The 57,671-nt window shown below is 39.3% G+C and carries 44 protein-coding genes, 6 tRNA genes and 3 rRNA genes (2 of these 53 only partly in view); 49 read left to right on the top strand and 4 right to left on the bottom strand.

Annotated elements, in window-relative coordinates; translation table 11 throughout:
* The 22 genes from BV60_RS22260 to BV60_RS0116200 all read left to right on the top strand — a co-directional run.
* Positions 1 to 968, top strand: partial view of a glycosyltransferase family 2 protein gene (locus BV60_RS22260; RefSeq protein ID WP_197029584.1) — the 3' end only. The gene continues 2,707 nt to the left of window position 1, outside the view; the window shows 968 of its 3,675 coding nt (coding positions 2,708-3,675); its start codon lies beyond the left edge, outside the window; its stop codon occupies positions 966 to 968.
* Positions 969 to 1,183: 215 nt separating this feature from the next.
* The gene (locus tag BV60_RS0116300; protein ID WP_029323439.1) at positions 1,184 to 2,764 is read left to right on the top strand and encodes a glucosyltransferase domain-containing protein; all 1,581 of its coding nucleotides are present in this window, start codon (positions 1,184 to 1,186) and stop codon (positions 2,762 to 2,764) included.
* Between the two features lie 86 nt (positions 2,765 to 2,850).
* Positions 2,851 to 4,926, top strand: a complete 2,076-nt coding sequence (locus BV60_RS0116295; protein ID WP_051656803.1) for a sulfatase-like hydrolase/transferase — start codon at positions 2,851 to 2,853, stop codon at positions 4,924 to 4,926.
* 35 nt (positions 4,927 to 4,961) lie between these two features.
* Complete coding sequence (locus tag BV60_RS0116290; protein ID WP_029323435.1) at positions 4,962 to 5,474, top strand: hypothetical protein; 513 nt, start codon at positions 4,962 to 4,964, stop codon at positions 5,472 to 5,474.
* Positions 5,464 to 6,837: a hypothetical protein gene (locus BV60_RS0116285; protein ID WP_156036138.1), complete on the top strand. Its 1,374-nt coding sequence runs from the start codon at positions 5,464 to 5,466 to the stop codon at positions 6,835 to 6,837. Before BV60_RS0116290 ends, BV60_RS0116285 begins: the two co-directional genes overlap by 11 nt.
* Positions 6,838 to 6,868: 31 nt before the next feature.
* Positions 6,869 to 7,801 (top strand): glycosyltransferase family 2 protein, encoded by a 933-nt coding sequence (locus BV60_RS0116280; RefSeq protein ID WP_029323431.1) that lies wholly within the window; start codon positions 6,869 to 6,871, stop codon positions 7,799 to 7,801.
* A 47-nt stretch (positions 7,802 to 7,848) separates the two neighbouring features.
* Positions 7,849 to 8,670, top strand: coding sequence for an N-acetyltransferase (locus BV60_RS0116275; RefSeq protein WP_029323430.1), 822 nt, complete (start codon positions 7,849 to 7,851; stop codon positions 8,668 to 8,670).
* 112 nt (positions 8,671 to 8,782) lie between these two features.
* On the top strand, positions 8,783 to 10,243 hold the full coding sequence (locus BV60_RS22255; RefSeq protein ID WP_051656802.1) for a glycerophosphodiester phosphodiesterase family protein: 1,461 nt from the start codon (positions 8,783 to 8,785) through the stop codon (positions 10,241 to 10,243).
* A gap of 98 nt (positions 10,244 to 10,341) precedes the next feature.
* Positions 10,342 to 11,436, top strand: a complete 1,095-nt coding sequence (locus BV60_RS0116265; protein ID WP_029323427.1) for a DegT/DnrJ/EryC1/StrS family aminotransferase — start codon at positions 10,342 to 10,344, stop codon at positions 11,434 to 11,436.
* Positions 11,437 to 11,460: 24 nt separating this feature from the next.
* The gene (locus BV60_RS0116260) at positions 11,461 to 11,871 is read left to right on the top strand and encodes a sugar 3,4-ketoisomerase (protein WP_029323425.1); all 411 of its coding nucleotides are present in this window, start codon (positions 11,461 to 11,463) and stop codon (positions 11,869 to 11,871) included.
* Positions 11,872 to 11,950: 79 nt separating this feature from the next.
* Entirely contained in the window at positions 11,951 to 12,937 is a 987-nt protein-coding gene (locus tag BV60_RS0116255; protein ID WP_029323423.1) for a glycosyltransferase family 2 protein, read from the top strand.
* 20 nt (positions 12,938 to 12,957) lie between these two features.
* Positions 12,958 to 13,956: a glycosyltransferase gene (locus BV60_RS0116250; protein ID WP_029323421.1), complete on the top strand. Its 999-nt coding sequence runs from the start codon at positions 12,958 to 12,960 to the stop codon at positions 13,954 to 13,956.
* A 68-nt stretch (positions 13,957 to 14,024) separates the two neighbouring features.
* A complete protein-coding gene (locus BV60_RS0116245; protein ID WP_156036136.1) occupies positions 14,025 to 15,002 on the top strand; it encodes a glycosyltransferase in 978 nt (325 codons plus the stop codon).
* Between the two features lie 98 nt (positions 15,003 to 15,100).
* Complete coding sequence (gmd, locus tag BV60_RS0116240; protein WP_051656801.1) at positions 15,101 to 16,192, top strand: GDP-mannose 4,6-dehydratase; 1,092 nt, start codon at positions 15,101 to 15,103, stop codon at positions 16,190 to 16,192.
* Between the two features lie 42 nt (positions 16,193 to 16,234).
* On the top strand, positions 16,235 to 18,232 hold the full coding sequence (locus BV60_RS0116235; protein WP_029323415.1) for a DUF2142 domain-containing protein: 1,998 nt from the start codon (positions 16,235 to 16,237) through the stop codon (positions 18,230 to 18,232).
* 15 nt (positions 18,233 to 18,247) lie between these two features.
* The gene (locus tag BV60_RS0116230) at positions 18,248 to 19,072 is read left to right on the top strand and encodes a glycosyltransferase (protein WP_029323413.1); all 825 of its coding nucleotides are present in this window, start codon (positions 18,248 to 18,250) and stop codon (positions 19,070 to 19,072) included.
* Positions 19,073 to 19,131: 59 nt separating this feature from the next.
* A complete protein-coding gene (locus BV60_RS0116225) occupies positions 19,132 to 20,355 on the top strand; it encodes a glycosyltransferase (RefSeq protein ID WP_051656800.1) in 1,224 nt (407 codons plus the stop codon).
* Positions 20,356 to 20,454: 99 nt separating this feature from the next.
* On the top strand, positions 20,455 to 20,610 hold the full coding sequence (gene rd, locus BV60_RS0116220) for a rubredoxin (RefSeq protein ID WP_029323409.1): 156 nt from the start codon (positions 20,455 to 20,457) through the stop codon (positions 20,608 to 20,610).
* A 142-nt stretch (positions 20,611 to 20,752) separates the two neighbouring features.
* Positions 20,753 to 21,979: a 6-phosphofructokinase gene (locus BV60_RS0116215; protein WP_029323408.1), complete on the top strand. Its 1,227-nt coding sequence runs from the start codon at positions 20,753 to 20,755 to the stop codon at positions 21,977 to 21,979.
* Between the two features lie 76 nt (positions 21,980 to 22,055).
* Entirely contained in the window at positions 22,056 to 22,673 is a 618-nt protein-coding gene (locus BV60_RS0116210; RefSeq protein WP_156036134.1) for a hypothetical protein, read from the top strand.
* 114 nt (positions 22,674 to 22,787) lie between these two features.
* On the top strand, positions 22,788 to 24,656 hold the full coding sequence (glmS, locus tag BV60_RS0116205) for a glutamine--fructose-6-phosphate transaminase (isomerizing) (RefSeq protein WP_029323404.1): 1,869 nt from the start codon (positions 22,788 to 22,790) through the stop codon (positions 24,654 to 24,656).
* 189 nt (positions 24,657 to 24,845) lie between these two features.
* Positions 24,846 to 26,162 carry a sugar phosphate nucleotidyltransferase gene (locus BV60_RS0116200; RefSeq protein ID WP_029323403.1) on the top strand — a complete coding sequence of 439 codons (1,317 nt, stop codon included), beginning with the start codon at positions 24,846 to 24,848 and terminating at the stop codon, positions 26,160 to 26,162.
* Between the two features lie 85 nt (positions 26,163 to 26,247).
* Here BV60_RS0116200 and BV60_RS0116195 read toward each other — a convergent pair.
* A tRNA-Ser gene (locus tag BV60_RS0116195) sits at positions 26,248 to 26,334 on the bottom strand.
* A 199-nt stretch (positions 26,335 to 26,533) separates the two neighbouring features.
* On the opposite strand from BV60_RS0116195, the gene dnaX reads away from it, so the two are divergent.
* From dnaX to dnaB, 22 genes are all read left to right on the top strand, one after another.
* On the top strand, positions 26,534 to 28,465 hold the full coding sequence (gene dnaX / locus BV60_RS0116190; protein WP_081846727.1) for a DNA polymerase III subunit gamma/tau: 1,932 nt from the start codon (positions 26,534 to 26,536) through the stop codon (positions 28,463 to 28,465).
* A gap of 22 nt (positions 28,466 to 28,487) precedes the next feature.
* Entirely contained in the window at positions 28,488 to 28,838 is a 351-nt protein-coding gene (locus tag BV60_RS0116185; protein ID WP_029323398.1) for a YbaB/EbfC family nucleoid-associated protein, read from the top strand.
* Complete coding sequence (recR, locus tag BV60_RS0116180) at positions 28,838 to 29,437, top strand: recombination mediator RecR (protein WP_029323396.1); 600 nt, start codon at positions 28,838 to 28,840, stop codon at positions 29,435 to 29,437. Before BV60_RS0116185 ends, recR begins: the two co-directional genes overlap by 1 nt.
* Positions 29,438 to 29,628: 191 nt before the next feature.
* The gene (locus BV60_RS0116175; RefSeq protein WP_029323394.1) at positions 29,629 to 30,669 is read left to right on the top strand and encodes an aldose epimerase family protein; all 1,041 of its coding nucleotides are present in this window, start codon (positions 29,629 to 29,631) and stop codon (positions 30,667 to 30,669) included.
* Positions 30,670 to 30,697: 28 nt separating this feature from the next.
* Complete coding sequence (locus tag BV60_RS0116170; protein WP_029323392.1) at positions 30,698 to 32,011, top strand: DUF5711 family protein; 1,314 nt, start codon at positions 30,698 to 30,700, stop codon at positions 32,009 to 32,011.
* A 151-nt stretch (positions 32,012 to 32,162) separates the two neighbouring features.
* The gene (locus BV60_RS0116165; protein WP_029323390.1) at positions 32,163 to 32,615 is read left to right on the top strand and encodes a CvpA family protein; all 453 of its coding nucleotides are present in this window, start codon (positions 32,163 to 32,165) and stop codon (positions 32,613 to 32,615) included.
* Positions 32,616 to 32,934: 319 nt separating this feature from the next.
* Positions 32,935 to 34,479: ribosomal RNA gene (locus BV60_RS0116160) — 16S ribosomal RNA — on the top strand.
* Positions 34,480 to 34,542: 63 nt separating this feature from the next.
* Positions 34,543 to 34,660: ribosomal RNA gene (gene rrf / locus BV60_RS0116155) — 5S ribosomal RNA — on the top strand.
* A gap of 14 nt (positions 34,661 to 34,674) precedes the next feature.
* Positions 34,675 to 34,748 (top strand) — tRNA-Ile (locus BV60_RS0116150).
* A 23-nt stretch (positions 34,749 to 34,771) separates the two neighbouring features.
* Positions 34,772 to 34,844 (top strand) — tRNA-Ala (locus tag BV60_RS0116145).
* A gap of 228 nt (positions 34,845 to 35,072) precedes the next feature.
* Positions 35,073 to 37,930 (top strand): 23S ribosomal RNA (locus BV60_RS0116140).
* The 16S, 23S and 5S rRNA genes sit together here with 5 tRNA genes alongside, the layout of an rRNA operon.
* 69 nt (positions 37,931 to 37,999) lie before the next feature.
* Positions 38,000 to 38,072 (top strand) — tRNA-Asn (locus BV60_RS0116135).
* Positions 38,073 to 38,125: 53 nt separating this feature from the next.
* Positions 38,126 to 38,197, top strand: a tRNA-Glu gene (locus BV60_RS0116130).
* Between the two features lie 6 nt (positions 38,198 to 38,203).
* A tRNA-Cys gene (locus BV60_RS0116125) sits at positions 38,204 to 38,274 on the top strand.
* Between the two features lie 158 nt (positions 38,275 to 38,432).
* Positions 38,433 to 39,335 carry a S1 RNA-binding domain-containing protein gene (locus tag BV60_RS0116120; RefSeq protein WP_029323388.1) on the top strand — a complete coding sequence of 301 codons (903 nt, stop codon included), beginning with the start codon at positions 38,433 to 38,435 and terminating at the stop codon, positions 39,333 to 39,335.
* 40 nt (positions 39,336 to 39,375) lie between these two features.
* Positions 39,376 to 40,092 carry an NAD-dependent protein deacylase gene (locus tag BV60_RS0116115; protein WP_029323386.1) on the top strand — a complete coding sequence of 239 codons (717 nt, stop codon included), beginning with the start codon at positions 39,376 to 39,378 and terminating at the stop codon, positions 40,090 to 40,092.
* Between the two features lie 166 nt (positions 40,093 to 40,258).
* Positions 40,259 to 40,549, top strand: coding sequence for a 30S ribosomal protein S6 (gene rpsF, locus BV60_RS0116110; protein ID WP_029323384.1), 291 nt, complete (start codon positions 40,259 to 40,261; stop codon positions 40,547 to 40,549).
* Positions 40,550 to 40,571: 22 nt separating this feature from the next.
* Entirely contained in the window at positions 40,572 to 41,030 is a 459-nt protein-coding gene (locus BV60_RS0116105) for a single-stranded DNA-binding protein (RefSeq protein ID WP_029323382.1), read from the top strand.
* 58 nt (positions 41,031 to 41,088) lie between these two features.
* Positions 41,089 to 41,352 carry a 30S ribosomal protein S18 gene (gene rpsR / locus BV60_RS0116100; protein ID WP_029323380.1) on the top strand — a complete coding sequence of 88 codons (264 nt, stop codon included), beginning with the start codon at positions 41,089 to 41,091 and terminating at the stop codon, positions 41,350 to 41,352.
* A 140-nt stretch (positions 41,353 to 41,492) separates the two neighbouring features.
* On the top strand, positions 41,493 to 43,544 hold the full coding sequence (locus tag BV60_RS0116095; protein WP_029323377.1) for a DHH family phosphoesterase: 2,052 nt from the start codon (positions 41,493 to 41,495) through the stop codon (positions 43,542 to 43,544).
* 170 nt (positions 43,545 to 43,714) lie between these two features.
* Positions 43,715 to 44,161, top strand: a complete 447-nt coding sequence (rplI, locus tag BV60_RS0116090; protein WP_029323375.1) for a 50S ribosomal protein L9 — start codon at positions 43,715 to 43,717, stop codon at positions 44,159 to 44,161.
* 1 nt (position 44,162) lies between these two features.
* The gene (dnaB, locus tag BV60_RS0116085; protein WP_029323374.1) at positions 44,163 to 45,524 is read left to right on the top strand and encodes a replicative DNA helicase; all 1,362 of its coding nucleotides are present in this window, start codon (positions 44,163 to 44,165) and stop codon (positions 45,522 to 45,524) included.
* A 138-nt stretch (positions 45,525 to 45,662) separates the two neighbouring features.
* Here the strand turns inward: dnaB and BV60_RS23530 are convergent, their stop codons facing one another.
* A complete protein-coding gene (locus tag BV60_RS23530; RefSeq protein ID WP_170832732.1) occupies positions 45,663 to 45,827 on the bottom strand; it encodes a hypothetical protein in 165 nt (54 codons plus the stop codon).
* Between the two features lie 27 nt (positions 45,828 to 45,854).
* Positions 45,855 to 47,072, bottom strand: coding sequence for an IS91 family transposase (locus BV60_RS21275; protein WP_051656875.1), 1,218 nt, complete (start codon positions 47,070 to 47,072; stop codon positions 45,855 to 45,857).
* 431 nt (positions 47,073 to 47,503) lie between these two features.
* On the opposite strand from BV60_RS21275, the gene BV60_RS0116070 reads away from it, so the two are divergent.
* From BV60_RS0116070 to BV60_RS0116055, 4 genes are read left to right on the top strand one after another with little or no spacing between them, the layout of a single operon-like run.
* Positions 47,504 to 49,237: an extracellular solute-binding protein gene (locus BV60_RS0116070; protein ID WP_081846726.1), complete on the top strand. Its 1,734-nt coding sequence runs from the start codon at positions 47,504 to 47,506 to the stop codon at positions 49,235 to 49,237.
* A 14-nt stretch (positions 49,238 to 49,251) separates the two neighbouring features.
* Positions 49,252 to 50,979 carry a methyl-accepting chemotaxis protein gene (locus BV60_RS0116065; protein ID WP_029323370.1) on the top strand — a complete coding sequence of 576 codons (1,728 nt, stop codon included), beginning with the start codon at positions 49,252 to 49,254 and terminating at the stop codon, positions 50,977 to 50,979.
* A gap of 54 nt (positions 50,980 to 51,033) precedes the next feature.
* The gene (locus BV60_RS22250) at positions 51,034 to 53,751 is read left to right on the top strand and encodes a hybrid sensor histidine kinase/response regulator (RefSeq protein ID WP_051656799.1); all 2,718 of its coding nucleotides are present in this window, start codon (positions 51,034 to 51,036) and stop codon (positions 53,749 to 53,751) included.
* Between the two features lie 25 nt (positions 53,752 to 53,776).
* Positions 53,777 to 55,426, top strand: a complete 1,650-nt coding sequence (locus tag BV60_RS0116055) for an ABC transporter substrate-binding protein (RefSeq protein ID WP_029323367.1) — start codon at positions 53,777 to 53,779, stop codon at positions 55,424 to 55,426.
* Between the two features lie 150 nt (positions 55,427 to 55,576).
* On the opposite strand, the gene BV60_RS0116050 is transcribed toward BV60_RS0116055, so the two are convergent.
* Positions 55,577 to 55,747 (bottom strand): DUF362 domain-containing protein, encoded by a 171-nt coding sequence (locus BV60_RS0116050; RefSeq protein WP_022760404.1) that lies wholly within the window; start codon positions 55,745 to 55,747, stop codon positions 55,577 to 55,579.
* Between the two features lie 384 nt (positions 55,748 to 56,131).
* Between BV60_RS0116050 and nifJ the strand changes: the two genes are divergently transcribed.
* A protein-coding gene (nifJ, locus tag BV60_RS0116045; protein WP_029323366.1) for a pyruvate:ferredoxin (flavodoxin) oxidoreductase crosses the window boundary here: on the top strand, positions 56,132 to 57,671 show its 5' portion. The gene runs 1,988 nt beyond the window's last position; the window shows 1,540 of its 3,528 coding nt (coding positions 1-1,540); its start codon is at positions 56,132 to 56,134; its stop codon lies beyond the right edge, outside the window.

The raw sequence follows: 57,671 nt of genomic DNA, 5'->3' as shown, positions 1-57,671 counted from the left end.
TGGATATCAAAGTAAGTGAGATACAGGATGGTGTAAGCAACAATGTTTATCATACGATTTATGAAAACAATAATCCGTTAGTATCAGTGATAATTCCCAGTAAAGATCATACTAATGATCTGGATAAGATTATTCGATCAGCATTGCACGGAAGTTACAAGAATATAGAGATCATTGTTGTGGAAAATAATTCAACAGAGGATGAGACTTGGGAATACTATAAAAATATTCAAAAAGAGTTTAGTAACGTTAAAATCGTTTATTACAAAGGTGGATTTAATTACTCTAAGTTGAATAATTTCGGAGTTGGGTATGCAAGCGGCGAATACTATTTGTTCCAAAATAATGACACAGAAATGATTTCTGAAGAGTCTATAACTGAAATGGTAGGCATTGTTCAGCGCAGGGATGTTGGTATTGTTGGTGCCAGATTGTTGTATGATGATGATACTATTCAACATGCGGGAATAGTTGTCGGAATGTGTGGAATTGCCTCAAATACATTTGTGGGAATAGGATCAGATCAGACATACTTTAATTATGGAATGTTCCTGCGAGATTATTCAGCGGTAACTGCAGCCAGCTTTATGGTGAAAAAAGAAGATTATGATGCAGTGAATGGATTTTCAGAAGATCTTGCGGTGGCGTTTAATGACGTTGATTTTTGCCTAAAGGTAAGAAGTCTTGGCAAAAAAGTTGTTTATAATCCATACGCATTATTTTATCATTATGAGTCTAAGTCCAGAGGATCTGATGAAAGACCTGAGAGAATTGAGCAGTTTCATCAGGAAATAATCCTTTTTGCTAAAAAATGGCCTGAAATAATAAAAGCAGGAGATCCATATTACAATCAGAATCTTACATTGTTGACAGAAGATTTTGGATTAAAAGTTCTGAGTAGAGAAACAATTGGAAAACCATGCTATAATGAACTGCTTACAGATATAATATTGGAAACAGGTGCCTAATCTGCTGTGATTATTGATTTTATATATAAGAAAAATATGAAAAGCTTACTTTGTTTTTGTTTTATAGCATATGCTTAAACAAGATCAAAGCCCTCCTTAAAATTCCGAAATCGGTATTACAGGAGGGCTTTTATGTGGCATATATATTTCTTATATAAAAAGATTTTGGTCTGGTACCATTTACGGATACAAGATGTGAAAGGAATAGTGTAATAGTGGAAAGAGAAAATGTCATAGGTGTGATTAATAAGAATATTAAAAAAAGATTTTTATTTGTGATTTCTGCATATGTCTTCGCAATTTTTGTATTTGGAATGTGGGCATTTAAAGATATTGTATCTTTTGACGCTGAAGGTTTTTATTCATTGGAAACTGGGAAAAAATGGTATGATCAATGGCTGGTGCTAGGTAGATGGGGATTTGTACTTCTGAAAAAAATACTTGGTGTTACTAGTATTAATCCCTTTTTTTCAATAACCGTGTTTTTTATTTGTTTCCCAATGTCAATTATAATTTGGAATATATTATTGGAGGAATGGAGTGGAAGAAAATCCAATCTGGCATCTGCAGTATTCCTTGGATTATATATGACAAACACTGTATGGGCACTGCAATTTGCTTACCGTAATCAAATAGAGGTATGCTCTATAGTTATGGTGCTTTTACCTGTAGGAGTAGCGTATTTTGGAAGGTACATTCAGAACAGATTAAAAAGAGATGCAATAATTGCATACATTATACTTACGTTTTCCTGTGGATGTTACCAATCCTTTTTTGTTATGTATATGGAAGGAGCACTTCTTTTTTTCTTTTATTATTTAATTAAGTGCCGAGATAAAGAGATACCGGTTAAGAAGATTTGGAATGATATCTTTAGAGCATTTATATTTACAATTATTATTTTTGCTTCTTATTTATTGATAACCAAAATTACATATTTGATTTTGGGTATCAATACATTAAATTCATACACGAGTAATCAGCTTAATTGGACTAAACAATCATTAGCAAAGAGTGTATCTGTGATATGGGATTGTATAGTTCAAAAGTCGTTTGGCAATCAGGTATTCACAGCTATATATGGTATAGAATGTTTATGTTTGGATGTTTTAGCTGTTATTTGGATTCGGGAAAAAAAGCAATATCGTGTGACAATGATTTTATTAGTAGTTTTCCTTGAATTATGTCCGTATGCATTAATTATCGCTACAGCAACTGAAAATGTAGATAGAGCTTTGTTTGGCTATGGATTAGGAGTAGCAGCCCTTTCCTGGCTATGCCTGACCGGTATATATGAGTTACTTCCAAAAACAAATAAAAAAATACTGTATGAATGGATATGTTTAGCAAGTATAATATGTTTTGTGATGCCTCAAATGCAGCTTTCAACCAGATTGCTATGGACGGATGTGCGTGTACTGGAACGTGATTATGAGAAAATGTCTTTGATTTATGAAAAAGCCTTGAGTCTGGGAGCAAAAGAGGGGGATGCTATTTGCTTTACAGGGACAAAAGAGAATAGAAAAAATGATTCATTTTTAGAATATGAGGTTGTTGGAGTATCATATTTTGAAGCGGACCCTACATTAAATTTTAATGAGAGAATAATAGATGCGATGCAGGCATATGGATATATTTTCGTATATCCAAGTGAAGAGCAGGTCGAGATTGCTAATGAAAATCAGAAGGATATGCCATGTTGGCCACAAGAAGGCGGTATCAAGGTAAATGATGGATTAGTAATAGTTAAACTAGGAGATAATAATATTTTATCTAAAAAGCATGTTCAAAAATGATAAAAGTTGCGTTCTGGGTAAAAAATTACGGTTTTTTTTAAGCGGTGACTTTGATAGGCGATTGTTAACATTGGAATGAGGATTTTATGGACAAAAAGGAGAAATCAAAAGAATTATTTAAGAATTCTATGCTTTTGCTACTTATAGTTCTTTCGATATTATCTGTTAGATTAGTTATGTGGGTATTCCATAATTGGGGCAACCTGAAAATGGATGAATTTATTTATACAATGACTGCTTCAAAGCAGGGAACTAATACAACTATGATTGAGGGGGCGATTAAATATTGTGTGCCTTGGGGAATAGTTGCAGGTGTTTTGGCTGCTATATTAATAATATATCTACATAAAAGAGAGAATTATTATCGGATAAGGAGATGGACAGCCGTTATTTCGGTGATTGCAATAATTTGTTCTATTTCTCATTTTTTTATCAATATTGGGATTATTGATTATGTAAAAAATCAATTTATTGTAACGTCATTTATAGATGAAAATTATGTAGCTCCGGATTCTGTGGATATTGTTTTTCCCGAACAAAAGAAAAATTTAGTATATATTTATGTTGAGTCCATGGAGTCAACTTTCTCAAGTACAGAATTCGGTGGGGGAAAGAAAAAAAATGTTATACCTGAATTAACGGAATTGGGCCTTGAAAATGGAACTTTTTCAGGTAACAAGAATGAGTTGAACGGAGGATATGCTCTATATGGTGCGACATACACCATGGGGGGATTGTTTGCTCAGACTTCAGGACTACCGTTGGTTATAAGTAATGAAACTCTTACGCTGTCGGACGGATTTATTCCCGGAATAACAGTCTTGGGAGATATACTGGATAAAAATGGATACAAGAATGTTTTTTGTATTGGTACAGATGCAGCATTTGGTGAAAGAGGTACTTATTTTTCCACGCACGGTAATTACGAAATAATGGATTATGGCTATTCTATAGAAAAAGGTGAGATACCTGATGATTATTCCAGAGAATGGTGGGGATATGATGATAGTATTCTGTATGAAAATGCAAAAAAGCATTTAACAGAATTATCACAGCAGGATCATCCCTTTAATTTCACAATGTTAACAGTGGATACACACGCTGAGGATGGTTATATATGTGATTTGTGTGATGACGAATTTGACATAAAGTATTCGAATGCATTTGCATGTGCCAGCAGACAAGTGGTGGAATTTGTTGAGTGGATTAAGGATCAGCCATTTTATGACAATACAGTCATAGTTATTTCAGGCGATCATTGTACAATGGATTCTGACTATTGCGACGATGTTGATGGTGATTATGAAAGACGGGTATTTACTACATGGATTAATTCATCAGTATCAGAGCGAAACGATGAGCATAGAGAATACTGTACAATGGATTATTTCCCCACTACTTTAGCTGCAATGGGAGTCAGCATTGAGGGTGATAAATTAGGATTGGGAACAAACTTGTTTTCAAATGAGAAAACACTTGTTGAAATATACGGTAAAGAAGAATTGGATGAAAAGCTGGCACAGAAAACACAGTTTTTTGATGGTTATATTTCAGATGTCAAGACACATACAGTAAATGCCGAATATGATGATTCTATAGGTTCTGTAGTTATAACTATGGATGTGGATAATTATTTAGATTGGGAATATAAAGATGTTGTTGCTGAGCTATCATGTCCAAACTCTGATATAAGTACAAAAATCAGTATGGAACTTAAGAATGGGAAATACTATGCTGAAGTGCCATTGGACGACTTTGATTTTGAGCCTGCAGATTATCAGATAGATGTTTATTTTGTTCTTAATAGTAACTTATATAAATGGTATGCCAAAACAACAATATTGATTCAGGAGATAAATTATAAATCGCCGTTCAATATCAATTTGGATGAAAAAAACAAAATGGCTGAAATAAGTTACGCACCCCCTGAAAATGCATACTACAAGACTTATTATGTTCCTGTTTGGAGTGAAAAGGATGGGCAGGATGATTTGAAATGGTATAAATTAGAGAAAAATAATGACGGAATATGGACGACTTCTATAGATTTGTCACAACATGCAGAAAGTGGAGAAAGCCTGGTTATTCAGCTTTATGGTGGAGATGAAGCTGCAGAAGATATAATAAAGACCAGAAGGATAAAACTACCTGATGAAAAATAAATGAGAAGTCCTATAAAACTTATAAAGGATAGAGAATGAAAAAGTTACATGAAAAGCATTTTTTATGCTTGCTATTTGGATTATCAATAGCAATCATTTTGATAATAATAAGAGTAGCGGGCTTATGGGAGATGAGAATAAAAAGCAGGAATTTATCAGATTATACTGCTGCAGATCCTCAAAGCTTTGAGTATTCATTGGAAAAGAATGAGTTTGTCTTCAATAAGCAGGAGAATAAATATATTATTACTATCAGCGGATGGCTGGCTTTATATGGTAAGGATAATGCTCCGATAATGATTCAGACCATTATTCATAATGACAATGATATAGCTTATGAGCTACCAACAGAGGTTAGTAAAAGAGAAGATGTAAATGAAAAAATAGGTGATGGTTTTGACCACACGTGGTCCGGATTTTTTACGAAAGTTGCCTGTCCCGGGGATATTCATGTGGAAGAAGGAGACTATGAAGTTTCATTTCTTCTTACGGTGGATGGGACAGAATACCTGATTAATACAGAAGAGAGGATTACAAGTGGAGAATAAAATGTGTAATACTCAAAAAAAGAGATCCCTGGTACTGTTTCTTATAGTCAGTCTGGTATTTGGGGTGCTGACGACATTTATAACTCTCGGAGGAGATGATTTAGTCTATATTCATAGACCGGATTTATCGACTATTTATTCAAAATGGGTTTATGTTTATGATGCATATTTTACCTGGTCATCCAGAGTATTAATTAATTTTGTCTGGATGGTCCTTATTGATATGGGGAAGTATGCATGGGGATTATATTTTGCAATAAGCTTGTTTGTTTTTTTCTATTCTGCTTCAGTGTTGTTTAATCCAAATGACAATCCTTTGGTAAATGAGTTCATAATTGTTACTGTAATGACATTTCCCTTTATACTTATTTGTAGTGCAGGCTGGATTGCAACAACAACTTGTTATTTTGGGCCACTTGCAGCGGGAATGTTTTCCTTGATTCCTATATTTAGAATATATAGGGAAGGGAAAGTAAGAAAAAAGGAATTTGTATTAAGTGCCATCATGTTAATATATGCATCTAGTGATGAACAGATGATGATGGTATTGCTTTTATGTTACCTGGTAGCATTTATTTATTTCGTTGTAGTAAAAAAGCCAATATTAAGTGTGCTTTTTCAGCTGTTTCTGTGTTTTGCTAATTGCGCGATTGTTTTTTTGAGCCCGGGAAACTCAGTAAGGAAAATGGCAGAAATAAGAGATCACTTTCCGGATTATTTAATGATGGGCCTTGATGATAAGCTTGAGCTTGGTCTGTCAACTACACTTAAATGGCTTATAATGGATGGGCATATTTTTTTCATAGAGTTTACGCTGATTATTGCCATTCTCATTGTAGTAAAATATAAAGAGCCTTTATATAGAGTTTGGGGAACAGTTCCTGTTATTTTTACCGTTTTATATAGTGTAATGGATAACTCTGCTCTGAAACTCTTTGGAAGTATGAAATCTCTTAAGGAGGCAGTTCCGTTTCATGGTGATATAAATGCTACAAATGGGGGAAAAGGATTAGCAGTATTACAATTAACGGTAATGCTTATAATAGTTACAATCCTTTATTTTGATATTATTTTAATCTGTGATACTATTGAGGAATTGCTGATATGTTCTGTTCTTCTTATAGGAGGAACTGGTTCCAGAGTAATAATGGGATTCTCACCTACTATTTATGTATCGGGATTTAGGACATGCTCAATTATGATAGTGTGCTTTATTTTTGTTACTGTTTTCCTGGGATCCAAATTGTTGCCAATGGTGAAGGAAGATGCTGTGGTTGAAAGGTCTCTGAAATGGCTTTTCCCTGTTACTACAATACTTCTTATGCTCAACTATGCATCTTTGGTTTTTGGATACTTCGTATGATTTTATATAATAGTTCTGAAAGTGTGTTTAAATGAAAGTTTCAGTAGTTATACCGATTTATTATAATGAGGATAATCTCAAACCTTTATATAATGATATAAAAGAGAAATTCATAGATAAGATTGACTATAAATATGAGATTATCATGGTAAATGATGGATCAAAAGACAAAAGCTATGAAGTAATGAAGGAACTTGCATTACTTGATAACAATATTAAAATTATTAGTCTTTCCAGAAATTTTGGATCTCACGCAGCGTGTCTATGTGGCTTATCTCATGCAACAGGCGATTGTGCAATAATTAAAGCAGCTGATTTACAGGAACCGACAGAGCTGATGCTTGACATGGTTGAGAGCTGGAAAAGTGGAAATAATGTGGTACTTGCATGCAGGGAAGCAAGGGAAGAAAGTAAGAGCCAGGTAGGCTTTGCAAATCTGTACTACTGGCTGGTGAGAAAGACATCTCTTCCAAACATGCCACAAAATGGTTTTGATGTCTATCTTCTTGATAAAAAGGTTATTAAGGTACTGGAAAGCCTGGATGAAAAGAATAGCGCAATAACAGGACAGATACTCTGGAGCGGATTTAAAACAGGTATTGTGTATTATACAAGGAGAGCAAGAGAAATCGGAACAAGTAAATGGACTTTAAAAAAGAAAATAAGACTTGTTTCTGATACACTGTTCAGCTTTTCAACGGTTCCGATCAGATTACTGGAAATGGTTGGAGTTCTTTCTTTCTTCATTGGAATAATTTGGGCAATCGTTGTTTTTATTTCAAAGCTGGTGGGCAATATTTCAGTTAGCGGATTTACAACTTTGTTCATTTTTAATTTGCTTAGTTTTGGCATAACTATGACATCAATGGGGATTCTGGGAGAATATCTGTGGAGAACCTTTGACGCATCTAGAAAGCGTCCGCCCTATATTATTGAAGATTCCAATAATACGGAAGACGAATAAAAACCAATTTTAGTTAATAGTATAATTAGCAGGGGAAGTAATTTGAAATGAGTAATATTGCTGAGAATGTAATATTTGGTCAAAATGTTACTATAGGAAATAACGTAACAATAAAAGCAGGATGTATTCTTGAGGATAATATAGTCTTAGGTGATAATACATATATAGACTTTGGAACAATTATTCATAGTAATGTTGAAATTGGCGAGAATACAGTTATTGGTGCAAGATGTATTCTTGGAGAATATCTTGTAGATTTCTATGAAGATAGAATAAACAAAAACCATAAGCTTGAAATTGGCAAGAATTCTCTTATTCGAAGCGAAACTATTATTTACGGTGATAATAAAATAGGTGCTTACTTTCAAACAGGCCACCGTGTCACAATAAGAGAAAATTCCAAGATTGGAGAGCATGTCAGAATAGGCACTCTATCTGACATTCAGGGAAATTGTGAAATCCAGGATTATGTAAGTATGCATAGCAATGTGCATATTGGAATGAAAAGTGTTATTAAGAAATATGCTATGATTTTCCCTTATGTTGTGCTCACAAATGATCCTAATCCCCCTTCAGAGTCACTCATGGGAGTAACGATAGAAGAATTTGCAATTGTTGCAACAGGAACAGTGGTTTTGCCGGGTAAGACAATTGGTAACGGTGCTCTTGTAGGAGCCGGCTCAATTGTAACAAAGGATGTTGCAGCCGATTCGATAGCTGTCGGCAATCCTGCGAAGGATCATGGACCAACAGAAAAAATAAAGGATGCTATCACCGGAGAACAGGTATATCCATGGAGATATACATTTGATAGAGGAATGCCTTGGGAAGGGATTGGCTATAATCAGTGGATTGAAGGAAGAGAATAATAAAAGGAAGTAGTCTGTTAGGTATTAAAAACTCAAAAATGTTTAATGATTAGTTTGAATTATTGCAAAATGATGGTTTGATCATATTATGCTATTCTGAGGAAAGGGCTCTATGAAAAAAATATTTAGCGTTTTCTTTTTGAGTTTATGCATTTTCATTAATATACAATCTACAGTTTTTGCTGCAAACATACAAAATAATGTTAAGAGTATTAATCACAGAGGTTATAACGTCATAGCTCCAGAAAACACAATTCCTGCGTTTGAATTGTCGGCGAGAATGGGGTTTGACTATGTTGAAGCGGATATATCGTTCACAAAGGACGATATGCCTGTATTGCTGCATGATGAAACAATCAATAGGACTGCCAGGCTTCGGAATGGTAAGAGCGTTTCTAAGGGTAACATATATATTAGTGACATTACCTATGAGGAGGCTCTTAAATATGATTTTGGCATTTGGAAGAATCAGAAATATAAAGGAACTAAAATTCCTACTTTTGAGGAATTCTTACTATTTTGTAAAAGAAATAGAATTCATCCGTATATAGAGATTAAAGATAATGGAAAAGACTATATAAAACATATAAAAAGACTAGTCGATATGGTAAAACATATAGATCTTTGTACAGGAGTAACATGGATATCTTTTCATTATGAATATCTTGAATGTGTTAAAAAATTGGATTCCAAAGCAAGATTAGGGCTTTTGACAGCTTGTTTGCCTGGAACTGAGTTAAAAATTATTAAACAAGCTAATAGTTTGCAAACAGGCGAAAATGAGGTGTTCCTAGATATAATGCTATCATCAGTAAGTAATGCATTAATTACTCAATGCAAAAAAAATAACGTACCATTAGAAGTGTGGACTATTGCGAAGGCTGATGAAGTTGTTAAATTGAATCCATATATTTCCGGAATAACGACTAATCAAATTCACTATAATGATATTTATCCAAGATTACCTCAGCCAGAGTCAGAGCCTAGTGCGGCTTCGTTAAAAGGTTTTTATTCAGGATTACAAATAACTCAACCGGGAGATAAACTAAAAGTTAAATGGGAAAAAGCTGAACAAATTGCACGATATAAAGTATTTGTTGCATATTTGGGTGAAGAATTTGTTGATATCCCGGTGAAAACGACACATGGTAATACAGCAATAATAAAGAAAATAGATGGTGAAAAGTTTGATAATACAAGGACAATGAAGATTTATGTTGCTGCATATGATATGGAAAACAAACTTATCGGTAAAACTATTACAGCATATGTTGCAGGTAAAAGGAGTAGTAAGTATGCGAATCCTAAAAATCTAAAAGTCCGAAATAGTAGTATTTCACTTGCTGTTGGAGAATCTGTTAAAGTAGAAGCTGTTACCCAAAAGGATAATAACGAGCTAAAGTACATTTCGGATTCAAACGTACCGAAATACAGGTATGCTTCGACGGACTCATCAGTGATAAAAGTGGATAAGAATGGGAAGATATTTGCAAAAGCTGAAGGAACAGGTCTGGTATATGTTTATGCAAAAAATGGTCTTTCAAAAAAAATAAAAGTTAATGTATTTGAATAAATACCATAAATATATATTATTGTGACCCTGCCGGAAGGAAGAAAGTTTACAGTATAATAAAAGAGATTTTGATAATAGACGTATGGAGGTAAATAAGGGTGGAAAGAATAACGCCTAACAGGCTTGACAGAGGATTTTTTCAGTATCAGGAAGAATTTGAGAATAAAGCGATAGAAGTACTTCGCTCAGGATGGTATGTCCTTGGAAATGAAGTAAAAAGTTTTGAACAGGAATTTGCAGCTTATGTCGGTGCTAAACATTGTGTTGGCCTTGCCAGTGGATTGGATGCACTTTGGATAGCTTTTAGAATACTCGGAATAGGCGCCGGTGATGAAGTTATAGTTCAGGGCAATACATATATTGCAAGTGTAATGGGAATTACTATGAATGGTGCAACACCTGTATTTGTTGAGCCGGATGAGTATTTTAATATTGATGCATCAAAAATAGAAGAAAAGATAACAGATAAGACAAAAGCTGTTCTGGTTGTTCATTTATATGGTCAGGCTTCTAATATGGCTCCCATAGTAGAAACGTGTAAGAAGCATAATTTACGACTTGTTGAGGATTGTGCACAGTCTCACGGAGCAAAATATGATGGAAAAACAACAGGAACATTTGGAGATATAGGATGTTTTTCATTTTATCCTTCTAAAAATCTGGGAGCATTCGGCGATGCAGGTGCTATTGTAACTAATGATGACAAGATTGCTGAAGACACCAGAGTATTTAGAAATTATGGATCAGAAAAGAGATATTACAATAAAGTTGTTGGTGCAAATTCAAGACTTGATGAATTACAGGCTGGTCTTTTAAGAGTTCGCTTAAGTCATTTGGACGACCTGGCCGAAGAGAAGAGACTTATTTGCGAAAGATATTTAGCAGAGCTTAATAATGATAAAATCACTCTTCCCAAGATAAGAGAAGGCTCTACACACATTTGGCATCAGTTTGTAATTAAATCAGATTATAGAGATGAGCTGATTGATTATTTGGATAATAAGGGGATTGGAACTATAATTCATTATCCTATTCCGCCACATCTCTCAGAAGCTTATGCATATTTAGGACTGAAGAAGGGCGATTTACCAATAACAGAAAGATATGCAGAAACAGTTCTTTCGATTCCGCTTTACAATGGTATGACCAAGGAAGAACAGGATTATGTAATTAAATGCATTAATGAATTTTAACCTATTCAGACAAGGAGAAATGTTATGAATGTTGTGCAGATGGCACAAATGCTGGAATTTTCACAAAAAGGTGATGAGCGAGGACATTTGGTTATTGTAGAAGGAGCAGAGGATATTCCTTTCGAGATAAAGAGAATTTTTTATATCTACGGTTCAGATAAAGATGTTATTCGTGGACAGCATGCTAATAAGAGAAGCGAGTTTGTTTTAATCAATGTTGCAGGGACCAGTAAGGTAAAAGTTCGTGATGGCAAGGGAAATGAAGCAGTTTACTCTCTCAATAGACCACATACGGGAATTTATTTACCAAGAATGGTATGGAAAGATATGTTTGATTTTAGTGAGGACTCAGTACTTCTTTGTCTCTCAAGTGAACATTATGACCCCGAAGAATATATAAGAGATTATAATGAGTTCGTTAGTCTCGTAAACTAATGAGTATTTATCCGGAGCGCGAATTATAAAATTGATGTATTGTATGACACAGCAATGACATCTGAAATTTAGGAGCAGTATGATAGCAATTTTGATGTGTACTTATAATGGGGCACAATATTTAGCTGATCAGATTGAATCTATTCTGAATCAGTCAATAAAAGATTTTAAACTTTATATTTCAGATGATGGATCAACAGATAATACAATACAAATAATTGAAGAATATGAAAAAAAATACCCTTCACAGGTAAAACAGATATCACTTGATCAAAAACATAATGGTGCATGTATGCATTTTCTGAAGGCTTTAAAAAATAAAGAAATAATGAGTGCTGATTATGTTATGCTGTCTGATCAGGATGATATTTGGCATGCAAATAAGATTGAGGTGACTCTGTCTCAGATGAAACAGTTGGAAGACAAGAACGGTAAAGATAGACCGCTACTTGTATACTGTGATTCTGAATTGGTAAATGATGATGGGATAATTGTTGCTCCTTCATTTATGGGATTTGCAAATTACAATGCAAATAAGACGACATTTTCACACATATTGATTCAAAATACGGTAACAGGAGCCGCCTCTATGTTTAACAGAGCATTATGCGAATTGTTGGAGGAAACTCCTGATAAATGTATGATGCATGATCATTGGATTGCTCTTATAGCAACAGGGCTGGGAGATGTTTCTTATATAGATAAGCAGCTATATTCATACAGACAGCATGGAGATAATGTTTTAGGTGCCAATAAAGGTGGGATTTACGAGGAAGTAATAGGCTTTTGGGGTAAGAGAGAGGGTAAGCGCAAAAAGAGAGAAGAAGTTCGCAGACAGGTCAGGGAAAACTATCAAAGAATGATAGATCAGGCAGGAATTTTCAAAGAATTCTTTTTTGATGATCTTGATTTATCCAAACAAAAGACCATATCTGCATTTGTAAATATTTCTGAAAAGGGACCTTTTGCAAGAGTCTGGACATTACTAAAATATAATATTGTCTGTGATAACTGGTATAGAGTGATTGGTCAATGCTTGTTCTTTTTTAGAACTTCTTTTAGCTAAATAAAGATGCAGAGAAATATATGGAGAAAATAGAAAATAAAGTATCGGTCATAATACCAATATACAACGGAAGTATTTATATAGAGAATCTATTTGATCAGTTTGATCGCCAGACATATACAAGACTTGAAATCCTTTTTATTGATGATGGTTCTACCGATGGTTCTGACCAAATTATCAATAATATGATTTTAGGAAGAGAGATTTCTTCAAAGCAATATCGATTAATAATACAGCAAAACACCGGACAAGGTGGCGCTCGTAACCGCGGAATCGAAGAGGCAACGGGCGACTACCTTGTTTTTGTTGACCAGGATGACTATATTAAAGAGGACTATATAGAACAACTTCTTAAGAAAGCTACCCTTTCGGATTGTGATATTGTTATATCCGGATATGAACATGTGACAATTGGCGGTGAGGTCAAAGAGCATGTTGAACTTACAAACAGTGAGTGGTGTCGCTTTATGAATATTACCCCCTGGGGAAAAATCTATCGTACAGCATATGTTATAGAGAATAAAATAAGGTTTTTACCTGTACCTTTGGGAGAGGATATATACTTTAATATATTGTGTTATTCACTTGCAAAACAGATAGCTTTTACAGATTATGTTGGTTATCAGTGGGTTATAAATGAAAAATCAGTATCAAATACTGTTCACAAAGCTGTAAGTGAAGAGTCAAATGTTTTGAGATTATTTGAGGCACTTATAAATATGGATAGTGCAGAAAACTGGACTAAAGATGATCAGTACAGATATTTTATTTTAAAAACAGGAATATTCCATTTGTTGTATGCGGCAAAGGATACAACTGTGAAACGTCTTCTTGAATACAGAGATGAGATTTTTCAGTGGATGGATCATAATATACCGGGAATTGAGAAGAATGAATTGATTTCATATAATAAACCCGTAGGAGAACGGACGGGGGTCAGATATGCGGTATTTATATTTATGATTCTGAGGAGATTACGTTTAGATGGGATGTTTTTAAGATTTTTTCATTTTATGTAATTGATGATATATGTATAATGTGGATATTATACGTATAGAGATAGGCTATTACGATACAAGGAGATGTTTTGTCAGTAAATGTATTAATGTGTACATATAATGGGGAGAAATACCTTGGGGCACAGTTGGATTCAATTATTAATCAATCCTACAAGGATTTGGTTATATACGTAAGGGATGATGGGTCAACTGATAATACCGCAGAAATTATCAGAGGTTACGAAAAAGAATACCCGGGCAAGGTTGTATTTGTAAAAACAGAAGAGCATCTTGGGTATCCGGATTGCTTTTGGGACATTTTAAAGAAATGTCCTACTGCAGATTACTATGCTTTTAGTGATCAGGACGACGTATGGGAAACAAATAAAATAGAGCGGGCTGTTGAGTATATGGCATGCAAAGGTCGCTCGTTATCACTTTATATTCATGATTACGATAATTGCAATGGGAATCTGGAGTTGATAAGCCATCATGCTATAGGTGATATATCATTGCTAACTGATAGGAGTATACTATTTTATACGTATGCATCAGGATTTTGCATGGTTATAGATAATAATATGCGTGATATGCTTAATTCTTTAAGCTTGATTGGTAAAGCCATGTATCATGATGAAATATGTATATGGTTAGCGCATTTTTACGGAAAAACATTATATGATGATGCGACTCTTACTAAATATCGCAGGCATGAATCAACGGTTACTGAGTATGGAAATGGAATTATTAAACTTATATCCAACTGGTTAAGGCGTGAGATATTAGGCCGGGAATTTGGAGATAAATGCAAACGGATAAAACATTTTTTAGCGATAAAAGATGATGTTGAGAAATATATAGCAGCAGGTAAATACAGATTTGATACCTCAGATATAAAAAAATTTCCAGTTAAAACCTATAGAGAATGGTCACTATTGTCAGGTAATAACGATAGACTTGGCGGGTACCTGAAAAGACTGTTTTACCCACATAGATTGCGGCCTACTATAGGAGGGGAGCTTGCTCTGAGAATTCTTTTTTTGCTTAATCGCAACGAGGCAGATTGATCAGTATATTCATTTAGAGTGAGTTAATTTAGCTTCTTTATTGTGTGTGATATAATATACCATGCTATTTGGATTTTTATATTCGGAAAGGAATAATTATGACTAAGAAAGCATTGATTACAGGTGTAACCGGACAGGACGGATCATATCTTGCTGAGTTCTTATTGGAGAAAGGATATGAAGTGCATGGCGTGATTCGCCGTTCATCTGTTGATTATAGAGAGAGAATTGCACATCTTGAGGGTACAGAGAATTTTCATCTTCACTATGGTGATCTTGGGGATTCCATGAGTATTGTTGATGTTGTTAATAAAGTTAAGCCTGATGAAATATATAATTTGGCTGCTCAGAGTCATGTTCAGGTTTCGTTTGATTCGCCCGAATTTACGGCAGATGTTGATGCAGTAGGTGTTCTCAGAATTCTTGAGGCTGTTCGTTTGTGTGGGTTAGCAGATACTTGCAGAATATATCAGGCTTCAACTTCAGAGCTTTATGGAAAGGTTGAAGAGGTCCCCCAGAATGAGAATACACCGTTCCATCCTTATAGCCCTTATGCAGTTGCAAAGCAGTATGGTTTCTGGATCGTGAAGGAATACAGAGAAGCATATAATATGTTCTGTTGCTCGGGAATTTTGTTTAACCATGAATCAGAGCGAAGAGGTGAAACTTTTGTTACAAGAAAGATAACACTTGCAGCAGCTCGTATTGCTCAGGGAAAGCAGGAGAAGCTCTATCTTGGAAACCTGGATTCACTTAGGGATTGGGGATATGCGAAGGATTATGTAGAGTGTATGTGGCTTATCCTTCAGAATGACAAACCCGAGGATTTTGTTATTGCGACAGGTGTACAGCATTCTGTTCGTGAATTTGCTACACTCGCCTTCCATCATGCCGGAATAGAGATCGAATGGCAAGGAGAAGGGATCGATGAAAAGGGTATAGATAAAGCTACAGGAAAAGTAGTTGTTGAAGTAAGTCCTGATTTCTATCGCCCCACAGATGTAGTGAACCTTTGGGGAGACCCTGGTAAGGCGAAGAAACTGCTTGGGTGGAATCCTACAAAGACAAGTTTCGAAGAGCTTGTTGAGATTATGGTCAAGCATGATATGGAGAAAGTTGGCGTAGAGCGTGCCAGTGAGAGAATAAAGACCAACCTTGCAGAATATCTGGAAAAGGGTGTCGTGAAATAAGTTAGTTTGTTTTTTTATTCTGGGATCTATTAGGAGAATCAGGTGGACGTTGTAAAAAAGAAAAAACTATTGGGGTTTATAGCCATGATTATTTTCATGGCTTTTTCTCTTATAATGACATACGTTGCTCAGTTGGATTTGAGTTTTGAAAATTCTGTCAGGGATACTTGGAGATGGGCACATAAGAGTAATGTTGAATGGGAATTAGAGCTAAATGATAAAGCTACACATCTTGAAGAAGTTTTTCTATGCACGGTTCCCGGATTAGAGAGTGTATCAATATATGCAAAAAAAGCAGGGACAGGTGCTGATGCTAAAATCAGCATCTCTCTTTATGATGTTGAAACGGGAGAAATGGTTGGGAACAGGGTAAAATCTATTTCCGGAGTTTTTGAAGAGGAAGATTTCAGTGTTTTAAAAGTGAAGTTGCCAAGCGATATTGAGTCTAAGAATAGATATTTCAGGCTTGCAGTAGATGTAGAGAACATGAAAGACGGGTCTCTGTTTTTAAATGCTAATAAGAAGCAAGGCATAGTTGCATCTTTTAATAATAATGAACAGGATAAGACTAATGTTGTATATGCAATAAGATATGACAATGTTGGAATAATAAGACCGCTTTTTCTTATCTGGGGTGTATTTGTAGTTTTATTTGTTCTTTTTATTTATTTTTTTATTATTGTTAAAAGCTTCAATATAACAAAAATCTTTTTACCAATTACAATAATCTATGGGATTCTCATGTTAGTAGCAGTACCTGTAAATGGTGTGCCAGATGAAAGCTGGCATTTGGATACTGCTTACAAATATTCAAATTATATGATGGGTATAAGTAGTACCGGAAATAAAGACACAATTTATAAGAGACGTTGTGATGTGATTCTGACGGATATGCTTCCAAATGATATCGAAACAGGCTCCTACTATCAGATGATCACAGGACTAAAAGATAAAAGTGGTGATACATCTTTGCAGGAAGTATCCTATTTTGATTCAGGGAAACAGGTTTTGTTTCTTAATTTTATTCCTCAGGCTTTGGGACTTAGTATTGGCAGATTACTTGGATTATCATCTGTACTTACTTACCAATTGGCCAGGCTTTTGAATCTTTTGGTATATGCCTTGCTCGCATGGTCAGCGATAAAAATTATTCCATTTTTAAAAGAAATGCTTGCGATGACTACTCTTTTGCCAATAATGGTTCATCAGGCAGCATCTTTTTCATATGATGGCGTTCTTATGGGAATGATATTTTTGTTTATTGCTGTTTGTTTATATTTAATGGAGACAGAACAAGCTGACATAAAATGGTATATTCTTTGTGGACTCTTGGTGGTCTATTTATTACTTAATAAAGGAGCAGTATATTTACCTATTGCTTTGATTTTGTTTTTGATAAAGAGCCCCGGCTTTATGAATAAAATAAAAGCTAACAGAAAAATTCTGATGGTTGTTGCTATATGTACTTTTGTATTAATGGCGGTATTAGTAGTTATCAAGTTTTTGCCGATACTGAGCGGAATTGTAGTAGGAGCAGAATCCAATAATGGCCCCGAAGATACACTCAGTCTTATGCATGTTTTAAAGCATCCTATGCTTGTAGTTGCTCTTGTCTGGAACACGATTTTTGTTGAAAGTAATAAGTTGTTCCTGGGAACCTTTGGTGGAGTGCTCGGATGGAATAATGAAATTATTATAACCTTCCTTCCAATTTTGAATTGTATTGGACTTTTACTTTTATCAAACTGTACAGATAAGAAATTTATAACCATTAAACTAAAGAGAATATTTGTTTTAAGCGGAATACTGTCGATTACCCTTATTGCACTGGCTATGATTATTGCAGAAACAACGTATTCATCGACTTCAATATATGGTCTTCAGGGAAGATATTTTGTTCCACAGACCTTTTTGATAATTGTTGGTATTATGTCAGGCATGTTTGAGATAAAAAAAGAGAAGGCACCGGGAATTATGACTATGATGCTGACAGTTGATGCATTTATCATGCTTCAGCTATTTGCAAGTGTCATTGGATAATGGGAGATTACTGATTTGAGCAGAATTACAGTTGTTTGCTGTTATAATGATGTACAGCAATTTGAGAATCTAAAAAAGGAATTGGAGGCACAGTCTGAAAGTGCCAAACTGATAGGTATTAATAATACATCATCACGATTTGGCTCCTGTGCTGCAGCTTATAACAGTGTAATTAAGGATGTCTCTACTCCTTTTGTTATTTACTCACACCAGGATATTGTATTTGAAGATACAGATAACATTAAACAGCTTGCAGATTATCTTGAAAAGACTGGAATAGATGATATCCTCGGTGTTGCAGGGGTTCGTAGAAGTCCTAAGGCAACATATACAAATATATATCATGGAATCAGTAATAAGAGACCTGCGGGTAAACTGAAAATTGAAGGAATAGAAGAATGTGAGTCAGTTGATGAATGCTTATTTGGTGGTCATACTGATCATTTTAGAAAAGAGCCCTTTGATGAAGTTATTTGCAATAACTGGCATCTGTATGCCGTAGAACAGTGCATTCGGACTAAAGTCCAAGGTAACAAGGTATGGATGTGTGATGTTGCTTTGTATCATTGCTCTGATGGGGAGCACAATGATAAGCTTCACGAAAATTTTCTTGTGCTTTCTAAGGCTTATCATAAAAAGCTTGAATATATTGCGACACCTTGCTGCCGGGGCTGTACAGGACTTATTCGAAGAAATTGGGGGTATTTGAAGCGAAACAGAAAACTGGGTATATATAGCGACAGTAGATTGGTAAATGCTGCTTTCAAACGTATAGACAAACTTAGCAAAAGAAGCCAGCTTATTCATTACTGCCTTTACGGTAATTATATTTTTAAGTGAGAAACGAGCTTTGATATTGAAAGCTTATGATATAAAGCACTAAAAGTAATGGAGGAGTAATGATAAGGAAAGTTATTAAAATGATACTGCCTTACATTATTCGAGAAAGAATTCGTGGCGTATTATTCAGAGTAAGGTATTTGAGAATAAAAAGGAAAGAAGAGAACTTCAGAACTAATCCTGATGGAATAAACCTGATAGGGCATATTCGAGGAGATTATGGTCTGGGTGAGAGCTGCCGCCTGGTAGCAGAGACAATAAAAAACTCCGGGATACCATTTGTGGTTATTAACGTTTTTCAAAATAGGATTGCTACGGAAACAAATGATTCCTATAAAAAATATGAGTCAGAGAATCTGAAATATAACGTTAATCTGATACATTTAAATCCTAATGAACTTCCGGTTTCAATCAGAACAATGACTGGGGATACCTTTAACAACAGATATCAGGTCGGGTATTGGCTATGGGAACTTCCGGAATTCCCAAGGGAATGGAATTATGCTTTTGAAATGTTTGATGAGATATGGACCCCATCTGAATTTGTTTCAAATGCAATAAGAGCGGCTACAAACAAGCCGGTTTATACCGTGCCTTATGCTATGAGTGTACCAAAAACCGATGAGAAGTATGATAGGAAATACTTTGGCTTACCTGATGATAAATTTTTATATATTTTATCATATGATGGATTTAGCAATTCTGATCGAAAAAATCCCGAAGCTTCAATTATGGCTTATAAAGAAGCGTATCCCAAAGAGTTACCTGACATAGGACTTATAATCAAAGCTACGCATGCAGGGAATGCTGAACTGGAACATCTTAAGAATTTACTGTACGGCTATGAAAACATATATATTCTTACGGATAGTTATAGCAAAATCGAGTTTAACAGTCTTATCAAATGCGCAGATGTTCATATTTCACTTCATAGGTCTGAAGGTTTTGGACTTGTTATGGCAGAAGCGATGTTTCTGGGAACGCCTACCGTATCTACCAATTGGTCTGCTAATGCGGAATTCATGTCAGAAGATGCATGCTGCATGGTTCCGGTTAATATAATAGAGATTGAAAAGGAAACGCCACCCTATCATAAGGGTAATCACTGGGCTGATCCCGATATTCATATTGCTGCGCGATATATTAGAAAACTCCATGATGACAGAGAATTTTATAAATATAAAAAAGAAAAAGCAGCCACTTATATAAAAGAACGTATGTCGCCGGACCATGCTGCAGAAATTTTGAATGAAAGATTCAGATTCCTGACAAACAATGAATAGGTAATTTTTTTACAAAATAATAATAAATTCATTTCGGCCCACATGTTATAATATACGTGTTAGGACAACTTGTATTTTTCACGGGAAAGGAGCTTTTCTATGAAGTACGTATGCGGTACATGTGGTTATGTTTATGATGAGGCAGCAGGAGATCCGGATAACGGTATAGCACCCGGAACAAAATGGGATGATCTTCCGGCAGATTTTGTTTGTCCGTTATGCGGAGTTGGCAAAGAAGAATTTAAACCTGAATAAAAAATTTGAACCTTGGGTATGTGGTCTAAAAAGGCTGCATACCTTTTTTGTTGCATAAAAATAATAATTTTTCACAAATTGTATTCTTTTCGTGTAAAATGTAAACAACTATTTAATTGATAAGTGAAACGGAAAGGTGCATATGAAAAACACAAACGTATTAGTAGCGCAGTCAGGTGGGCCGACCTCTGCAATAAATGCAAGTCTTGCAGGGGTTCTGAGTGCAGTTTTAGGTTCTGAGAATTTTGACAAGTGCTTTGGGGCAGTAAACGGTATTCTTGGCGTTTTAGGAGAAAAGTACATTGAAATAAGTGAGATTGCGGAGAAAGACAAAGATTTTGTTGAAGTTTTGTCGCATACGCCTGCAATGTATCTTGGAAGCTGCAGATATAAGCTTCCGGATTATAAAGATGATGATTCTCAATACGTGTTTATTTTTTCTCAATTTGAAAAATTAAATATAGGTGCCTTTTTCTATATAGGTGGAAATGACAGTATGGATACTGTTTTAAAACTATCGGAATATGCAGAAAAGATAGGTTCAAAAGTTAGAATAATAGGTATTCCCAAAACAATTGATAATGATTTATGCGTAACCGACCATACTCCCGGATTTGGTTCTGCTGCGAAGTATATAGCAACTTCAGTGCTTGAGATAGCGCATGATACTTCGATATATCCGGTCAAATCGGTAACGATAATAGAAATAATGGGGCGCGATGCAGGCTGGCTTACAGCAGCTGCAAGCCTTGCCAGAAATAAGTATTCACAGGCTCCGCATCTGATATATTTGCCTGAAGCACCATTCGATAAAGAGAAATTCCTGGAAGATGTCAGAGGTGAACTTGATAAAAGAAATAATGTTATTGTAGCTGTGTCGGAAGGAATTCGTGACAAAAACGGAAACTATATTACAGCAAGCGAATCGGCAATAGATACATTTGGACATCAGCAGCTTTCCGGCGCAGGAAAGGCACTTGAGTTTTTGATCAAAGAAAAAGTAGAAGTTAAGGTCAGATCTGTAGAGGTCAACATATTGCAGCGTTGCGCAGCTCATGTTGCAAGTAAGACTGATTTAGATGAATCCTTTTCACAGGGTGAAAAGGCGGTGGAGTTTGCAGAAGCAGAGAAGACCGGATGCATGGTGGTTCTGAAAAGAAAAAGCAATTCGCCATATGAAGTAGAGTACAGCTATGAAAAGATAAAAAATATTGCCAACGAGGTAAAAGCAATACCCCGTAACTGGATAAACAAAGCAGGAAATGACATAGAGCCTGAACTCACAGAGTATTTAAAGCCGCTTATTCAGGGAGAAGTTATGATAAAATACGCTGACGGTCTTCCGTTATATGCAGATATTATTGGATAGATATGTTTCACAGGCTTTAATAATTCTGTATAATGTGTAAGTGCAGGATAACACTAAATTATATGGAATGATTAAGATGAGTTTGATATTAAAAAGAAAATTCAGAATACTAATATGCTTTTTTATTGCATATTTATGTCTGGTTGCATTCAGTCTTGCTGCTACAAACAGGGCACCTGTGAGGAATAATGAGAGCCTGATATTGACAGATTTTGCTTCCGGACAGGAAATAGAAGATATTCCATACGGAAATCATAGTTTTAGAATGACTATTGCCGGAAGTGATGTAATACATGCGCCTGTAAATCTTATGTCCGGGGAGAGCTTTCATGTTAAGTTCAGGGCAAGGCTGGAAGGTGTTTCTGAGGCTGAAGTGGTTTCAAACCTTTCATCCGGAGAGTATGATATTCCTATTTGCTTTTTTTCGGCAGAGTTGGTCGAGGGAGATAATGAGATTGAGGGAGATCTGTTTTTTGATGGAGTTGCTCATCCTCCTGTTGCAGAGATAAATATATATACGACGACTCCGGGAGCAGAAATAACGATAACAAAGCCTAAATTCATAAGAACTGAGAGCGTAAGGATTGGTTATCTTGCATACACAGCTCTGACTCTGGCGTTTGTTTTTCTGGTACTGGGATGCATAATGCTTTTTCTGGACAGGAAACAGGCGGCTAGGGAACTTCGTGGTTAAATATGAGGTGAAAAAAGTTCCGAAACTTGTGATTTTATTAAAAACAGATATAATAGCAGTTATACGCAACAGATAAGTAAGTGAATAATATTGCGTTAAGAAAAGGAAAATAATATGTGCGGAATAGTTGGATATGTAGGAAAAAAGCAGGCAGCACCTATTTTGTTGGATGGGCTTTCCAAGCTTGAATACCGTGGATATGATTCTGCGGGATTGGCTGTCAGAGGCCTTGATGGAAAAGTGAAAGTTGTAAAGGCTAAAGGGCGTTTGAAGGTCCTTTCAGAGAAGACAAATGACGGTACATCTCTTGATGGTACTATCGGTATTGGACATACAAGATGGGCTACTCACGGTGAACCTTCTGAGATAAATGCGCATCCTCATGTTTCTGCTAACGAATTCGAGCATGGTGCTAATGTTGAAGAAGCCAATGTTGTTGGCGTTCACAATGGTATTATTGAAAACTATCAGGAGCTTAAAGAAAAGCTTTTGCGTCATGACTACGAGTTTTATTCACAAACAGATACTGAGGTGGTAGTTAAGCTTGTTGATTACTACTATAAAAAATACAATATCGGACCTATAGACGCTATTGCAAAAACTATGGTTCGTGTGCGTGGGTCTTATGCACTTGCCCTTATGTTTAAGGATTATCCTGATGAGGTCTGGGTGGCACGTAAGGATTCACCTATGGTTATCGGGGTACAGGATGGAGCAACCTATGTTGCATCTGATGTTCCTGCAATTCTTAAATATACAAGGAACGTATATTACATCGGCAATCAGGAGATGGCATGCCTTAGACAGGGAGAGGCTCACTTCTATAACCTTGACGGTGATGAAATTCAGAAAGAAAAGGTCGAGATTAAATGGGATGCCGAGGCAGCAGAAAAAGGCGGCTATGAGCATTTCATGATGAAGGAAATCCATGAACAGCCAAGAGCTGTTGAGGATACTCTTAATGCTGTTATTAAAAAAGACAAGATTGACCTCTCTGAATGTGAAATAAGTGATGAGAAAATAAAATCACTCAGACAGATTTATATAGTTGCCTGTGGTTCAGCATGGCATGTTGGAATGGCAGCTCAGTATGTGCTTGAAGACCTTACCAGAATTCCGGTACGTGTCGAACTTGCATCGGAATTCAGATACAGAAAACCTTTACTGGATAAAGATGACCTTGTAATTATCATTTCACAATCCGGAGAAACAGCGGATTCGCTTGCTGCCCTTCGCGAGGCTAAGAGCCATGGGGTTGCTACTTTGGGAATAGTGAATGTAATCGGTTCATCAATTGCAAGAGAAGCCGATCATGTTCTTTACACTCTGGCAGGTCCGGAAATTGCAGTTGCCACAACCAAAGCTTACAGTACTCAGCTTGTTGCATGCTATGCTCTTGCTGTTCACTTCGGACATGTAAGGGAGCTAATAGATGATGAGAAATACGCATACTACATTTCAGAGATGAGGACAATCCCTGAGAAGATTCAGAAGGTTCTTGATGATAAAGAAAGACTTCAGTGGTTCGCGGCTAAATATTCAAATGCCAAGGATGTATTCTTTGTTGGTCGTGGAATAGACTATGCAGCTTCACTTGAAGGCAGTCTTAAGATGAAGGAAATTTCCTACATCCATTCGGAAGCGTATGCTGCAGGTGAGTTAAAGCACGGAACCATCAGCCTCATAGAGGATGGCATCCTTGTAATCGGTGTTCTTACTCAGAATGACCTTTATGAGAAAACCGTCAGCAACATGGTTGAGTGTAAGGCAAGAGGTGCATACCTCATGGGTCTTACCACCTATGGCCATTATGAGATAGAGGATACTGTGGACTTTGCAGCGTATGTACCCAGGATAGATGAGCATTTTGCAGCATCACTTGCTGTGATCCCGCTCCAGCTCCTTGGCTATTACATCAGCGTTGCCAAGGGCCTTGATGTAGACAAGCCCCGCAACCTCGCTAAGAGTGTTACAGTAGAATGATTTAAGACTTCCGATGGAAGCACAGAAAAACACAGTCTTCCAATGAAAGAGCAGAAAAATAAAGGTCTCCAAATGGAAGAGCAGAAAAATACAATATTCTAATGGAAGCGTAGAAAAACTAAAAGGCTTCCCCCCTGTGGGGGAAGGTGTCACCGCAGGTGACGGATGAGGGAAATAGAATGGAGCACAATGAACATTATTTTGTTATCAGGCGGTTCAGGTCAGCGCTTATGGCCTCTTTCAAATGATGTCAGATCAAAACAGTTTATAAAAATCTTTAAGGATAAGGATGGAGAATATGAGTCCATGGTCCAGAGGGTTTATCGCCAGATAAGAGAGATTGATTCTGATGCAAATGTAACAATTGCAACCAGTAAGACTCAGGTTTCAGCCATACATAATCAGCTTGGAGAGGATGTTGGAATTTCTATTGAGCCCTGCAGGAGGGATACATTTCCTGCGATAGCGCTTGCCAGCGCATATCTGAAAGATGTGCAGAATGTAAGCCCGGATGAGGCGGTTGTTGTATGCCCTGTTGATCCTTATGTGGAAAAAGATTATTTTATGGCACTCGAGAAGCTCTCGGAGCTTGCTCAAAATGGTGATGCGAATCTGACGCTTATGGGAATTGATCCGACTTACCCTTCTGAGAAATACGGATACATTATTCCAGAGGATAAGGCAGAGGTATCAAAGGTAGTATCATTTAAGGAAAAGCCGGACGTTGCGACTGCAAAGGATTACATTTCCAAAGGTGCCCTTTGGAATGGCGGTATTTTTGCATATAAGCTTTCATATCTTCTTAATAAGGCACATGAACTTATTGATTTTTCTGATTACAATGATCTTTTTGAAAAATATGAGACGCTTGAAAAGATTTCCTTTGACTATGCAGTGGTAGAAAAGGAATCTAATATAAGCGTGATACGTTTTGGCGGACTTTGGAAGGATCTTGGAACCTGGAACACTCTTACTGAAGCAATGGAAGAAAACGTGATCGGGGATGCACTTTTAAATGATAAATGCGAAGATGTTCACGTGATAAATGATCTGAATATTCCGATAATAGCCATGGGAATTAAAAATGCTGTGATAGCAGCATCTCCTGAGGGAATTCTTGTATCAGATAAAGAACAGAGCTCTTACATAAAGCCTTTTGTTGAGAAAATAGAGCAGCCGATCATGTTTGCAGAAAAATCCTGGGGAAGCTACAGAGTTCTCGATGCTGAAAAAGACTCTCTTACCATCAAGGTTACCTTAAATCCCGGACATTCAATGAACTATCATAGTCACGAGAGACGAGATGAGGTTTGGAGCATAGTAAGAGGCGTAGGCAGAACAATTATTGACGGCGAAGAAAAAACTGTTCGTCCTGGAGATGTAGTAAACATGAAAGCCGGTTCAAAGCATACAGTAATAAATGATAGTGATGAAGAACTACAGATCATAGAAGTTCAGCTGGGAAGAGATATAACAGTTGAAGATAAGGTAAAACACGAATTGTGATAAAAATTTAAGGAGCATTCCGAAGAGGAGATGCTCCTTAGTTTTTGTCTTGTTTATCAGAAAATTAAAAACAAAGAATTATGAACGGAGTCGGAGGGATTCGAACCCTCGTGCCCAAAAAGGACAAACGCATTTCGAGTGCGCCTCATTACGACCACTTTGATACGACTCCTTACAATACATGCTATACTCATGCATGCTTTTTTATTATACGAGCCATGTTTTCTTAAGTCAATAAACTATTGTTGATGAGGACTTAATTGAGTATAATTAGATGATTGGAGTATGAAAAAGCCCGGCGGATTTTTTGAAACGATATTTTTATAGAGTAACTTCGATAGTATATATTCGCTTGGCGAATGGGGTTATTAATGGCATACGTAGCTTTATATAGAAAATTCAGACCTCCTGTCTTTGATGACGTCAAAGGACAGGATCATATAGTGACTACGCTAAAGAATCAGATAAAATCAGACAGAATCGGTCATGCGTACCTGTTTTGCGGAACTCGCGGAACCGGCAAGACATCAGTTGCCAAGATTCTGGCAAGAGCAGTTAATTGCGAGAATCCACAAGATGGAAGCCCTTGCGGTGAATGTCCGACTTGCAAGGCAATAGAGTCCGGTGCTGCAATGGGGAATGTTATCGAGATTGATGCTGCATCCAATAACGGCGTAGACAACATCCGAGAGATTATTGACGAGATCTCATATTCACCGACTGTTGGAAAATATAAGGTATATATTATAGACGAGGTTCATATGCTCTCAACGGGAGCTTTTAATGCACTGTTGAAAAGTCTTGAGGAGCCTCCGTCTTATGTTATTTTTATCTTGGCAACTACAGAGGTTCAGAAGATTCCGATAACGATTCTGTCCAGATGTCAGAGATATGATTTCCACAGAATTACGATTGATACAATTGCCGACAGACTTAGGGAGGTAGTTACCAAAGAAGGCATTCAGGTTGAAGAAAAAGCCCTTCGCTATGTTGCCAAGGCAGCAGACGGCTCTATGAGGGACTCTCTGAGTCTTCTTGATCAGTGTATTGCATTTAATTACGGCGAAGAACTTACTTATGACAGAGTACTTGGAGTTCTTGGGGCAGTTGACACCGAGATATTCGGCAGGCTCTTTTCGCATTTGATAAAGCAGGACGTTACAGGAGCACTGAATCTATTGTCTGAAATAGTAATCCAGGGACGTGAACTGTCGCAGTTTGTGAACGATTTTATCTGGTACCTGAGAAATCTTATGCTTGTAAGCACATCCGACAATATGGAGGATGCAGTGGATATGTCCACTGACAATCTTAAAATTTTGAAGGAACTTGCTAAAGAATCTGACGTAGAAACAATAATGAGATATATCAGAGTGTTCTCGGAACTTTCACAGAGCTTGCGATATGCACCCCAGAAACGTATCCTGATAGAGGTTGCTCTTATAAGACTCTGCAAACCTCAGATGGAGGAGGGAAGTGATGCGCTTCTTGACAGAATAAGAATTCTGGAAGATAAAAGTAAAGAGCTTGACGGAGTCATAGGAGGCATTAAAAGTGGCCAAATAACTGTTGGTGCAGCAGGCACAACTGCCGGAAATACAACTGGTGATATTCAGGGAAAAGATGCCGGACCTGCAAAAGCTAAAGTCCTTGAAAGTGCAGTTGCCGAGGATGTAAAAAAAGTAGTGAACAATTGGGGAAGAATTCTTGTGAAAATGGGAATGCCCATGCGCGTCTACATGGAAAAAGCTATCCTTAGTCAGGGAAATGACAATAAGCTTTTTATTGTGCTTGATAATAAGGAACGGGTTCTTAAGTATAATGAAGATCCGGGTAAAAGTGAACTTTCGGCTGTGCTTGATGAAGCAATTGGTAAACACATAGATTTTGAGATGCGTTATGCTGATAATGAAAGGCCGGTTGAAGAACAATATGTAAGTCTTAACAATATCCAATTTGATATAGTGGTTGAGGAAGAAGAGGAGATGCCGGAACTGCCTTTGGAGCTACAAACAAAAGATACAGAGGTAAGTGAAGTAGATGCAACTGAAACTGAAAACCATGAAAATTCCGAAATTTATGACGGTGAGTCTGACGCTTTGGAAATTGAGAATTCCGGAGGTGATATAATTACCGGATTCGATGATGATTATGAGATGCAGGAAGCCATGGATGCAGCTTATGAGGCTAGCAGGATGGCAGCAGAATATGATGAGGGTAATATACCCGAAGATGCATATAACGACCAACAGGCCATGGATGAAGAAAACGCCTTCGAAGAGAAGGACCATGATGAAGATTAAAACAGACAGGAGGATTTAATAAATGGCAAAAAGAGGTGGATTCCCGGGAGGTATGCCGGGTAACATGAATAATTTAATGAAGCAGGCACAGCGTATGCAGCGCCAGATGGAAGAAAGTCAGAAAGAACTGGAGACCAAGGAATTTAAAGCAAGTGCAGGAGGCGGAGCTGTAGAAGCCGTTGTTACGGGAGGCAAGAAGCTCCAGTCGATAACAATTGCTCAGGATGCAGTTGATCCCGATGATGTAGAGATGCTTCAGGATATGATAGTTGCAGCTGTTAATGAGGCTATGGACCTTGCGGAAAAAGCACAGGGTGACATTATGGGTAAGATGACAGGCGGCCTTGGAGGTCTCGGAGGACTTTCATTTTAATGGATCTTTACAGCGGACATATTAACAGACTGATCGAAGAGCTTTCTTCTCTTCCGGGTATTGGAGGTAAGTCGGCTCAGAGACTGGCTTTTTATATAATTGGACTTCCCAAGGACAGAGTTCAGAGATTAGCTAAATCTTTGACAGATGCAAGGGAAAATGTTCACTATTGCAGCAAATGTTGTACGCTTACTGATGATGAAGTCTGTCCAATCTGTGCCAATGAAAAGAGAGACCACAGAACCATAATGGTGGTTGAAAATACAAGAGATCTTGCGGCATACGAGAAGACAGGAAAGTATGATGGAGTATACCATGTTCTTCATGGAGCAATATCTCCCATGCTTGGGATCGGACCGGGAGATATAAAACTCAAGGAACTTGTTCAGAGGCTTCAGACTGAAACGGTAGATGAGGTTATTATAGCGACCAACTCAAGTCTTGAGGGTGAAACGACAGGTATGTATATCAGTAAACTGATTAAGCCTACAGGCATTAAAGTAACAAGAATAGCGAGTGGTGTTCCGGTCGGAGGAGACCTGGAGTACATAGATGAAGTCACACTGCTTCGCGCATTGGAAGGCAGAACGGAACTTTAAATATTCTGCTACATTCCAAGAATGCTAAGCATGGCCCGGTGATGGTACCGGAAACACAGATGTTGTGAGTTATCTATAAATAAGAGTATACAGATGAGATAGTGCCAAATAGTTTATGAAAACTTTGTACTAACCTAAGGAATCCACCAAAAGAGGGACCCCCCTTAGGCCGAAAAAGCGGAGGTATAAAAATGAGTGTGAAGAGAGAATTTTTGGGAGAAACAAAAGAAGGAGCACCAATTTACGGTTATCATATGACAAACTCTCAGGGTATGGAGGTTTGTCTTATGAACTATGGCGCAGCCATCAGAAATATTTTTGTTAAGGATAAGTATGGCGAGAAGAGAGATGTTGTACTTGGCTTTGATGATCCTGAAAAATATTTTGACAACCCTTGCTTTATAGGTGTGGTAGTAGGTCCTGTTGCAAACAGAGTTGGCGGTGCAAGCTACGAAATTGACGGAAAGAAATTCAATATGGCTGTGAATGATGGTCCAAACAACCTGCACAGTGATTTTGATAACGGTTTTCATAAGAGAGTATGGGAAGCGGATGAGACTGAAGACAGTGTTATATTTACCTTAAAATCAGAAGACGGAGATCTTGGTTTTTCAGGAAACAGAGTATTTACTGTTACTTATACACTTTCTGAGGATAACTCATTATCGCTTCATTATCATGCTGTAAGTGATGCAAAAACAATGATAAATGTGACAAATCATTGTTACTTCAATCTTCGTGGTCAGGGGACTGGCTCTATCAGTGATCATATTGCACAGTTCAATTCATCCGCTACTACAGTTGTGGGAGCAGGTCTTATTCCTACCGGTGAAATTGCAGATGTTGAAGGTACTCCATTTGATTTTAGAAATGAAAAAGGGATCGGTCTTGAAATTGATGCGGATAATGAACAGTTAAAGCTTGGCAGTGGCTACGATCATAACTTTATTATTGATGGTGCTGACGGAACAAGAAGAACATTTGCTACCGTAAAGTGTCCTGAATCCGGAATTACAATGCAGTGTGATACTACTCTTCCGGCATTCCAATTTTATGCCGGCAATTTCCTTGATGCTGAAGGTGGTAAGGGAGGAGCAGACTATAAAGCAAGAGAAGGTTTCTGCCTTGAGACACAGATATATCCTGATGCCATACATCATGCAGGATTCCCGGATGCGGTATTTGGGCCGGAACGTGAATATGATTCAATAACGGTATATCGATTTATTTAAGTATTATTATTTTGGAAAAGAGTTATAAATGGCAGAAGTCAAAGATTTCACCAAATATATAAAAAAATTACAAAGGAATAATTCTACCGGTGATGACAGGGATGATGATCCATTCGCTGCGTTAAATGGCGATTATGACTGGGACGAAGAAGATGATCTTCCGGATGTAAGCAGTGAAGATTACGAAAGCTCAGGTCCATCCTACCGGGAACGTATCAGAAAGCATAGGATTGCAGTCTTTATAAGGACAATCGTTGTTCTGGTAATTACCGTATTTGTAGTTGTTGCGGTATATGTCAGCTGGAGAGATAAACATTTTACTGAAAGCTCCATAATTTCAACGGTAAGGATCACGGATGCGCAAGGTGCCAAAGCTATCAACCTGGGTGGCCATATTCTGACATATAGTAAAGATGGTGCCAGTTGTTTGGATGGATCCGGTCAGCAGCTTTGGAATCAGACATATCAGATGCAAAATCCTACAGTACATACATGCAAAGATGTTGTGGCTATAGGAGACTACAACGGCCACAACATTTACGTGGCTAATACAAGTGGAGCTTTGGGGGAAATAGACACCAATCTGCCCATCAGAGACTTTTGCGTGGCTTCTCAGGGTGTTGTTGCGGCAGTTCTTGATGATAAGAACGTTACATGGATTTACCTTTTTGATGCTTCGGGGAATACTCTTGCAAGCTTTAAGACAACCATGCAGGATAGCGGATATCCGGTGGATATTGCAATATCACCCAGTGGTGAACTGGTCTGTGTTTCATATCTTAAGGCAGACAGCGGACAGTTGAAAACGAGTGTTGCATTCTTTAACTTTGGTGCGGTAGGTCAGAATCTTGCTGACAATTATGCAAGTGGTTACGACTATCCAAATGTTGTTGTGCCTTATGTACAGTTCATGAATGATTCGAAGACTTTTGCAGTGGCGGATGACAGAATTATGTTTTTCTCAGGTAAGGAGGTTCCGACAAGTCAGACAGAAAGCCTTACGGGAGAGGAAGAAATACGATCTGTTTTCTTTAATGATTCACATGTTGGTGTTGTGTTTGTGAATAATACAGAAGAGGGTGCATACAGACTTCAGATATATGATGAAACAGGTAATCTTGAAACTACCATTTTTTTCGATACTGAGTATGCAGATGTTTTATTTGAAAGTGGACAGATTCTTGTTTATGGTGATGGAGAATATATACTTTATGATATGAAGGGGAATGAAAAATTCAGAGGAAGTTTTGATCGTGCTGTAAAAGTAATGATTCCTACAAATGTCAGAAGTAAATTCATTTTGGTTACCGAGAATTCGATTGATACTCTTGAACTCAAATAATCTGAAAGTTTTATTAAGTTACTATATTAATATGGTGAAAGTTTTATTAAATTACTATATTAATATAGTGAAAGTTTTATAAATAATATTTGGTTTAAAAAAGTAACGTAATATATGACGAATGTATTCTGAAAATATAAGGTTGTGAATTATGGATGTTATGACATTTATTTCAATGCCGCAGGTGATAGTATCACTTGCGGTTTTAATTGTATTATTATGGCGAATTGCTTATGGCTATAAATACGGACTTGTTAACGAACTTATTGAAATTGCCGGACTTGCAGTAGGATTTGTGATTTTTAATCTCTCTGCAGGCTCGATTGGAAAAATTCTGCACGGAGAAAATCTGCATATTATTAAGACGGTTGTTCAGATTGCAATTGTTGTTGCAATATACAGAATAATACAGGGCATCGCAAAAGGAACTAAAGGTTCAGGTAAAATTCCGATTCTGAGTAAGACCAATAAGTTCCTTGGGGCGTGTTTTGGCGTATTGGAAACATACATGTGGGTTATGTTGATCCAGTATATAATAGGCTATAGGATTGATTCAGCAATTTCTTTTACAATTTTTGAAATTATTGGTTGCATTGCTGTGTAAGTAATGCTATAATCAATTTCGCTCACTTCGAGAGAGTAATATCTGAGAGCTGATAACTGATCGATAAAAACTTTCGAAAAAAGCAAAAAAAGTTCTTGACAGAAAGCACACGACATGATATCCTATCAGAGTTGCGGCTGACAAGCCAAGCGATACAAACAGCACATTGACAATGAAATAGTAATGCAACCCTGAAAATTCCAAAAAAGAATATTCAGAGAACAAAACAAACCTAACAAGGTAAAAACGGACAGAACAAAAGCCAAGCTTAAGTTCTGGTCAGACGAACGAGATCAGGAGAGATCCTGATAGAACATTTAAACGTGAGAGTTCGATCCTGGCTCAGGATGAACGCTGGCGGCGTGCCTAACACATGCAAGTCGAACGGAGAATATACGCTTCCGAGACTTCGGTCAAAGATTGTATATTCTTAGTGGCGGACGGGTGAGTAACGCGTGGGCAACCTGCCTCGTACCGGGGGATAACAGTTGGAAACGACTGTTAATACCGCATAAGCGCACGGTGTCGCATGACACAGTGTGAAAAACTCCGGTGGTACGAGATGGGCCCGCGTCAGATTAGCCAGTTGGTGGGGTAACGGCCTACCAAAGCAACGATCTGTAGCCGGACTGAGAGGTCGGACGGCCACATTGGGACTGAGACACGGCCCAAACTCCTACGGGAGGCAGCAGTGGGGGATATTGCACAATGGGCGAAAGCCTGATGCAGCGACGCCGCGTGAGTGAAGAAGTATCTCGGTATGTAAAGCTCTATCAGCAGGGAAGAAAGACCCTTCGGGGAGATGACGGTACCTGACTAAGAAGCCCCGGCTAACTACGTGCCAGCAGCCGCGGTAATACGTAGGGGGCAAGCGTTATCCGGATTTACTGGGTGTAAAGGGAGCGCAGACGGTGATGCAAGTCTGAAGTGAAACCCCACGGCTCAACCGTGGGCTTGCTTTGGAAACTGTATGACTAGAGTACTGGAGAGGTAAGCGGAATTCCTAGTGTAGCGGTGAAATGCGTAGATATTAGGAGGAACATCGGTGGCGAAGGCGGCTTACTGGACAGCAACTGACGTTGAGGCTCGAAGGCGTGGGGAGCAAACAGGATTAGATACCCTGGTAGTCCACGCGGTAAACGATGAATACTAGGTGTTGGGGGACGAAGTCCTTCAGTGCCGGCGCAAACGCATTAAGTATTCCACCTGGGGAGTACGTTCGCAAGAATGAAACTCAAAGGAATTGACGGGGACCCGCACAAGCGGTGGAGCATGTGGTTTAATTCGAAGCAACGCGAAGAACCTTACCAGATCTTGAGATCCTGCTGAATACAGAGTAATGTCTGTAGGCCTTCGGGACAGTAGAGACAGGTGGTGCATGGTTGTCGTCAGCTCGTGTCGTGAGATGTTGGGTTAAGTCCCGCAACGAGCGCAACCCTTGTCCATAGTAGCCAGCAGTAAGATGGGAACTCTATGGAGACTGCCAGGGATAACCTGGAGGAAGGTGGGGATGACGTCAAATCATCATGCCCCTTATGATCTGGGCGACACACGTGCTACAATGTCGTAACAAAGAGAAGCGAACCCGCGAGGGGGAGCAAATCCCAAAAATAACGACCCAGTTCGGACTGTAGGCTGCAACCCGCCTGCACGAAGCTGGAATCGCTAGTAATCGCAGATCAGCATGCTGCGGTGAATACGTTCCCGGGTCTTGTACACACCGCCCGTCACACCATGGGAGTCGGAAATGCCCGAAGCCGGTGACCTAACCGCAAGGAAGGAGCCGTCGAAGGCAGGTCGGATGACTGGGGTGAAGTCGTAACAAGGTAGCCGTAGGAGAACCTGCGGCTGGATCACCTCCTTTCTAAGGAAGAGGAAGAAGTAGGGAGTTGCATTACTGTTTTGTTGCCGGTGGCAACAGAAAAATTCCGGTGGCGATGCGAAAAGGGGAAACACCCGTACCCATCCCGAACACGACGGTTAAGACCTTATCGGCCGAAAGTACTATGCTGGAGACGGCATGGGAGGATAGGTGGCTGCCGGATTTAAAAAAGAAAAAGGGCTTATAGCTCAGCCGGTTAGAGCGCACGCCTGATAAGCGTGAGGTCGGTGGTTCGAGTCCACTTAAGCCCATTACCTAATAAAATAGGTAGACTGGGGGTGTAGCTCAGTTGGGAGAGCACCTGCCTTGCAAGCAGGGGGTCATGAGTTCGAATCTCACCATCTCCACTCAGTCTGAAAAGACTGATAACCGTACCTTGAAAACCGAATACTGAAGAAAACATTTTAATCAGAGAATCCGATTAAAAGACATCGAACGGATCTGCGATCATATGATCAGGATCCGAGATCCAGAAAAAACAATGTAGCAATACATAAACGAGCATATATCGATAACGCTATATCAGATATATGCGGGAACGTGGTTATTAAATGGACCAAAAGTTCTATATAGCTGGTCAAGCTATGTAGGGCGCAGGGCGGATGCCTTGGCACTAAGAGCCGAAGAAAGACGTGATAAGCTGCGAAAAGCTGCGGGGAGTGGCAAATACACTGAGAGCCGCAGATATCTGAATGGGGCAACCCGGCAGGAAGAACTCCTGTCACTGCATGCTGAATACATAGGCATGTGGAGGGAACCCGGTGAACTGAAACATCTAAGTAGCCGGAGGAAGAGAAAACAACCGTGATTCCGTAAGTAGCGGCGAGCGAACGCGGAAGAGCCCAAACCGGGTGCTTGCACCCGGGGTTCGGACTGAATGATCGATGGAGGACGATAGCAGAAAGGTCCTGGAAAGACCTGCCAGAGAGGGTGAGAGCCCCGTAAGCGAAATTGTCCGAAGCGAGTCAGTATCCAGAGTAGGACGAGACACGTGGAACCTTGTCTGAAAGAGCGGGGACCACCCCGTAAGGCTAAATACTCCTTAGTGACCGATAGCGCATAGTACCGTGAGGGAAAGGTGAAAAGGACCCCGGGAGGGGAGTGAAAGAGAACCTGAAACCCTGTGCCTGCAAACTGCGAAAGCTCCTTATGAGAGTGATCGCGTACTTTTTGTAGAACGGTCCGGCGAGTTATGTTATGCGGCGAGGTTAAGGGCCATAGGTCCGGAGCCGGAGGGAAACCGAGTGTGAAGAGTGCGAGAGTCACATAACATAGACCCGAAACCGGGTGATCTATCCATGTGCAGGATGAAGCGGCCGTAAAAGGCTGTGGAGGTCCGAACTCACATCCGTTGAAAAGGGTGGAGATGACGTGTGGATAGGGGAGAAATTCCAATCGAACCCGGAGATAGCTGGTTCTCCCCGAAATAGCTTTAGGGCTAGCCCTGTAGCATGCCATTTGGAGGTAGAGCACTGAATATCCGCGGGGGCTTCACCGCTTACCAAAGATTATCAAACTCCGAATGCCAGTATGGCTGAGCGCAGGAGTCAGACTGTACGAGATAAGTTGGACAGTCAAAAGGGAAAGAGCCCAGATCCACGGCTAAGGTCCCAAAGTGCGTGTTAAGTGGAAAAGGATGTGGGATTTCACAGACAGCTAGGATGTTGGCTCAGAAGCAGCCACACATTCAAAGAGTGCGTAATAGCTCACTAGCCGAGAGGTCCTGCGCCGAAAATTACCGGGGCTGAAACACGACACCGAAGCCTGGGGATTGCAAGTATCTACGGGTACTTGTGATCGGTAGGGGAGCATTCACAGCAGCGTCGAAGTCGTACCGTAAGGAGCGATGGAGCGCTGTGAAGAGAGAATGCCGGAATGAGTAGCGAGATGGAGGTGAGAATCCTCCAGGCCGAATATCCAAGGATTCCAGGGTAAAGCTGATCTGCCCTGGGGAAGTCGGGACCTAAGGCGAGGCCAGACGGCGTAGTCGATGGACAGCAGGTTGATATTCCTGCACCTGATGATATCAGAACTGTGGGGACGCAGGACGAAAGTGTGAGCCGGGAAAGGAAAGACCGGTCCCGCAAGGGGGAACGAAGTAAGAGTAGTGAAGCACATGGACGTACTGCCAAGAAAAGCCACTATTGCGTATCATCAGCCCGTACCGTAAACCGACACAGGTGGATGAGGAGAGGATCCTAAGGCCGGCGGGAGAAGCATTGTTAAGGAACTCGGCAAAATGTCCCCGTAACTTCGGGATAAGGGGAGCCTGCGAGAGCAGGCCGCAGAGAAGAGGCTCAAGCAACTGTTTAGCAAAAACACAGGTCTATGCGAAACCGAAAGGTGAGGTATATGGGCTGACGCCTGCCCGGTGCTGGAAGGTTAAGAGGAGAGGTCAGGGCAACCGAAGCTTTGAATTTAAGCCCCAGTAAACGGCGGCCGTAACTATAACGGTCCTAAGGTAGCGAAATTCCTTGTCGGGTAAGTTCCGACCCGCACGAAAGGCGTAATGATTTGAGCACTGTCTCGGCAATGCACCCGGTGAAATTGAAGTACCAGTGAAGATGCTGGTTACCCGCGCCAGGACGGAAAGACCCCATGGAGCTTTACTCCAGGTTGATACTGGGATTCGGTACTGTATGTACAGGATAGGTGGGAGACTGTGAAGTGATGACGTCAGTTGTCATGGAGTCGCTGTTGGGATACCACCCTTATAGTACTGGGTTTCTAACCAAGGACCGTGAAACCGGTCCGGGGACAATGTCTGCCGGGGAGTTTGACTGGGGCGGTCGCCTCCGAAAGGGTATCGGAGGCGCTCAAAGGTTCCTTCAGAATGGACGGAAACCATTCGCAGAGTGCAAAGGCAGAAGGGAGCCTGACTGTGACACCGACGGGTGGAACAGATACGAAAGTAGGACTTAGTGATCCGGTGGCATGAAAGTGGGATTGCCATCGCTCAACGGATAAAAGCTACCCTGGGGATAACAGGCTTATCACTCCCAAGAGTTCACATCGACGGAGTGGTTTGGCACCTCGATGTCGGCTCATCGCATCCTGGGGCTGTAGCAGGTCCCAAGGGTTGGGCTGTTCGCCCATTAAAGCGGTACGCGAGCTGGGTTCAGAACGTCGTGAGACAGTTCGGTCCCTATCCGGCGCGGGCGTAGGATATCTGAGAGGAGCTGTCCTTAGTACGAGAGGACCGGGATGGACGGACCGCTGGTGTATCAGCTGCATCGCCAGATGCATAAGGCTGGGTAGCCAAGTCCGGAAGGGATAAACGCTGAAGGCATCTAAGCGTGAAGCCCCCCTCAAGATGAGATATCCCTGCATTTTGCAGTAAGACCCCTTAGAGACTATGAGGTAGATAGGCACAAGGTGTAAGCACGGTAACGTGTTCAGCTGATGTGTACTAATAGGTCGAGGGCTTGTCCAAAAAAGGATATAGAACAATAACGGATTGAAGATGAAGTATTCAGTGTTCGGTTTTGAAGGTACGGTATAATCCTCAATAGCTCAGTCGGTAGAGCATTCGGCTGTTAACCGAAGTGTCGTAGGTTCGAGTCCTACTTGGGGAGCTGGTTGTACGGAGACCTACAATCGAAATCCCTGCGAGGCAGGAAAAATACATGGCTCCGTGGTCAAGTGGTTAAGACATCGCCCTTTCACGGCGGTAACACGAGTTCGAGCCTCGTCGGAGTCATTATATGGTGACTTAGCCAAGTGGTAAGGCGTGGGACTGCAACTCCCTGATCGTCGGTTCAAATCCGTCAGTCACCTTTATAATTAAGTCTTAAATGCAATTGCATTTAAGGCTTTCTTTTTGTATAATTATATGTATTTTTTATACAATTCTTAGATATTGCGTTGTATAATTTATTTCAGATAGTTTTTCCGAAAATAACATAATATGTGGATTTTTAAGGAGGGGTTTTACAATGGAATCAATGGAAGATTTCAAGGATGAGATTGACAGATCATTTAGGCAGATAAAAGAAGGGGATATTTTAACCGGTACTGTTATAGGAGTAGAAGATACATATGTGCTTCTTGATATTAAATATTATACGCAGGGTGTTATAAAGGCTGAGGATTTAAGTGATGATCCTAAGTTCAATATCCGTACCGATATAAAGGTAGGTGATGAGATTTCTGCTACAGTAGTTGCTACAGATGATGGAAATGGAAATATACTCCTGTCCAAAAAAGAGGCTACTCAGATTCTTGCGTGGGATAAATTGAAAGCGTTATTGGAGAGTCAGGAAAATGTAACGGTTACAGTAGTTGAAGCTGTAAAAAGCGGTGTAGTATGCTTCTTGGAAGGAATAAGAGCGTTTATACCAGCATCTAAAATTTCCTTGAATTATGTAGATGACGATGCTTTAAATGATTTTGTTGGAAAAAAAATAGATGTTAGAGTAATAACAGCTGATGAAAAAGATAAGAAGCTTGTTCTTTCTGCGAGAGAGATTTTGAGAGAGAAGGCAGATGAGGAAAGGGCACAGAAAATATCAAATGTTCAGGTTGGACTTGTAACTGAAGGTACTGTGGAAAGCCTTCAGAATTATGGAGCTTTTATTAATCTTGGTAATGGACTTTCCGGATTGGTTCATATTTCACAAATTTCTAATCAAAGAATTGCGCATCCAAGTGCAGTTTTGAAGGTTGGAGATAAAGTGAAGGTAAAAGTTACAGCTATTAAGGACGGCAAATTGAGCCTTAGTATGAAAGCTCTTCAGGATGTGGCAGCTACGGAAATTACTGAAGAAAAGATAGAGTTCGAGAGTGAGGGAGAAGCTACCACTTCTTTAGCGGATCTTCTTAAAAAAGCAGGCTTTTAATTTGTAATATGTTTTCTGTAATCATGTGAGGCAAGGTATTATGGATGATAAGATTAGAGAGTTAAAAGAATTAATTGATGGTAGTGATAATATAGTTTTTTTTGGAGGTGCCGGAGTATCTACCGAGAGCGGGGTTCCGGATTTTAGAAGTGAAGACGGTCTTTATCATCAACACTACAAGTACCCGCCTGAACAGATGCTGAGTCATAGCTTCTACATGAGAATGCCTGAAGAATTTTTTAGATTTTATAAAGATAAACTTCTGGTAAAAGGAATAATGCCTAATAAAGCTCATTTAAAGCTTGCCGAATTGGAAAAACAGGGAAAACTCAGAGCAATCATTACACAGAATATAGATGGACTGCATCAGGCTGCGGGTAGCAAAGAAGTCCTTGAACTTCACGGGAGCGTTCATAGAAACTATTGTGAACGTTGTGGAAAGTTTTATGATTTTGATTTTATGGCTGAGTGTGAAGGTGTGCCATATTGTGATTGTGGAGGACGTATAAAACCGGACGTAGTTCTTTACGAAGAAGGACTTGATATGGATGTTATGAGCAGGGCAGTGGATTACATAGCAAATGCGGATGTACTTATAATTGGTGGAACTTCTCTGGTCGTATATCCTGCTGCAGGATTGATTGATTATTATAGAGGACATAAGCTTGTGCTGATAAATAAACAGGCTACTACCAGAGATAGTCAGGCAGATTTGGTGATACAGGGACCTATTGGCGAAGTATTAAGCCAGGTTTGATAATTGTCAGTTAATTCGTTTATAATTCTGACTATCATAAAAACAGGCCTTTTTTACAAATTTTACTTGCAATGACTCTATTTTTGTGATAAAGTTTATCTCTGTGATAATTTCCTTGTTACCGTAATGTAAACGGTAGCCAGAGACCAAAAGGAGGTAAGAAAGCATGACAAAATATGAGTTAGCCGTTATCGTTAACGCAAAGATCGAAGACGACGCCAGAACAGCTGCAGTTGACAAGTGCAAGGCTTTGATCGAGAGATTCGGCGGACAGATCACAAATGTTGATGAGTGGGGCAAGAAGAAGCTTGCTTATGAGATCAACAAGATGAATGAAGGCTTCTATTATTTCATTCAGTTCGATGCTGAGACTACAGCACCTGCTGATATCGAGAAGCGTGTCCGCATCGTCGATGGCGTCATTCGTTATTTGCTTGTTAAGCAGGACGAGGCCTAAATAGAAAAGGACGAGATAAAATATGAATAAAGTTATACTTATGGGACGTTTAACAAGAGATCCTGAGGTAAGATATTCTCAGGGGGAGAGTTCTCTTGCAATTGCAAGATATTCACTTGCAGTAGACAGAAGATTTAACAGAAATAACCAGGATGGTCAGACCGCAGATTTTATTAACTGTGTTGCATTTGGTAAGAGTGGTGAATTTGCTGAGAAATACTTCAAGAAGGGAACTAAAATTGCCGTCACAGGCCGTATCCAGACCGGTAGTTACACTAATAAGGAAGGCCAGAAAGTATACACTACTGAAGTAGTAGTTGAGGATCAGGAATTTGCTGAGAGCAAAAATGCTAATGGTGGAAATGCCGGATTCTCAGGTAGCTCACCCGCACCTTCATTTGATGCACCAAGTAACAATGGTTCAGGTGATGGGTTCATCAATCTTCCCGATGGAATTGATGAGGAGCTTCCGTTCAATTAATTGATTTGTAATACCCGAAAGGGGATTGTCAACTAGAATTCGATAAGGAGGTACCACAATGGCTTTCAATAAGTCTGATAGAACCGATTCTCCTGTAAGAAGAAAAGGTGGTATGCACAGAAGAAAGAAAGTTTGTGTTTTCTGTGGAAAAGACAACGCTATTGATTATAAAGATACAGCAAAGCTGAAGAAGTTTGTTTCTGAGAGTGGAAAGATTCTTCCCAGACGTATCACAGGTAACTGTGCTAAGCACCAGAGAGAGCTTACATCAGCTATCAAGCGTGCAAGACATCTTGCACTTATGCCTTACGAGGCAGAGTAACTTTTTGTTACTTACATAATCAAGATATAAATAGAGGGACACTTTTTAGGAGAAATTCTGAAAAGTGTCTTTTTTTTTGATTTATGTTATTATTAGAGGGTATATAGGCGAATTGTCGCATTAGGATGGAGAAACAGGTTATGCCGAAGACTAGAATAAAGTTAAAGGGAAAACTAAGGACATTTCTTCGTATTTTTATTTATCTTGGAATATTACTGGCATTTGTGACGATTGCCGTGTTCACGGTGGATTTCACGGCCGGACTTATAGTTGCGGCATTTACAGCGCTTTATTGTATGGCCGTATTATATCTGGATTTTTATAACAAGCCAATCATAATGAATGAATTGGTAAGCTTTGCTACGGAATATGGACAAATACAAAAGCGTCTTTTAAGAGAACTGGATCTACCGTATGCTCTTCTGGATGACACCGGTAAAGTAGTGTGGACTAATGTGGCATTTGAAAGGGCAACGCATCAGGACAAAGGATTCAGAAAATCTATTTCTGTCCTTTTTTCAAATATTACTCCGGATAAATTTCCTGTGGGAGATGAAGAAACGCATAATGATGTCGAGTTTGAGGGTAATTTCTATTCATTGAAGATGAGAAAGATATCCTTGGAGGAGATGGCTGTAAATAGTGATATTATTGATGCGGAAGGATATGATGGATATCTGATAGCAGTTTATCTTTTTGATGAAACCGCTCTAAGACTTGCAATTAACGAAGTAGATTCGCAGAGTCTTGCTGCAGGACTTATTTATATAGATAATTATGACGAGGCACTTGAGAGTGTTGAAGAGGTTAGGAGATCACTTCTTACAGCCCTTATTGATAGAAAAATAAATAAGTATATTGCTACCTGTGATGGTATTGCAAAGAAGATTGAAAAAGATAAGTATTTTGTTGTAATGCCAAAAAAGTCAGCTCAATACTTAAAGGAAGTTCGATTTGACATTCTGGAGGATGTTAAAACCGTAAATATAGGTAATGAGATGGCTGTTACATTAAGTATCGGTGTTGGACTTGATGGACTTTCCTATGCTCAGAATTATGAGTTTGCAAGAAATGCTATTGATGTAGCGCTGGGCCGCGGAGGAGATCAGGCTGTTGTTAAAACTCCGGATGAGATAATGTACTTTGGAGGAAAGAGTCAGAAGGTAGAGAAGAGTACCAGAGTAAAAGCAAGGGTAAAGGCTCATGCTCTAAAGGAAATTATAAATGGTAAAGATACTGTAATCGTAATGGGACACAGACTTGGAGATGTTGACAGCTTTGGTTCTTCGGTAGGCATATACAGAATAGCTAAAACATTGGACAGAAGATGCCATATTGTCTTAAATGATGTGACAAATTCCATGAAGCCGCTGGTAGATCTCTTTAAGGATAATCCGGAATATGAGTCTGACATGATTATAAATAATCAGCAGGCAATTGATATTGCAGGTAATAATGTTGTTCTTGTTGTTGTTGATGTTAATAAGCCAAGTATTACAGAGTGTCCGGAATTACTGAAGTTCTGTAAAACAATAGTTGTTCTTGATCATCACAGACAGGGAACTGAAGTTATTGAAAATGCTACATTGTCGTATGTTGAGCCTTATGCATCAAGTGCATGTGAGATGGTTTCAGAGGTCTTACAGTATATTGATGAGACTGTCAAGATCCGTACAGAGGAAGCTGACAGTATGTATTCGGGAATTGTGGTTGATACCAATAATTTCATGAATAAATCGGGTGTCAGAACCTTTGAAGCTGCAGCTTTTCTTAGGAGAAACGGGGCTGATGTAACCAGAGTAAGAAAGCTTTTCAGAGAAGATGCTACAGAATATAAGGCTAAGGCTGATGCTGTGGGGCAGGCAGAAATATATCGTGGAGCATATGCTATTTCGGTATGCTCTGCTGATGAAGTCCAGAGTCCTACAATAGTTGCAGCTCAGGCTGCTAATGAACTTCTAAATATTAAAGGAGTTAAAGCAAGCTTTACTCTTACAAATTATCAGAATCAGATCTATGTGAGTGCACGTTCTATAGATGAGGTTAATGTTCAGATAATCATGGAAAGACTCGGTGGAGGAGGTCATATCAGTTCTGCCGGATGTCAATTTGAAGGTGTTAGCTTAGAGGAAGCTAAAAATATGATAAAGAGTCAGCTTGATAGCATGATAGAATCCGGTGAATTGGCATAATATAGTTTATCAGTTTCTACGTTCTTTTAATGTAGTATCGGGTTTTGATAATAATTGCTGATGATAAAGAGGGGCATTTTTATACGTGTCATTTTTCATAAAATATAATAACATCTGAAAACATACCGGTATGAATCAGATAAAAACATGTGTTTATAGAGGAGGAAGTTATGGAAGTAATTTTACTTGAGGATGTTAAATCACTTGGAAAAAAGGGTGATATTGTAAAGGTAAGCGATGGATATGCATCTAACTTTATTTTACCCAAAAAGTTGGGGGTAGAAGCTACAAAAGCAAATCTTACAAATCTTAAAAACCATCAGGCAAAGGATGCCAGGGATGCACAGGCCCTGCTTGAGAAAATGCAGGAGTATGCAAAGGAAATTGAAAAGGCGACCGTTCGTCTTACAATGAAAGCAGGAGAGGGCGGAAGAGTATTTGGTTCGGTTTCTTCTAAGGAAATTGCTACTGAAGCTAAGAAACAGTTTGGATTTGATATTGATAAGAAAAAGATTCAGCTTCCTGAACCTATTCGTACCTTTGGGACAACTGAAGTGCCTGTAAAGCTTCATCCTAAGGTTACAGCAACTCTTAAGGTATCTGTAACGGAGGCCTGATATGCCTGAAGAAAATGTTATACAGCGTACCATGCCTAACAGTCTTGAGGCAGAACAGTCAGTTGTAGGTGCGATGATTATAGATAAAGATGCTATTCAGATAGCATCTGAGATTATTTCCGGCGATGATTTTTACAACAGGCAGCTTGGGATGCTTTTTGAAGCAATGGTAGAGCTGCACAAGGAGGGAACTCCTGTTGATGGAATTACCTTGCAAAATCATCTGAAAGAGAAAAATGCACCCCCACAGGTGTATGATATGAATTATATTCTTGGCATGGCTGAAGCAGTACCAACATCAGCTAACGTGAAATTCTATGCTGAGATAGTTCATGAAAAGAGTAAGCTTCGTGAACTTATTCATTCATGCGGAGATATTATAAACAATTGTTATAACGATAATATGGATCTGGCAGATCTGATGACAGATACGGAGAAAGAAATTTTCCGTATTACTCAGCTGAGAAACAGCGGAGAATTTGTTCCTATCAGTGAGGTTGTCATGAATGCTCTTAACAAGATAGAGCAGGCAAGCAAGATGCAGGGAACGGTTACGGGATTAGCGACCGGATTCACGGATCTTGATTACAGGACAGCAGGTTTTCAACCGTCGGATCTTATATTGATTGCGGCACGTCCTTCAATGGGTAAAACCGCTTTTGTTTTGAATATTGCGCAGTACATGGCTTTCCATCAGGATAAGACGGTTGCAATTTTTTCTTTGGAAATGTCAAAGGAACAGCTCGTAAATCGTTTGATGTCTATGGAATCTCATGTTGATTCTCAGCATATCAGAACCGGTAATATGACTGATATGGATTGGGAAAACCTTATAGAAAGTGCTGACCTTATTGGTAAATCGCATCTGATAATTGATGATACTCCCGGAATCTCCATTCAGGAGCTTCAGTCCAAATGCAGAAAATATAAGATGGAGCATAATCTTCACATTATCATGATTGACTACCTGCAATTAATGAGCGGAAGTGGGAAAAGATCATCAGAATCACGACAGCAGGAGGTATCAGAGATTTCAAGAGCATTAAAAGCCCTGGCCCGTGAATTAAATGTTCCGGTTGTTGCCTTGTCACAGCTTTCCCGAGCTGTTGAATCAAGACCTGATCATCGACCGATGATGTCAGATCTTCGTGAATCAGGAGCTATTGAGCAGGATGCGGACATGGTTATGTTTATTTACCGTGACGACTATTATAATAAGGATACGGATCGTAAGGGTGTTTCTGAGATAATTATAGCCAAGCAGAGAAATGGTCCTATTGGTACTGTTGAACTCGCATGGCTGCCTGAATTTACAAAATTTGCAAATCTTGAACCATCCCGAAAAAATAATTTCGAAGAATGAGTTTAGATAAAAGGACTCTTGGTATTGAAACCAAGGGTCTTTTTTATTTAATAGGAAATTTCGCCTTGGCGGCGAAACCTTGAATTAAAAGGCCCGGCAAGACCGGGCCACGCAAAGCGGAGGTATGTTGGTTATGAATTACCAATCTACCTCATCAAAGAATTCATCATCTTCATGCATAAAGTAATCCATATCGAGAAGGTCTTCATCGTCCATCTCGCGGATTTCATTCGCCGACATGCCTTCCGGCGGATTCTGGATGTATTTCTCTCTAAGCTTTGCTATTAGTTCTTTACTAGCCATGGCTGTTCCTCCTGTAGCATGATTTTATCATGCGCAGGAATACGAGGGAACAATGCCGATTTTTGTAGACGGAGCTCTGCTCTTGGGACGGCATTTTCCCATTGTCTTTTCGTATAAGTCTTCGAGAGAAACACGTTTGTGGTTGAAGCGCAACTCAAGAAATTTCATGGTGCTGTTGCATTTGGGACAACTTAATGGATCATATCCGAATGCTGACAGGATACCTGAACGCCATTGAAGGAATGATTTAAAGAATGGCTTTTTGGAAGGATGAATCAGACGGTAAAGTTTTTTGTCTGACTCCCTATGACGACCATACACGCCATAATAACGTATCATCTTAAAGTCTTTTTCTGGTATGTGCTGTATAAGACGTTTGATGAATTCCATTGAAGGTATGGTCTCGGTGACAAGGACTTCGTCCTCATGTCTGTTGTAGTGGAAAGTAACAGTATCATGCTCTTTATCATAAGAGTCAATTCTTGAGAGCCCGATTACAGGACGACCAAGATATCTGCCTATATATTTAGCAACAGTACGTCTGTCAGCGAGAGTGGGTTTGCCATAGACATAGAAGCCTTCTTTCTGATTTTTGTAGGAGAGAGCTTTTTCTTTTTTAAACAATGCTTTCTTATTGGGATCAGTAATACGATCTTCCATTAGATTCAGAAGAGCAGTCTGAAAAGCATGGCGCATATAGGGGTAACTGAAGAACTTTACTTTGCGCCAGAAGCCGGTGTCTCCAACACCACCTTCAGATATGAGGCAGTGGATATGAGGATTCCATTCCAAAGGACGACCAAATGTGTGAAGAACAAGGATGTAACCAGGTGTAAAGTTCTGACTCTTGTTGATTTTGTAGAACATCCGGTTAATAACACTGCTGGTAGCTTCAAAAAGACAATTAAGAAGGTCACGATCTTCGAGAAAGTAATGGCGTAATTCTTTTGATATGGTGAATACGCAGTGACGGTGCTGACAGTTTATGAGCTTAAATGACATAGCCTGAGCACGCTTTTGTGAATACATGGCACCACATGTAGGGCAGAATCTAGAATGACAACGAAAGGGAACAAATTTGAGAGTACCACAATCAGGGCAGCCGTACATGGCGCCGCCATAGGCAGGATCCCCGCAATTGATCATCTTATCGATGTTTTCCATTTCGGTCTTGCGGGGGTGAAGAGTATATTGAATTTCTTCATAATGATCGCGGAATAAATCTTGTAGAGTATTTCGTTTCATAAATTCATTATGAATGAGTTGAGGCAAAAAACAACCCCACCCCTCATGAGTGAGGGGCAGGGGAGTTGAGGTGCCGTAGGCACTTTTTTTATTTTGTGTAGAATTCATTAGTAGATACCTCTCTTTTTCTGTTTATTGCCAACTATGCCAGGGACAGCAATTACATTTTAACTGAGATATTTTTTTGTTTTTATAAATTCACACTTTAAATGATACAGAATGCTATTAAAAAAAATTATCGAACTAATCCAAATTTTTTATAGACGTAAAATAAATAAATAATAAACAGAATTAAAAGTATATAAACATCTTCAAAATCCATTGAATTGACCATTATACATGATAAATTTAAATATATGGAATGATGGATTCATATCGATTTTCAATACTTGAACTTGAACGTAGCTTCGCAGAGTGAGGGGAGTAAGCTGATGCATAAGAGGGTGTTGGGGTTTTTGATTATGGTTACTTTGATCGTTTCCTTGACAACAGGTTGCGGAGGAAATAAATCAGAAACTGTGGATGTAACCGATCAAGAGAAAAGTGATTTTACAGGTCTTTCCTCAGGTAATGTTACCCTTAGAGTATGGGGAGCCAAAGAGGATGAGGAACTGATAAATCAGATAATAAGCAGTTTTGCTGCACAATATAAAGGACAGGCCACATTTAATATTTCGTTTGAACCTCATAGTGAAGCAAGCTGTAAAGATGATCTACTTGGAGATGTTATAAATGCTCCTGATGTATTTACGTTTGCTGATGATCAGCTTATGAGTTTTATTGCATCCGGTGTTCTGAAAAAGGTAGAAAATGTAATTGAGATTACAGGAAGAAATATACCGGCAGCCTGTTCGGCAGCATCTTTTGGCAGTACGCTATATGCCTATCCGCTAACGGCTGACAACGGATATTTTCTTTTTTATAACAAAAAATATGTGAATGAAGAGGATGCCCGGACAATGGATGGGCTTCTTGGAGCAGCTGATGCCTGTGGAAAGAAAGTATTTATGGAAATGAATTCAGGCTGGTATATGTATTCATTTTTCGGAAATACTGATATGGAAATAGGGCTTAACGATGACGGAATATCAACTTTTTGTAATTGGAATGCAAAATATACCGATATAACCGGAATAGATGTTGCTGAGGCAATGGCAAGAATTGGCAGTAATCATGCTTTTAGTAGTGTAAGTAATGATGGATTTGCAGCAGGTGCGGCAGACGGCACATTTGTTGCAGGTGTAAGCGGTATATGGGATGAAAGTGCAATAAAAGATGCATGGGGTGATGATTACGAAGCAGTAAAGCTTCCTACATATACTGTTGCGGGACAGCAGCTTCAGATGGCAAGTTACGCAGGTTATAAGCTGGTTGGTGTCAACTCATATTCTGAGAATGCGGACTGGGCAGCTAAATTTGCTGACTGGATGACGAATGAACAGAACCAGAAGCTAAGATTTAATTTGCGAGGACAGGGGCCCTCAAATATAAAGGCATCTGAATCCGAAGATGTGGCCGGGTCTAAAGCGATAAAAGCGCTTTGGCAGCAGGCAGATTATTCTGATTTGCAGCGTGTTGGGGGGAAATATTGGGATGCAGCAGCTACATTTGGGACGCTAATGAGCGAAGGAAATCCTTCAGGCAAGGATTTGCAGGTGCTTTTAAATGAAATGGTAACCGGAATAACAGGTGAAGAAACAACAGGAGATGCTCCGGGACAGGAGGCAGAAACTACTGACGAAGCAGCAGAAGATATAGAGAAAAGTGCTGATGGAGCAGACCCGGAAGAAGCAAAAGATACAGAAATAATTGTTGATGAAAAGGCAGAAGATCATCCGGAAAAAGCAGTAGATAGTCCTGATGATGAAGCAGAAAAACCTGTAGGAGATATGCAGAACCAGTATGGTAAAGATGCAGAGAGTAATGATGATGAAAATACAGATAAAACAGTAGAACATACAATAACCGGAAATGGTGAAAAGATAGAAGAATCAAAGTTCGATACTTTTGGAGAAAGATTAGAAGGAATAGGAGGAATAACAGGGAAGGGAAAAATAGAAAGACCCAAGGCAGAAGAAACTAAGACAAATGAGTCTTCTGATAGTGAGAAGGTATCCGAGAAAAATACTGAAACTGAAGACATAGAGCATCAGGCACAGAAATAGAGGAGGAAATCACTATGGAAAAGAAGACTAGTATACGTGTGATGATTTTGGTGCCGATACTTCTGTTGGGAATAGTTTCTATTCTTAGTAATGTGATGGCACTTATCAATTTAAGAAGAGTTAATCAGACTGCATCGACAATTGCTGATGAATATCTGTCAGCTATTACGGAGCTGGATACAATAGGACAGACTTCCAAAGAGTTGCATACGCTTGCTTTATCACATATTGTCGCAACTGATTTTGAAACAATGACATCAGTTATTGCACAGATAGAAGCAGAGGAAGATGTGCTTGAAAGTGCAATAGCTGATTATAAAAGATTTGTTAATGAGAATAATTCAGCAAGCTACGATAAATTGCAGACAGATTACAGGGGATTAAAGGATGCTATCAGAATATTACTAGCTCAGAGTGCCAATCAAAAGACTAAAGATGCCTATGAAACTGCAAATGGGCTTGTGGCAGAGAAGTCAGATAGATTTGACAGCGATGTTACCGCAATAATAGAGTCCTTTCAGATAAATGCAAATACTGAGAAAGATATATTGAACAGTGCATTTGATATGTCTATGATATCCAGCGTTATAGTCATTATAATAAGTGTCGTTTCTGCAATAATAGCTATTTTTATGGTACTTCGACATGTAATAAGACCTGTTATAAGAGCAGAGGCAGAACTGAATGATATTATCGAGAGTATAAACAGAAGAGAAGGAGATCTTACAAGAAGGATTACTGTTGATTCAAATGATGAAATAGGAGCTCTCAGCAGAGGAATAAATGAATTTATAGAACATTTACAGAACATTTTTGTTATGATAACCAACAATTCCACTGCCATGGACAAGGTTGTAAGTGATGTTCTTGGAAGTGTACAGACTTCAAACAGCAGTGCATCTGATCTGTCGGCACTTGCGCAGGAGTTATCGGCGACTATGCAGGAAGTTGCAAACAGTGCCGGAGTTATAAATAAAAACACTGAGGAAGTCAGATTTGAAGTTGATGAGATGGCAAGGAAGAGCCTTGAAATAAATGAATACTCAAAGATAATGAAAGAGCATGCAGACAAAATGGAGCAGTCTGCAAGGATCAATATGGATGAAACTAACGCAAAGGTTGAGCATATACTTACCGCTCTTAATCAGGCAATAGAGGACAGCCGGAGTGTTGACCGGGTCAATTCTCTTACAGATGATATTATGAATATTGCCAGCCAGACAAATCTTTTGTCACTTAATGCTTCCATTGAGGCAGCAAGAGCCGGTGAAGCAGGAAAAGGATTTGCAGTAGTTGCGGGAGAAATAGGATCACTTGCTGAAAACAGTCGCCAGACAGCAGGAAATATCCAGCAGATTAATTCTGTTGTTGTAAATGCGGTGCATAATCTTGCTGATAGTGCCAATGACCTTGTTGCATATATGCAGAACTCTATTTTGCCTGAGTTTGAAAGATTTGTTGAGGATGGTGAAAAATATAGGGATAATGCTAATTATATTGAGTCCGTAATGGCGGATTTTTCTGATAAAACGGAAGGCTTTAAAGATACATTTAACGATATAGCTGAGTCAATAAGCAGTATAACAACAGCTATTGATGATGGTGTAAGAGGTGTTTCATCTACAGCTATGAGCACACAGACTCTTGTATCCGATATGGATAATATTGCCAGGAGGATGGATGAAAACCAGAGGATTGCAGGTGTACTTAATGATGAAACCGCTATTTTCATAAAGATTTAAGAGCTTAGCTATTTTGTTCTGGCTATGGATGCAGTTCGGAAAGGATAGATCGGCATGAAGTCAATACGAACAAAATTTACACTGCTGACGGTCTGTGCCATTGTCATTGCAGTCATAACAGTTACAGTAATTGCTGTTTTCTCTATTTACAAACTTGGAAACAGTAATGCTGATCAAATGCTGCTACTTTTGTGTGAAACCGGACAAAAAAATCTTAATACCTATTTTGACAGTGCGGAACAATCGGTGACAAAGATTACAGAAATCGTAGAAGAGGATTTGAAGGATACACCGGTTGATCAGCTTGGTGAGCATGTGGAACGAATGCGGGCTGAATTTGAACGTGTCATGAATCACACAAATGGTGTTTTGACATATTATTACAGGATTGACCCTGAGGTATCAAAGAAAATAAAGGGATTTTGGTATACCAATCTTGATGATGAGGGATTTAGAGAACATGAGGTTACGGATATTACTCTTTATGACACCAATGATACCAGTGAATTGACATGGTTTACTATCCCGAAGACTACAGGAGAACCAATATGGATTTCTCCCTATATCACAGACAGTATTGATGTTAGGGTAATCTCCTATAATGTACCGATTTATTTAGGTTCAGAGTTCCTTGGAGTAATTGGTGCTGAGATTGATTACTCACTAATGTCGACAGAAGTCAAACATATTACATTGTATGATAATGGCTATGCTTTTATTACTGATATGGAAGGCAATCTGATATACCATCCTTATATTGATGCGACTATTCTGACGGATATGAGCAGGCCGGATGTTCCACCGGAGCTTATGACCAAAGAGACTCATTATCGGTATAATATAGATAATGAAGAAAAACTTGGGGTATGGCTACCGCTTGAAAACGGTATGAGATTGAATGTATCGGTACCTACGTCTGAAATAAACAAAACATGGAAGATAATGGTAGAACGGATACTGATAGTATCGATTTTTTTGCTGATAGTTCTAGGTGCAATTATTAGCAGGTTTGCGCTTCAAATGACAAAACCTCTTAATGAACTTACTGAAGCTACCAAGCAGGTTAACAGAGGTGATTATGATATTAATCTAAATTACAGCGGGAACGATGAAATTGGTATTTTGACAAAGACCTTTTCAAATCTGGTAAGTAACCTACAGGAAGAGATTCATGCCCTTGCGGAATCGGAACAGGCGAATAGAGCCAAGTCATCATTTCTGTCCAATATGAGCCATGAAATCAGGACACCGATTACGACTGTTCTCGGAATGAATGAGATTATCAGCAGAGAAACCGACAATGATAATATTTTAGGATACTGTAATAATATCCGTATAGCCGGGAACAATCTTTTGGGTATAATCAACGATATCCTAGATTTTTCCAAGATTGAGGCGGGAAAAATGGAACTCATTCCCGCAGCATATTCTGTGAGGGATATCATCGGGGATTTATATAATATGCTGCAGCTCAGGGCAAGTGACAAAGGACTTAGTTTACAGCTAAATATCGATCCTCGCCTTCCAACAGAGCTTATTGGAGATGCGCTTCGTATTAAGCAGATAATAACTAACCTGTTAACAAATGCGATAAAATATACAGAGAAAGGTTCGGTTACTTTTTCAGTTTCTCTTAAGAATAACGATGAAAAAAATGCGACAATACATGTTGCCGTTACAGATACCGGCATAGGAATTCGCGAGGAGGAGATGGGTAAGCTCTTTGAGAAATTTGACCGGTTGGACACACGCAGAACCTATACGATTGAAGGAACGGGTCTTGGATTATCCATTACAAGGAAGCTTCTTGTGATGATGGGGACCGACATTAATGTTGAAAGTACCTATAATGTGGGATCGACATTTTCGTTTGATCTTGTACAAGAGATTTCGGATCCGACAGAAATAGGACAATTTGATGCAGAATCATTGTCCGTTAAGGGGCGTATACGTCCGGATAGCTTCTCATTTACATCTCCGGAAAGCCACATTCTTATAGTGGATGATACGATCATGAACCTTGAGGTAATAAAGGGACTACTAAAACCGACACAGATGCAGATTGATGTAGCCGCCAGTGGACCTGAGTGTATTGAAATGTTTAGTAAAAATTCCTATGATCTGGTATTTCTGGATTATAGAATGCCTCAGATGAATGGAGTGGAAACACTGAAAATCTTAAAGGAAAATGAACCTGAGAAGGCAGCTGCTACGCCCATCATCTCATTGACTGCTAATGCCATTCAAGGCGAACGTGAGCGCATGATAGAGGCAGGATTTACCAATTATTTAACCAAACCGGTAAATATATCCGATATGGATAATCTTTTGCGTAAATACCTGCCCGAAGATGCAATTATTCTGTCAACCGGCGATGATAAGGTGCAGGAGAATCCTTACGAGGGAATCCCCGAGGCGGCATTTGAATGTTCCTGGCTTGATCCTAAAGCAGGCGTCGATTACTGCGGAGATGTGGAAACGTACATGATGGCTCTCGAGATTTTTGTCAATACTATGGAAGAAAAAACGGAACTGATTGAAAAGTGCGTGGCAGAAGAGGATATAGAACTGTATACTATCAATCTTCATGGGTTAAAGAGTTCCTCTCTGACCATAGGTATGAAAGAGTTTTCAGCAAAGGCAAAAGATCTTGAATTTGCCGGAAGAGAGCAGAATATAGAGAAAATTAAAAATGATACACCTGATTTCCTAAAAGCTTATCGGAAGATCAGTGAGGATTTAGGAGAAATACTTGCAAAAGAAGCGAATTAGAATTCTTCGCAGAAAGGTGGTGGAAATGAAAAACCACAAAACAAATAAACCCTTGTGTCTGTTAATGGCGACTGCTCTTTTGACATCCATGTTATCAGGGTGCACATCTGCGGCTGATAATGCCGGAGGTGTTAAGGAAGAAGCTAATGCTGAACCTGATGTATCAAAGTTTTTAATAGCTGTTGAGGAAGAGCCGGACACAGTGGATTTCCAATGTACATCCATTCACTATACTATTGCGCAGAATGTTTTCGACCGGCTTGTGGAAATGGAAAATAATGCTCATGGCAGTGCGGTTGTTTTACCATCGTTAGCAAAAGAATGGGAAGTATCCGATGATGAATTAACATATACCTTTCATCTTCGGGATGGCGTAACTTTCAGTAATGGATCAGCGCTTACTGCTTCGGATGTGCTTTATTCATTTACCAGGCTACTGACTCATCCGGATTCCTGCAATCAGGATATTGTTGACGTAATTGCAGGTGCAGATAAATTACAATCAGGAGAAACGGATCAGCTTGAAGGCTTTAAAGTCTTGGGAGATCTTGATTTTTCCATTACATTAGAGGAACCTTTTGCTGCCTTTTTGCCCTGCCTGTCTATGCCGGGTGCTTCTATTATGGATGAGGAAACGACGGTAAATGCAGGAGAACGTTTTGGGATTGATCCGGAATGGACAATCGGGACAGGTTCCTTTATTCTGTGGAAATGGAATAAAGGAGAAGGAATGCTGCTGAAAGCTAATAAAGATTGCTGGAATGGGGCGCCTAAGTGTGAAGGAGTGAATCTTAAGTTTATGTCAGATGCCGATGAGATATCAGCATTATTTGAAAAGGGTGAACTTGATATTCTGGATCTGGATGGCCTTGGCAGTGTAGCAGATAAATATCTGGAGGATGATTCGTATAAGGATCGTTTGTTCAGGGCGCATCCTGTAGGAATTACTTACATCGCGCTTAATGAGTCAATAGAACCATTAAACGATGTGTCAGTGCGAAAGGCACTTCAGCTGGCTTTGGACAGACAGGCGCTTCTTGATAGCAGTTTAAACGGAAAGGGAGAGATAGAGCAGGGAATTTTTCCGCATGGTCTCAGTGGATATAATGAGGATCTTGCTGAGATAGCCTATGATCCGGATGCTGCTGCAAGCCTTCTTGCCGAAGCGGGTTACGGTGATGGCTTTGAAATGACAATCAGCGTCAAATCATCCGTATCATCTTGGGAGAAACCCATGATGGAAGATGTAGCATCCATGTGGGACAAAATCGGTGTAAAGGCAACTGTCGAGGTTATCGATGAAGCCGAGTGGATGAAGCTTAGAAAGAGTGGAAAACTTTCCTGTTATGAGGCTACCTGGACAGCGGATTTTAATGATCCGGATAACTTTATTTATACATTTTTCGGCAACAAGGAAAATACAACCTTCAGGAGTCTTTGCTATCCGCGTGAGGATATAATGGAACGAGTTAGTGATGCACGTGCCATTGCGGATAAGGATGAGCGAATTAAGGAATACAGAGAGCTGGAACAGACGATCATTCAGGAGGATGCAGCATGGATTCCGCTGTTTTCAAGAATTCGTTATTATGTGAAGGGAGAACGACTTGGTGGTATTAAAGCATCCTGGAACGGATCGGTAAAAAATAATTATCGAAATATGACGATACAGTGACTACACATAATGAACTGGAATGCCTTCAGACATTCCGGTTCTTATAATAATAGACTTATAAGGATATGAATTATGGCATGAAAAAAAGGGCCTCGCTCAGATGATCAATCATCGGAAGCGATAAGCCCTTTTCATTTTTTTAATCTGCAATTAGCCCTGAGAAATAGCAGATACAGGGCACTGAGCTGCGCATGAACCGCAGTCGATGCATGTATCAGGATCGATGTTGAACTGAGAATCTCCCTGAGAAATAGCAGATACAGGGCACTGACCTGCACATGATCCGCAGCTGATGCAAGAATCACTTATAACGTATGCCATATCAAAAATCTCCTTCCTGAAATAAAAGTTAGTAATATGTGAAACGATTGGGATTTGCCATTCCCTATCTATATTACCTACTACAAAGCATATAATAATATAATTGAGTCTATTTAGCAAGCAATTTAACGATAAGTTTTATCAACGAAGCGTTAGTTTATAAAAGATTTATTTTTTTTATATTTTCGTTATTTTGTTTAGAAAAATTATCAGGGTGAAAGCCGTAGAAATGGCTTGATTGCGTTGACTTTGAGAAATCACAATGTTAGAATTTAAATTGCGCTTAGAGCGTACATTAGCGATTTTACGGCATAGGTGTGTAAAAGCTTAACATGCCTATCCTGAAAATCCATATTAATCTTATTAAAGGTAGGAGGAATACAAATGGCAAGAAACATGAAAACCATGGACGGCAACGAAGCAGCAGCTTATGCTTCATATGCATTTACTGAAGTTGCAGCCATGTACCCGATCACACCTTCATCAGTTATGCCTGAGCATGTTGATGAGTGGGCTACTGCCGGCAAGAAGAACATCTTCGGTCGCACAGTACAGATCACAGAAATGCAGTCAGAGGCAGGTGCAGCAGGTGCTGTACACGGATCTCTAGTAGCAGGTGCTCTTACATCTACTTATACTGCATCACAGGGACTTCTTCTTATGATCCCTGATATCTACAAGGTAGCAGGTGAGCGTCTTCCCGGTGTGTTCAATGTATCAGCTCGTTGCGTAGCTTCACATGCGCTGAACATCTTTGGTGATCATTCTGACGTCTATGCATGTCGCCAGACGGGTGCAGCAATGCTCTGCAGCTCAAGTGTACAGGAGGTAATGGATCTTACACCTGTTTCTTATATGGCTGCTATCGAGGGCAAGCTCCCGTTCATTAACTTCTTTGATGGTTTCCGTACATCACACGAAATCCAGAAGATCGAGGTTTGGGACTATAAGGATCTCGATGAGATGGTAAATCACGAGGCAATTGACGAGTTCAAGGCTAACGCTCTTAACCCGAATCACCCTCGTCAGATGGGTTCAGCTCAGAACCCTGATATCTTCTTCCAGGCAAGAGAAGCTTGCAACACAGGTTATGATGAGCTTCCTGCAATTGTTCAGAAGTACATGGACAAGGTTAATGCTAAGCTTGGAACAGATTACAAGCTCTTTAACTACTACGGAGATGCAAACGCTGAGACAATCATCGTTGCTATGGGTTCCGTAAACGATACAATCGAAGAGACAATCGACTATCTTGCTAAGCAGGGCCAGAAGGTCGGCGTAGTAAAGGTTAGACTTTATCGTCCTTTCGATGCTAAGGCACTTGTTGATGCTATCCCTGCAAGCGTTAAGAGAATTGCAGTTCTTGACAGAACTAAGGAGCCCGGATCATACCGTGAGCCTCTTGCTCTTGATGTTATCGCGGCTCTTAAGGGTACAAAGTTCGAGTCAGTTCCTGTAATGTGCGGACGTTACGGTCTTGGTTCAAAGGATACAACTCCTGAGCAGATCGTTGCTGTTTACAACAACACAGATAAAGAACAGTTCACAATCGGTATCAATGATGATGTTACACATCTTTCACTTGATGCAGGTGCTCCACTTGTTACAACTCCTGAGGGAACAACAAACTGTAAGTTCTGGGGTCTTGGTGCTGACGGTACTGTTGGTGCTAACAAGAACTCTATCAAGATCATTGGTGATAACACAGACATGTATGCTCAGGCATACTTCGATTATGACTCCAAGAAGTCAGGCGGTGTTACAATGTCTCACCTTAGATTTGGTAAGACTCCTATTAAGTCAACTTACCTTATCAAGAAGGCTAACTTTGTAGCTTGCCACAATCCTTCATATATCCGCAAGTTCAACATGGTTCAGGAACTTGTTGATGGAGGATCATTCCTTCTTAACTGCCCTTGGACAG

The sequence above is a fragment of the Butyrivibrio sp. AE3004 genome, from assembly GCF_000703165.1.
In the GTDB taxonomy this organism is placed as follows: Bacteria; Bacillota; Clostridia; order Lachnospirales; family Lachnospiraceae; genus Butyrivibrio.
This window is presented reverse-complemented; position numbering and strand designations above follow the sequence as displayed.

Coding starts and splice junctions, on each gene's coding strand:
- BV60_RS0116295 (WP_051656803.1), top strand. CDS start 2,851: ATGGACAAAAAGGAGAAATCAAAAGAATTATTTAAGAATTCTATGCTT.
- BV60_RS0116290 (WP_029323435.1), top strand. CDS start 4,962: ATGAAAAAGTTACATGAAAAGCATTTTTTATGCTTGCTATTTGGATTA.
- BV60_RS0116280 (WP_029323431.1), top strand. CDS start 6,869: ATGAAAGTTTCAGTAGTTATACCGATTTATTATAATGAGGATAATCTC.
- BV60_RS0116275 (WP_029323430.1), top strand. CDS start 7,849: ATGAGTAATATTGCTGAGAATGTAATATTTGGTCAAAATGTTACTATA.
- BV60_RS22255 (WP_051656802.1), top strand. CDS start 8,783: ATGAAAAAAATATTTAGCGTTTTCTTTTTGAGTTTATGCATTTTCATT.
- BV60_RS0116260 (WP_029323425.1), top strand. CDS start 11,461: ATGAATGTTGTGCAGATGGCACAAATGCTGGAATTTTCACAAAAAGGT.
- BV60_RS0116255 (WP_029323423.1), top strand. CDS start 11,951: ATGATAGCAATTTTGATGTGTACTTATAATGGGGCACAATATTTAGCT.
- BV60_RS0116250 (WP_029323421.1), top strand. CDS start 12,958: ATGGAGAAAATAGAAAATAAAGTATCGGTCATAATACCAATATACAAC.
- gmd (WP_051656801.1), top strand. CDS start 15,101: ATGACTAAGAAAGCATTGATTACAGGTGTAACCGGACAGGACGGATCA.
- BV60_RS0116225 (WP_051656800.1), top strand. CDS start 19,132: ATGATAAGGAAAGTTATTAAAATGATACTGCCTTACATTATTCGAGAA.
- rd (WP_029323409.1), top strand. CDS start 20,455: ATGAAGTACGTATGCGGTACATGTGGTTATGTTTATGATGAGGCAGCA.
- BV60_RS0116215 (WP_029323408.1), top strand. CDS start 20,753: ATGAAAAACACAAACGTATTAGTAGCGCAGTCAGGTGGGCCGACCTCT.
- BV60_RS0116210 (WP_156036134.1), top strand. CDS start 22,056: ATGAGTTTGATATTAAAAAGAAAATTCAGAATACTAATATGCTTTTTT.
- glmS (WP_029323404.1), top strand. CDS start 22,788: ATGTGCGGAATAGTTGGATATGTAGGAAAAAAGCAGGCAGCACCTATT.
- BV60_RS0116200 (WP_029323403.1), top strand. CDS start 24,846: ATGAACATTATTTTGTTATCAGGCGGTTCAGGTCAGCGCTTATGGCCT.
- dnaX (WP_081846727.1), top strand. CDS start 26,534: ATGGCATACGTAGCTTTATATAGAAAATTCAGACCTCCTGTCTTTGAT.
- BV60_RS0116185 (WP_029323398.1), top strand. CDS start 28,488: ATGGCAAAAAGAGGTGGATTCCCGGGAGGTATGCCGGGTAACATGAAT.
- recR (WP_029323396.1), top strand. CDS start 28,838: ATGGATCTTTACAGCGGACATATTAACAGACTGATCGAAGAGCTTTCT.
- BV60_RS0116175 (WP_029323394.1), top strand. CDS start 29,629: ATGAGTGTGAAGAGAGAATTTTTGGGAGAAACAAAAGAAGGAGCACCA.
- BV60_RS0116170 (WP_029323392.1), top strand. CDS start 30,698: ATGGCAGAAGTCAAAGATTTCACCAAATATATAAAAAAATTACAAAGG.
- BV60_RS0116165 (WP_029323390.1), top strand. CDS start 32,163: ATGGATGTTATGACATTTATTTCAATGCCGCAGGTGATAGTATCACTT.
- BV60_RS0116120 (WP_029323388.1), top strand. CDS start 38,433: ATGGAATCAATGGAAGATTTCAAGGATGAGATTGACAGATCATTTAGG.
- BV60_RS0116115 (WP_029323386.1), top strand. CDS start 39,376: ATGGATGATAAGATTAGAGAGTTAAAAGAATTAATTGATGGTAGTGAT.
- rpsF (WP_029323384.1), top strand. CDS start 40,259: ATGACAAAATATGAGTTAGCCGTTATCGTTAACGCAAAGATCGAAGAC.
- BV60_RS0116105 (WP_029323382.1), top strand. CDS start 40,572: ATGAATAAAGTTATACTTATGGGACGTTTAACAAGAGATCCTGAGGTA.
- rpsR (WP_029323380.1), top strand. CDS start 41,089: ATGGCTTTCAATAAGTCTGATAGAACCGATTCTCCTGTAAGAAGAAAA.
- BV60_RS0116095 (WP_029323377.1), top strand. CDS start 41,493: ATGCCGAAGACTAGAATAAAGTTAAAGGGAAAACTAAGGACATTTCTT.
- rplI (WP_029323375.1), top strand. CDS start 43,715: ATGGAAGTAATTTTACTTGAGGATGTTAAATCACTTGGAAAAAAGGGT.
- dnaB (WP_029323374.1), top strand. CDS start 44,163: ATGCCTGAAGAAAATGTTATACAGCGTACCATGCCTAACAGTCTTGAG.
- BV60_RS23530 (WP_170832732.1), bottom strand. CDS start 45,827: ATGGCTAGTAAAGAACTAATAGCAAAGCTTAGAGAGAAATACATCCAG.
- BV60_RS21275 (WP_051656875.1), bottom strand. CDS start 47,072: ATGAAACGAAATACTCTACAAGATTTATTCCGCGATCATTATGAAGAA.
- BV60_RS0116070 (WP_081846726.1), top strand. CDS start 47,504: ATGCATAAGAGGGTGTTGGGGTTTTTGATTATGGTTACTTTGATCGTT.
- BV60_RS0116065 (WP_029323370.1), top strand. CDS start 49,252: ATGGAAAAGAAGACTAGTATACGTGTGATGATTTTGGTGCCGATACTT.
- BV60_RS22250 (WP_051656799.1), top strand. CDS start 51,034: ATGAAGTCAATACGAACAAAATTTACACTGCTGACGGTCTGTGCCATT.
- BV60_RS0116055 (WP_029323367.1), top strand. CDS start 53,777: ATGAAAAACCACAAAACAAATAAACCCTTGTGTCTGTTAATGGCGACT.
- BV60_RS0116050 (WP_022760404.1), bottom strand. CDS start 55,747: ATGGCATACGTTATAAGTGATTCTTGCATCAGCTGCGGATCATGTGCA.